We start from the raw sequence: 57,671 nt of genomic DNA, 5'->3' as shown, positions 1-57,671 counted from the left end.
CGCCGAGCTGGTGCTCCTGGCCGCCGGTGCCCGGTGGAACCTCGTGGTACCCCCCACGCCGGTCGTGGTCCCCGCCGGCGCCGATGCGCAGCTCGACGTGCCGATCCCCGTCCGCCTCCCCGGTGGGGATCCCGTGTCCGTGCCGGTCCGCCTCGATGGTCAGCAGGTCGCGTCGGTCGATGCAGGGTTCCAGCCGGTCACGGACGCCGAGCCGGAGCCACCCACCGGCGAGGGGGCGGCCATCGGGCGCGCCGCGGCGGACGGGATCTACGCCGCGCTGCGTGCCGCGTTCGCCGCCGAGGACGAGCTCGTCCCCGCAGCGTGAGCGCCCCGACCGGCGCCCCGACGGAGCTTCGCGTTCGGACACCGTCGCCCCGGGGACCGGTGAGGGGCAGCCGCTAGCCTCGGTGTCCGCGGCTCCTGCTCGACCGTCGCGGCGCCGCACCCGACCAGCGATCCCACGGGAGGCACACGTGATCGAGATGGAGCTGATCGGGGTGCGCGTCGAGCTGCCGGCGAACCAGCCCATCGTCCTCCTGCGGGAGGTCGGGGGGACGCGGTACCTACCGATCTGGATCGGGGCGGTCGAGGCGACCGCCATCGCCTTCGCCCTCCAGGGCGTCGAGACGCCTCGTCCGCTGACCCACGACCTGTTCGTCAGCGTCCTGAGCGCGACCGAGGTCGCGTTGACGGCGGTGCACGTGACCGACCTGCAGGACGGCACCTTCTACGCCGAGCTGCACCTCCGCCAGGGGGATCGCACCTGGACGGTCACCGCACGTCCGAGCGACGCCATCGCGCTCGCAGCGCGCTTCGAGGACGTCCCGGTGCTGGCCGCGGAGCACGTCCTCGAGGAGGCCGGTCTGGAGATCGACCGGACCGACGAGGACGGTGAGCACGGGGTCGACGCCGAGGAGGAGGTCCGTCAGTTCCGCGAGTTCCTCGACCAGGTGACCCCGTCCGACTTCGAGGGCAACGGCTGAGGCACCATCGCTCACGGGCGTCGCGTGGAGGCACGGTGCGGGGGAGTGCTCCCCACGAACCTCGTCTGACCCTCGACCTCAAGTGGAGGGTCAGACGCTCGTCCGCTCCCTGAACCTCCACCGGTCGTTGACACCCGGCCCGCCACACGCGTAGCCTCAGGTCGGGAGTTCCACGCGTGCAACTCGCGGAGGGGAGGGCAAGCCCCACCGCGACCACCACCCCGCTCGGGTGACGCTCCCAGGGGAGGGCCTCCAGGCCCTCGACGAAGGACCGCCAGCCGCGCCGCCTCCGGGTGCCCGCGGCCCGATCTGTGGAGCCAGCCGTGGGCGGACAGCTCAGCCTCGACGTCGGCGATGCGGCACCGCGCGAGGGCTACCGCGGCCCGACCGTGTGCCGGATCGTCGGGATCACCTACCGACAGCTCGACTACTGGGCCCGGACGGGCCTCGTGGAGCCGTCCCTCCGCAAGGCGGAGGGGTCGGGGACCCAGCGGCTGTACTCGTTCGACGATGTGGTGCGCCTGCGCGTCGTCAAGCGACTGCTCGACGCCGGGGTGTCGCTCCAGAAGGTGCGCACCGCGGTCGAGCAGCTCCACGCCCGTGGCCACTCGCTGGCCGACGCGACCCTCATCAGCCAGGGCGACTCGGTCTTCCTGCTCACCGACGAGCGCGAGGTCCTCGACCTCGTCATGCACGGGCAGGGGGTCTTCGCGATCGCCCTCGACCCGGTCGTCGACGAGCTGCGTGGGGAGGTCGCCGACTTCCCCTCCGAGCGTCTCGACGACGCCGCGACCGAACTCGCGAAGCTCGAGGCCGCCGAGCGGGCGACGGGCACCGAACAGCACTGACCCGCCGTCACGGGTCCCGCGGCGCGATCACTCGACGCTGCGGTCGGACGGCTCCTGCTGCTCGCCCTGCAGCTGCTGCTTCATGAACCGGATGACGCCACCGGAGCGGATCCGTTCGACCTGACCGGACGACAGCTCGTGCCGCACCGTGAAGGTGCTGCCGGTCGTCACGTTCTCGACCACGACCTCACCGCTTCCGCTGTCGAGCGCCTCGTGCAGGCCGCGCAACCGGATCGTGTCGCCCTGCGACACCTGCTCGCGGTCAGCCGGATCGCGGAACTGCAGGGGCAGGACGCCGAAGTTCGCGAGGTTCTGCCAGTGGATGCGGGCGTAGCTCTCCACCAGGGTGGCCCGGAGCCCGACGTGACGGGGGGCGAGCGCCGCGTGCTCGCGTGAGCTGCCCTGGCCGTAGTTGCTCCCACCGATCACGGCGTGTCCGTCGCCGCCCTCGTCCAGGACCGCGGTGGCGCGATCGTGGTAGGTCGGGTCGATCACGTCGAACGCGAACCTGGCGATCTCGGGGATGTTCGAGCGGAACGGCAGGACGGCGGCGCCGGCGCGGAGGATCTCGTCGGTCGACACGTCGTCGCCGGTCTCGAGCAGCACCTCGAGCTCGAGCTCGTCGGGGAGGGGCTCGAAGTCGGGGAGGGTGGCGATGTTCGGACCCTTGATGATCTCGACCTGCCGGGCCTCCTCGGGAGGCAACGGCGCGAGCAGCAGCTCGGTGTCGAGCAGCGCGTCGGCGGTCTCATCGATCCGGGGGTAGGTGAGGTCACGCTCCTCGGCGAAGTCCCTCGGGTCGGTGATGACCCCGGTGATCGCCGAGGCGACCACGGTCTCCGGTGAGCACAGGTGCACCTCGTCATCGACGGTGCCGGAACGGCCAGGGAAGTTGCGCGGGGTGGTCCGCAGGCTGATGCGGCCCGTCGGTGGGGCCTGTCCCATGCCGATGCAGCCGTTGCACCCGGCCTGGTGCAGCCGCGCTCCAGCGCGGACGAGCGGCAGCAGGTGCCCGTCGCGGATCAGCTCACCGAGGATCTGCCGGCTGGTGGGGTTGACGTCGAACGAGACGTCGTCGGCGATCCTGGCGCCCGTCGCGGCGAGCATCTCGGCCGCGACCGCGAAGTCGCGGTACCCCGGGTTGGCGGACGAGCCGAGGTAGGCCTGGGCGATGGGTTGGCCCGCCACCTCGCGGACCGGGACGACGTTGCCAGGGGATGTTGGGAGGGCGATGAGCGGCTCGACCTCGGACAGGTCCAGCGAGTCGGTCACGTCGTAGGTGGCGTCGTCGTCGGCGACCAGCTCGGTGAAGTCCTCCTCGCGGCCCTGGCGGGTGAGGAAGCGGTTGACCTCGTCGTCGGCCGGGAAGATGGACGTCGTCGCACCGAGCTCGGCGCCCATGTTGCAGATCACGTGGCGGTCCATCGCGGTCAGCGTCGCGACGCCGGGACCGTGGTACTCGATGATGCGGCCGACGCCGCCGTCCACCCCGTGGCGTCGCAACAGCTCGAGGATGACGTCCTTGGCGCTCACCCACGGCGACAGTGCACCGGTGAGCTCGACCCCCCAGATCTGCGGGCACTTGATCCGCAACGGCTCGCCTGCCATGGCCATGGCCACGTCGAGGCCCCCCGAGCCGATGGCGATCATCCCGATGGCGCCCGCGGCAGGGGTGTGCGAGTCCGAGCCCGCCATGGTCGCGCCGGGGCGACCGAAGCGTTCCTGGTGGACCGGGTGGGAGATGCCGTTGCCGGGCCGCGAGAACCACACCCCGAACCGCTCGCAGGCCGAGCGCAGGAAGATGTGGTCGTCGGGGTTCTTGTGGTCCTCCTGTACGAGGTTGTGGTCGACGTACTGCGCCGACACCTCGGTGCGGACCCGGTCGAGACCCATGGCCTCGAGTTCGAGCATCACCAGCGTGCCCGTCGCGTCCTGGGTGAGGGTCTGGTCGATCCGGAGCCCGATCGGCGACCCCGGGGTCAGCTCACCCTCGACGAGGTGGTCGGCCAGGACCTTGCGAGCGACGTTCTCTCCCACGGGACCTCACTGAGTCGGCGACACCAGCGACCGTAGACCGGTGGGCTCTCGGTGGCCCCGGACGAGTGGGCAACGGATGTCGCGTCCGGGGCCGGTGGAGGCTCAGCCGAGCTTGGCGGTGAGAGGGGCACGCATGCGCCGATGATGTCGCTGGCGTCCTCGGAGGCCAGGAACGCGATCTCGCCGGCTGAAGGATCGCTCGGCAGCGGACGTGCTCTGCAGTTGTCGACGGTGTTCTGACGGAACCTGGGCTCCAGCCCAGGAAGTTGCGGCGGTGACGGTCAGCACCGGCTCGAGCGGGCGAGGTGGTGCAACTTCCTGGGGTGTGGCCCAGGAAGTTGCACCACGGAGCGACCGATGGGTCCGGCTGGCCGGCGCACGAAGCCGGCGCCTACGCGTGTTCCGTGCGCGGTCGTGGCGACGTTCCGTACTCAGTTCGTGGCGAGCTGTCCCCGGAGGAAGGCGATCTCGCCGGCGTGTTCGCCGCCGTCGGGTTCCGGGGTCTCGAGGATCACGTCGGCGTCCGCCGCTCGGACCACGTCGACCAGGGCGGCGAGGTCTATCTCGCCCTTGCCGAGGTTCTGGTGGCGGTCGCGTCCGGAGCCGCGTGCATCCTTCGAGTCGTTGAGGTGCACGAGGTCGATGCGGCCCGTCAAGGCGAGGATGCGTTCGACCGACCCCGCGACGTCCTCACCGCCAGCGTGGGTGTGACAGGTGTCGAGGCAGAGCCCGAAGGGCGTCGTGAGCCCGTCGATCACCTCCCACAGTCGACCGATCCGGTCGAAGTGCCGGGCGATCGCGTTGTCGCCACCGGCGGTGTTCTCGATCAGGATCGGTACGGAGGTCTCGAGGCGCTCCAAGGTGGACCGCCAGTGGCCGAAACCCACCTCGATGTCGTCATCCGCGCCGACGTGGCCGCCGTGGACGATCACGCCCTCGGCGCCGATGGCTTCGGCGGCACGCACGGTCTTCTCCAGCAGTTGCCGGCTCGGGTGACGGACGCGGTTGTTCGGTGTCGCGACGTTGATCAGGTACGGCGCGTGGACGTAGATCCCCACCTGCGACGTCCGCAGCTCGTCGGCGTCGTCCCGGACCTTGGGGCCCTTGAACTGCTGCGGAGCGGAGAGGAAGAGCTGGACGATGTCCGCCTCCCGTTCCGCTGCGGCGGCCAACGGATCGGTGGCGCGGACGTGGGCGCCGATGCGCATCGTGGGCTCCTGTGACGACGGATCCGAGGGGCGGGCGGAACCGCACGAGCGGCGGTCCGCGGGGGCGGCAACGTACGCTGCGCCGACGCGACCCGGAGACGCAGGTGACCGACGAGCAGCGAGGCTTCCCGGACCTCGAGGACGCCGGTGGCTTCCTCCGCCGTCACCTCGGTCCCGACGCTGCCGAGCGGGCACACATGCTGGCTGCCCTCGGTCTGTCCTCGACGACCGAGCTGCTCGACCGGGCGGTGCCGGACTCCATCCGCGACGACGCACCGCTCGATCTGCCCGCCGCTGTCGACGAGGCCGCCGCGCTCCGTCAGCTCCGTGCCATCGCCGACCGCAACGTGGTCCGGCGCAGCCTGATCGGCACCGGCTACCACGGGACCGTCACGCCCGCCGTGGTCCGTCGCGGTGTGCTCGAGGATCCCGGGTGGTACACGGCGTACACGCCCTACCAGCCGGAGATCTCGCAGGGACGGCTCGAAGCGCTGCTGGTGTTCCAGACCGCCATCGCTGACCTCACGGGCTGCGAACTGGCTGGCGCATCCCTCCTCGACGAAGGCACGGCTGCCGCTGAGGCCATCCAGCTGTGCCGGCGAGCGGCCCGCCGTGACGGCGCGGTCGTGCTGGTCGACGCGGCGTGCCACCCGCAGACCATCGCCGTGGTCGCCACCCGCGCCGAGCCGCTCGGGTGGGAGCTGGTGGTCGCCGACGTCCGCGACCCCGATGTCCTCGCCAGCCGCGTCTCGGCCGATCCTGATCGGGTCGCGGCCGTGCTGCTCCAGCAGCCGACCACCGACGGGGCCCTGCCGGACGACACCGCGCTCATCAGCGAGCTCCACGCGGTCGGCGTCCCGGTGGTGGTCGCCACCGACCTGTTCGCCTGCACGCTGGCGACCCCGCCCGGCGAGCAGGGTGCCGATGTCGTCGTCGGCTCCGCCCAACGGTTCGGCGTCCCACCGATGTCCGGCGGCCCGCACGCCGCGTTCCTCGCCACCCGGCAGGAGTGGGCCCGCCAGCTCCCGGGACGGCTGGTCGGGGTGTCCAAGGACGCCGCCGGCCGCCCGGCCTACCGGCTCGCGCTGCAGACCCGCGAACAGCACATCCGGCGAGAACGAGCCACGTCCAACATCTGCACCTCGCAGGTCCTGTTGGCCGTCGTCGCCGCGTTCTACGCCGTCCACCACGGCCCGGAGGGGCTCGCGCGGATCGCGCGCCGCACCCACGTGCTGACCGCGGTGCTGCGCGAGCTGCTGATCGCCGGCGGCCTCGAGGTGCCGGCCACCACGTTCAGCGACACGCTGACCGTCCTCGCAACGGGCCGTGCCGGTGAGCTGCACGCGTCGGCCGTGGCGGCCGGGTTCGAGCTGCGCCGGGTCGACGACGACCACCTCGGCGTCAGCCTCGACGAGACCGTCACCGCGGCGGAGGTGGCAGCGCTGGTGGACGCCCTCACCGGAACGCCGACCGACGCCGAGGACGTGCGCCGGACCGCCGAGGCGCTGCTCAACGTCGATGACGATGGCCTCCCCGGGATCCCCGCCGGCCAGCGTCGTACCTCGTCGTTCCTGACCGACCCGCGGTTCCACCGGTACCGCTCCGAGACCGAACTGATGCGCTGGCTGCGTGTCCTGAAAGCGCGCGATGTCGCGCTCGACCGGTCGATGATCCCGCTCGGTTCCTGCACCATGAAGCTCAACGCCGCGGCCGAGATGGAGCCGATCACCTGGCCGAGCTTCGCCGACCTCCACCCGTTCGTGCCGGTCGACCGGGCCGAGGGGACCCGGCAGGTGGTGGGTGACCTCGAGCGATGGCTCGCGGAGATCACCGGGTACGACGCGGTGTCCCTGCAGCCGAACGCCGGCTCGCAGGGCGAGCTCGCGGGCTTGCTCGCCATCCGCGGTTACCACCGGGGGAGGGGCGAGGCAGGACGGGACGTGTGCCTGATCCCCTCGTCGGCGCACGGCACGAACGCCGCGTCGGCCGTGATGGCCGGGATGCGCGTCGTGGTGGTCGCCTGCGACGAGGACGGCAACGTCGACGTCGACGAGTTGAAGTTCAAGGTGACCGAGCACGGTGACCGGCTCGCCGCCTTGATGGTGACCTACCCGTCGACGCACGGGGTCTTCGAGCGACGGATCCGTGAGGTGTGCGACCTCGTCCACGAGCACGGGGGGCAGGTCTACCTCGACGGCGCGAACCTCAACGCCCTCGTCGGGGTGGCCAAGCCCGGCCACTTCGGGGCCGACGTCAGCCACCTGAACCTGCACAAGACGTTCTGCATCCCCCACGGAGGCGGCGGTCCGGGTGTCGGTCCCGTCGCCTGCCGGGCCCACCTCGCTCCGTACCTGCCGACCCACCCGCTCGTGCCGGTCACCGAGCACGGCGACATCGCGGCGCAGGACCGGACGGGCCCGGTCGCGTCCGCGCCGTGGGGGTCGGCCGGGATCCTGCCGATCCCGTGGGCGTACATCGCGATGATGGGGCCCGACGGGCTGCGACAGGCGACCGAGACCGCGATCCTCAGCGCCAACTACGTCGCCCACCGGCTGCGTGAGCACTTCCCGGTGCTCTACACGGGCGCCGGCGGGTTCGTGGCGCACGAGGTCATCGTCGATCTCCGCCCGCTCCAGGCGGACACCGGCATCACCAACGAGGACGTCGCCAAGCGGTTGATCGACCTCGGGTTCCACGCACCCACGATGTCGTTCCCGGTCGCGGGGACCCTGATGATCGAGCCGACCGAGTCCGAGTCCCTGGCCGAACTCGACCGGTTCTGCGACGCGATGGCACGCATCCGCGAGGAGATCGACGAGGTGGCGGCGGGGACCTGGCCGGCCGACGACAACCCGCTGGTGCGTGCGCCGCACCCGGCTGAGGAGGTGGTGGCCGACGCGTGGGACCGTGCCTACCCGCGCGAGGTCGCGGCCTACCCGGGGACCTGGCGCGGCAGCGACGGCCCGCAGGCGCGTGCCGACAAGTACTGGCCGCCGGTGTCCCGGGTCGACAACGCCCACGGGGACCGCAACCTCGTCTGCGCCTGCCCGCCGCCGGAGGCGTTCGCGTGACCGGCCGCTGACCCGACCCGACGGCCGCGATCAGTCGGTCGACGCCTCGAGCCAGCGCAGCAGGGTCCTCGTCGGGACGCCGGTGCCGTGGCGAGGTTCGTGGTAGCGGTCCTCGTCCTGCCAGGCGGGGCCGGCGATGTCGAGGTGTACCCACGGCGTCGAGTCGACGAACTCGCGCAGGAACAGCGCGGCCATGGTCGCGCCGGCTTCGTCGCCACGGCCGAGGTTGTTGAGGTCGGCCACGTCGGACTCGAGGTTGTCGCGCAGATCCTCCCAGAGCGGCATGTGCCACATCGCCTCGCCGGCGGCCTCGCCCGCGCCGAGCAGTTGGCGCAGGAGATCGTCGTCGTTGCTGAACACGGCCGTGGCGCGCGGACCGATGGCGCGGATGGCTGCACCGGTGAGCGTCGCGAGGTCGACGATGGCGTCGACCCCGTCCTCGGCCGCGAGGGCCAACCCGTCGGCGAGGACCAGGCGACCCTCGGCGTCGGTGTTCATCACCTCGACGGTCGTGCCGCCCCGCACCGTGATCACGTCCGACGGCCGCTGCGCGTCACCGTCGATCATGTTCTCGGCCAGGCACAGCTCCCCGGTCACCTCGACCGGCACCTTCAGGTCGGCGAGCGCGGTGAAGACGGCGAGGACCGCTGCGGCACCGGCCATATCGCCCTTCATCCCCGTCATGATCTCCGACGGCCGCTTGAGCGAGATCCCACCGGTGTCGAAGGTGATGCCCTTGCCCACGAGGGCGACGCGCGCAACCGCGCCCTCGGGAGCCCACCGCAGCCGGACGAGCCGGGGCGGTCGTGACGATCCGCGGCCGACCGCCAGAAGTCCACCGCAGCCCTCTGCCGACAGGCGCTCCTCGTCCCAGACCTCCACCTCGACCTCGTCGGGAAGGATGGCGCGGGCGACCTCGGCGAACTCCGGGGGACCGAGCCGGTCGGGGGGACAGGTGACCAGGTCCCGCGCCACGTACTGGGCCCGGGCGTGGATGGTCGCCCGCTCGACGGCCCGCTCGGCGGCACCCCGCTCGGAGGTGGTGGTCAGGAGCGTGATCGTCTCGAGCGCACGGGGACGGGGCTGCGACCGTCCGGCGTCGTAGCGGTAGGCCCCGAGCAACGCGCCCTCAGCGGCGGCACGGACGCCGCCGGGTCCAACCGAGGCGAGCGAGACGCTGGTCGCGATGGTGCGGCAGCGGGGTGCGAGCTCCCTGACGGCCGATCCGAGTGCGCGACGGACGACCGTCTCCGACAGCCCGTCGAGCCGTCCGAGGCCGACCAGCGTCACGCGACCTGCCCGCAGGCCGGGAGCGGCGAGGTGGAGCAGCTGGCCGACCTTGCCGCGGAACACCTCGTCGCGCGGGGAGTCCTCGAGGCCGAGCGCCTCGAGGACCTCGTCGGTCCCTGGGCCGTCGACACCGCCTCGGAAGACCGGCACCACCAGCGCATCGACGTCGAGGTCGAGCAGGCCGACCGTGCTCACCTCGACCGACGGCATCGGGGTGTCTGGCAGTGGCAGCGGTGATCGGTCCACGGGGCCTCCGAGGGCTGCGGCGGGTGCTCGTCACACTAGGAGGTGACGGGCCTCGCCGACGCGGGCGACGGTCGGGGGATCGCCGCCCGTAGACTCCCGTCCGTCGCCGACGAGCCACCACCCGAAGGACACGGGATTGAGCACCGAGGACACCAGGCGCCGGATCCTCGCTGCGGCGCTCACGGTGATGAGCCGTCACGGGTTGGCGAGGTTGGCGCTCGAGGACGTCGCCCGTGAGGCGCGGGTGTCGCGCCAGACCGTCTACCGGTACGTCGGCAGCCGTGACGGGTTGATCACCGCGACCATCCTCCGCGAGGAGGAGGCGTTCCTCGAGCGGATGCGATCGGCGGCCAGCGAGCACCAGGAGCTGCGTCCGGCCCTGGCTGCGGCGATCGCTTCGGCGCTGACGAGCGCCCGTGAGCACCCGCTCCTCGACCGGCTGCTTGAGACCGAACCCGAGGCGCTGCTGCCGTTCCTGACCGACGGGTCGGGCCCGGTGCTGTCGGCGGCCCGGACGGTGGTCGTGGAGCTGTTCGGCCAGTACGTACCGGAGCTCGGTCCGGACGAGCAGGCCGTCGCGGCGGATGCGGCGACCCGGCTGATCGTGAGCTACGCGATCTCGCCGTCGGTCACGCCGACCGACGCACTGGCCCACCACCTCGCGGATCTGATGGTCGGTGGGGTGGTGGGCCAGCGTCGGTGATCGGCTGTCGTCAGCTGCCGAGCAGGCCGGCCTCCCCGAGCCACTCCCGGGCGACGTCGCGGGGTTCGCGCTGGTCGATCTCGACGGCCGCGTTCATGGCGATGAGATCGTCCTCGGTGAGCGTCGCGTGGATCTGGTCGAGGATGGCGAGCACCTCGTCGCCGTGGGTGTCGATCACGTCCTGACGCAGGACCGGCACGATGTTCTGGGGCAGCTGGAGCTGCTGGTCGTCCTCGAGCAGGACGTAGTCGTTGACCGCGACGACCGACTGGGTGGTGAACAGGTTGGCCCCGTCGACCTCGCCGGCGTTGAGCGCTTCGACGGTGATCGGCCCACCCGAGTCGAGGGTGACGAACTCCATGTTGGCGAGCCCGTAGACCTCCTGGTAGCCGCGGAAGCAGCTGATCCGGTCCTCGCACTCGGGGCCGCCACCGAAGGTGAACGTGCCCTCGAAGTTCGCGATGTCGGAGATGGTGGTCAGCCCGTGCTCCTCGGCGGTCTCGCGGGTGACGGCCAGACCGTCGACGTCCTGGGCGTCGGAGTACTCGCCGACGATCAGGTCGTCCTCGGCGAGGAGCTCGACGAGCGCGTCGTAGACCTCCTGCTCGTCTCGCAGGTCGGTGTCCTCCTCGCTCGCGGCGAACAGGTAGGCGTTGCCGGTGTACTCCGGGACGAGCTGCAGCTCACCGTCGACGACGGCGGGGAAGGTGTTCTCGCGCGAACCGATGTTCTCGCGCACCTCCACCGAGATGCCGGCGTCCTCCAGCGCGATGCCGTAGATCTGGGCGAGGATGCGGGATTCGGCGAAGTCGTTGGAGCCGACGGTGACGGTCTCGTCACCTCCGCCGCAGGCGGTCGCGAACAGGGCGACGGTGGCGACCAGCGCGGTCGTGACGGTCCGGGTCGTACGCATCGTGATGGGTCCCTCGGGGCTGGCGGTCCGGTCGCCGCTTCCGGGCGACGGGTCGGTCGTGCCGACCTCGACCGCGTGGCGGGCGTGACTGTAGGCCACCTCGCTGCTTCGGAGCCGGTGCCGGTCACGTACCGCTGACCTCGTACCGACGTCCGGCTGCGCTCAGACGGCGCGTCCGGTGTTCGCCGCGACGGTGGCGACGTCGTCCCCGGATGCACCACGGAGCTCCCTCGGGACCACGAGGCGTTCGATCCCGTCGACGGTCCGTTCGGTCGCGACCGCGAGCAGCGCGATGAGGATGATGCCGGCGTACATCACGCCGTAGTTGCGCGACCCGAACCCGTCGATGACGAAGCGGCCGAACCCGCCGCCGGCTGCGAGCGCCCCGATCGGCGCGGTCGCGACGACCTGGACGGCCGCCACGCGGATGGCGGTGAAGATGACCGGTGACGCGACCGGGAGCTCGACCTCCCACAGGAGCTGACGTTCGTCGTAACCCATGCCGCGCGCCGCTTCGAGGAGCGAGCGGTCGACGTTCTTGACGGCCGTGTAGGTGTTGGTGAACAGCGGGTGGAGCGCGAGGAAGAACAGCGCGAACACCGTCGGCCAGTAGCTGATGCCGAGGTCGAAGACGCGCACCGACAGGATCAGCCCGAAGACCAGCAGCGCCAGCGTCGGGATGGCTCGGCCCACGTTGGCGATGAAGGTCCCGATCGCTTGACCGCGACGGAAGTGGCCGGCGAGCACCCCGGCGGGGATGGCCACGAGCATGGCCGCGAGCAGCGGGGGGAGCGACAGCTGCACGTGCTCGATGAAGCGCACGAGGATGCCCCGGTTGCCGCTCCAGTTCGCCGGGTCGGTGAGGAAGCCGAAGGCGTCGATGAAGGGTTCCACGTCGTCTCCTCAGGCTGCGGCGCGACGCGACCACGGCGTCAGCGCACGTTCGAGGAGCTGGATCAGGCCGTCCGCGACGAGGGCCATGACCATCGGCGCCAGCGCGCCAACCAGCAGCTTCGGCAGGTAGAGGTTGGAACGCAGCCCGTCGAAGATGAAGAACCCGAAGCCGCCGTACCCGATCAGGCCGGTGATGGTGACCAGACCGATGGTGGTCACCGTGGCGATGCGGACGCCAGCGAGGATCACGGGCAGGGCGAGTGGCAGCTGCACCTCGAGGAAGAGGCGGTTGCGTGCGTAGCCCTGGCCCTCGGCGGCCTCGACGATCTCCGCGGGGACCCCCTCGATGCCGACGAGGATGTTGCGGATCAGGAACAGCAGGGTGTAGAGGGTCAGTCCGATGATGGCGGTGGTCGCGGTCAGGCCGAAGTACGGGCGCAGGACCGGGAACAGCGCGATCGACGGGATGGTGAACACGATGCCGGCGGCGGTGGTGATGGGCTTGTACGTCCGCCGGTAGCGCAGCGCGATCACCGACAGGACGATCGACACGACGAGCCCGAGCGCGATCGAGATCGCGGTCAGCTGCAGGTGCTCGAGGCCGCGCCGGACGATCGCGTCGGTGTTCTGGATCAGCCACTGGCCCGCAGGCGCGCCCTGGGCCAGCACGAGACCGCTACCGATGGCGATCACGGGTGCGCCGAACCGGTCGTGATCTCCGCGGTCAGGTCCCCGAGCTGCAGCATGCCGAGGTAGCGGTCGCCGTCGAACACCGCGGCCACACCGGTCGAGGAACGGACCATCGCGTCGAGGGCCTCGCGGAGGGTCGAGTCCCGGGTGATGCCGACCCGGAACCGTCGCGTGTCGACGTCACCCGCACGCGCGGCGCCTCGGAACTGATCCACCCAGGCCCACCCGCGGAGGTGATCACCGTCGAGCACGCCGCACCAGTCCCCGCCGTACTCCTCGGCCACCGCGACTGCGTCCGCGCCGGTGGCGTCAGCCGGGACGACGCTGCCGCGCCGTAGCTCGGGCAGGTCGGCGACGCAGCGGAGCGCCAGGCGCTTGAGTCCACGTTCTCCGCCGAGGAAGTCCTCGACGAACTCGTTGGCCGGCGCGCGGAGGAGCTCCTCGGGCGTGTCGAACTGTTCGAGCACGCCGCCGAGGTTGAGGATGGCGATGCGGTCCCCGAGCCGCATGGCCTCGTCGATGTCGTGGGTGACGAACACGATGGTCTTGTGCAGGTCCCGCTGGAGCTCCAGCAGCTGGTCCTGGAGGCGACCGCGGACGAGAGGATCGACCGCTCCGTACGGCTCGTCCATGAGCAGCACCGGCGGGTCGGCGGCGAGGGCACGTGCGACGCCGACGCGCTGCCGTTGACCGCCGGACAGCTCGCCGGGGTAGCGCTCCTTCATGCCCGGATCGAGGCCCATCAGCCCGATGAGTTCGTCGACCCGCGCTGCGGTGCGGTCGTCCTCCCACCCGAGCAGGCGGGGGACCGTGGCGATGTTGCGCGCGATGGTGTGGTGGGGGAACAGGCCGATCTGCTGGATCACGTACCCGATGTCTCGCCGTACGAGGTGGGCGGGCCGTTCCATCACGTCGTGCCCACCGACGGTGATCGTGCCGGAGGTCGGCTCCACGATCCGGTTGATCATCTTCAGGGTCGTGGTCTTCCCGCACCCCGAGGGACCGACGAGGGTGACCAGCTCGCCTTCGGCGATGGTCAGGTCGAGCGCGTCGACCGCGGGGTGGTCCAGACCGGGGAAGAGCTTGGTCGCCCCGCGCAACTCGATCATCGCGTCCGCCACGGCGTCTCCTCGCTGCCGGTGCGGGAGCGTAGGCGCCGACCGGCGGCCGACCGGTCACGTCCCGCACGGTGGGTAGGGTCCGAGGCCGGAGCTGGAGGGGATGGGTGACCGACGGGACCGGTGGCGAGGTTGATCAGCCCGTGACGAGCATCGAGGACCTCGATCGCGTGCTCGATGGCGCGGCCCTCCTCGGCCTGGAGCTCGACACCAAGTTCCGGGTGATCGCCGCCACGTTCGAACCGACGCCGGAGCGATACCCCTGGGGGACCGGTGTCGGTAGCGTCGAGGTCGTCGACCGTCGGGTGCAGGTCCTGGTCTCCCCGGTGTCGACCATCCTCGGATCGCTCCGCCGGACCACCACGGCCGACGCGGGTCAGCGGACCGAGGTCTACACCTTCACCGAGGAGCAGCTGGTCGATGTGGTGGCCGCTTTCGACGGCGCGGACGTCGAGTCCCCGCTCTTCGGCCAACCCGAACCGCGGCCGGGCAGCTGGGCGCCGGAGTGGTCGCTCGAGGGACGGTCGACGGCCGGTGACGGGACCAGCCGGACCCTCACGGTGTCGGTGCGTCACGAGGACGGCGCCGGCGAGCTCGCCCTCGACCTGTTCGCACGGTTCGACGAGGTCCAGGTGAAGGACCCGTTCGGTACCGACCTGTTCGCGGTGCCCGGTTCGGGGCCCCTGGACGCGTTCGAGCCAAGGCCTTCGTAGCCGCCGAGCTCTCCGGACGGGTCCGCGGGACCGACGTCCCCGCAGTCGGGGACGCTCGTCACCCCTGCGCTGATGGGTCACGGGCCTACAGTTCGGAGCGGAACGCCGCGTCCGGGACAGGGGTCGCTGTGCGCTTCGAGACCCACCGCCGGCGTCACCACGAGGGCGCGAGCACGCTCGAGTACGCGATCATGCTCGTCCTCGCCATCGCCGCCGTCCTCGTGCTGGTGATGGTCATCCTCGCCTGGTGACAAGGCGATCGCCGACAGTTGGGAGTTGACCCCGAGCTTCAGCAGGATGCTGCGGATCTGGCTGCGCACGGTCGAGACCGCTACGACCCACTCGGCCGCCAGATCGTCCGCGGACCACCCGTCGATGAGGGCGTCCAGGACCTGACGTTCGCGCTCGGTCAGCCGCTCGAAGGGCTCGAACCGCTCGACCTCCTGGCTGCGGTGCTGGCGCAGGTCGGCCAGCCACGACTGTCGCTCGGTGTCGCTCAGGGACGTACCCCGCTCCATCACCTCGGTGATGGCGGTGACCAGGTCCTCCAGTGGTTGCGACTTGCTGACGACGCCGACCGCCCCGGCCTCGATACAGGCCGCCAGCCGCGCCCGGTCCTTGACCGCGGTCAGCATCAGCACCCGAGCACCCGCGTCCACACAGCGTCCGATCAGCGGCAGGCTGGTGCCGTGTTCGCCCAGGTCGAGGTCCAGCAACACCAGACGCGGCTGCCGGGCCTGTACCAGCGCGGCCACCGCGTCGAGCGCCACGTCGCCGGACGTCGCCACCTGCAGCCCCTGAGCCCGCAGGGCGTAGGTCACGCTCTGCGCCAGCAGTTCGTGGTCCTCGACCACGATCACGTCCACCGGCCCCTGCTCGGACACGACCCACCTCCCGACCATCACCCCCGCCGAAGACGCTAGCGATGGCGCCACCTGACCGCGAAGACAGCGCACCGTCGGTGACGACGCGGAGCGCGTCGGGCTACCGGGCCGCGACGTCCCCGAGGTGGTCGTCCTCGTCGACCCCGCCGGCACGGCTCGCGTCCTCGGTCCTCGCCCGGACCAGCCGGAGCCGCCGACGCACGGCCACGGACTCACGCAGGTCCTCGGGCTGGTCGTCAACCTGCCCGGCTGCTCCGCCGAGCAGTGTGGAGAACCCGGGCAGCACGATCTCGAAGGCCGCGCCGCCGACCCCATCGGGTGACGCTAGGCGCAGGTCCCCGCCCTGGCCGCGCATCAGTTCGCGGCTGATGTGCAGCCCGAGGCCGCTGCCGGTCGTCCCGTCCGCGGCCGAGCCACGCACGCCCCGCTCGAAGATGGCCTCGCGCTGTTCCTCGGCGACACCGGGGCCTCGGTCGGAGATGCGCAGCACGACCCGGTCGTGCTCCAAGGTCGCCCGCACCGTGATGTCACCACCGCCGTAGCGTCGCGCGTTCTCGAGCACGTTGTGGATCGCCTGCACCGTGTCGACGGGCCGGCCGATCGCGACGAGGTGGTGCGGCACGTCGACGTGCACGTGGGTCGTCATCGTCCGCAGACAGGTCACGAGCGGCGCGATCGCTTCCGACGGGTGGAAACGTCCGACCTCGACCTGCTGCGGTCGGGGGTCGACCAGTCGCTGTAGGCGCTGAACCTCGCTGCTGATGCTCGAGGACAGGGCGGCCCGTTCGGCCGGATCCAGCTGGTCGCGGTACCGCTCCAGCGTCGTGGTCGCCGCCTCGATCGAGAACAGGACGTTCTGTGCCTCGTGGGTGCGTTCGCGCTCATCCTCCGCATCGCACCGGAGTCTCTCCGCAGCCGTGCGGGCTGCGGCGACCGAGGCGAGGAGCCGCCCGTCTTTGTCCCGGAAGGCTCGGATCAGCTCGATGATCGCCCCGGTCCCGATGGTGAGGAAGGCGGTGAGTTCGAGGATGACTGACCCGAGATCCAGCACCGCACCGTTCGCCCCGACCCGGAGCGGCGTCGCCGCGCTGGTGGCCAGGACCAGGCAGCCGAGCCCGAACCACGCCAGCAGGGGCCGTCGCGACCCGCGCCGAGGCCAGAGTGCCCACGCGCCGAGGACGAGCCAGACAGCGACCACGGCCACACCGGGCGCGCCAGTCACGGTGTCGACGCCGCTGCGCAGCTCCGCGGGCGTCAGGAGGACCTCCGTCACACCGGGCGCCCACGTCAACACGCCGACGACCACGAGGAGACCCCCGAGGGTCCCCCGGATCGACCGCCACGGTCGCAGGCCCGAATCCACCTCGGGAGCGATCAGGGCGACGACGACGAGGGCGGCGGTGACGATCCGGCCGCCGGCGGGGAGGGATCCGGTCCCCGCGACGGCGCTCGTACCCCCAACGACGAGACTCGGGCCGAGGACGCAGCTGGCGTAGACCCCGCTCGCGAGGCCGAGGTGCAGGGCGGCGGCCTCCCCGACGAGCTTCCAGCGGAGGACGCACAGACCGGCGACCGCCAGCGCGACCGCGAAGGCCGCGCCGCTGAACGACGACTCGGCCCGGGCGATCTGCACGAGGTCGAACGGTTCGCCTGGCCCCAGTCGGGTGAGGATGAAGCCGAGCACGACGAACGAGGCGACCAGGAGGAACGACCGGCCCAACGGCTGTGACGTCGCGAGGAGGCCGCGACGATCGCGACCGCGGTAACGGTCGGAGAGCGCTGTCCCCTCGCGACGGCGCGACCGAATCGCGCTGCCGTGCCCCGGCTTCCCCTCCACCACGTTCCCATCCTCAGGAGCCACGCGGCCCCCCGGTGCGGCTCGCTCCACGAGCATCGTTGATGGTAGACGCGGAGGGGGTCGTTCGGAGCAGGACAGATGTCCCGTCGCAGCGGGACGCCGTGGTGACCTGGTGTGACGGCTCGGGCGCTGTCCGTCACGCAGCTCTCGGTTCTCGCGGGCATCCGACGCTGCTGGATGGTCCGGACCCGTTAGGTTCCGCGGGAAGCTCCAGCGCCGTGAACGACCGGGTGTCGGTGGGGTAGGAGCGAGACGGTGAGCGCAGCAGCGGGGTGGTACGCCGATCCGAGCGGGACTCACGGCCAGCTGCGCTGGTGGGACGGCGCCGCGTGGACCGAGCACGTCACTGCGGCGCCCGCGCCACGGAGCGGGAACGGTCTCCGGACGGGGATCATCATCGTGGCCGTCGTCGGGGCGATCGTCCTGGCGCTCATCGGCTTCATCGGCGTCGCCGCGGTGCGTTTCGGCGAGTTCGACACCAGCGGCGTCACGGCCGACACACGCACGAACGTGACGGTCCGGACCGAGGCGCAGATCGGGGACCGGCTCACCGCCACCATCCCCTCGGACGGTGCGTTCCAGGCCTCCTTCACCGTCGAACGTCCCGGCACCGTCACGTTCGACGTCCGGGGCGAGGATGGCTTCGACTCGATGCTCGAGGTCATCGGCCCGTCCGGCGAGTCGCTCGGGCAGAACGACGACCGTGAGGTGGACGCCCCGGGTGGCGACGTCTTCGACCCCTACCTCGCGCTGGAGCTCGCTCCCGGCCGTTACACCGTGTTCGTCGAGGGTTGGGTGGGCGAGGGCGGCAGCTTCGAACTGCGGATCGACTGAGCCCGGCCGGGCGCGACACCCGGCCGGACCGGACGACCGCTCAGGCCGTGGCGCCACCCTCCTGCCCCTCGGCCTCGGCGACCGCCGCGTCGATCTCGGCCTCGATCGCATCACGGTCAGCCGCGTCGCTGGCCGGAGCACCGGCGATCCCGAGCTCGCTCCGCAGCTGCGACAGGCGCGCCTGCGCCTCGTTGTTCATCGCGGCCTGCTCGACCTCGAGCATCTGGCCCTCGACCGAGTCCGCGGCGAGCTCGGACCTACCCTGTGCCTTCGCGAGTCGGCCCTCGATCTTCGCGCGGACCTCGTCCATGGTGGGGACGTCCTGCCCGACCGTGGCCGTCAGGGACTCCATCGAGGCGTTCATCTGCTCGGCCATCTCGGCCTGCCCGAGCTGGTTGAGCAGCGTCTGCCGCTCCGCCATCTTCCGCTGCAGCAGCGACGCGTTCTGCGACACCGCGGCCTTGGCGTGGTCCGATGCCGCGGACGCTTGCAACAGCAGGTTCTGCAGCGTGTTGACCTCGTCCTCGAGGATCACGAGCCGCTGCGCGAAGTTCTCGGCCGCCGTCGCCATCTTCGCGACGCGGTCGGTGTCGCCCGCGGCGGTCGCCTCCTCGGCCATGACCAGGGCCTGCTTGGCGGACGCCCGCGTCTTGTCGAGGTTCTTCAGCGCACGATCGAGCTGCATCTGGGTCTGCTTCTGGCTGGCGATCACGTCGGCAGCCCGTTCGCGCAGGATGCGGTGCTGCTCCTGCGCCTCGCGGATGGCCTGCTCGATCTGGATCTTCGGGTCGGCCATCTCGTCGAACTTGCCGGTGAGGGCGGCGCCGAGGTAGCGCCAGATCCGGGTGAAGACGTTCGCCATGGTGCTCGCTCCTGGTCGTGGTCTCTGATCGGTGCTGTGGTCGGTGGTCGGTCTTCGCGTCCGTGCGTCACGTGGCGGTGGGTCGCCACGGGCGACGTCCGGTCAGCCGAGGGCGGTGGTCTCCTCGAGGGCTTGGCGCAGCGCCTCCATGTCCTGAACGACCGCCTCGATGTCGGAGCCGATCGTGCCGGCCAGCCCGACGTCGCCGCGGTCGGCCGACAGGCCGAGCTCGACGGCGCGTGCCACCGATTCGTCCAGCCTGGCGTCCAGCAGCTGCAGCTGTTCGCCGACGTCGCGTCGGGTCCGTGCGAGCCGTTCGGTCGCGTCGAGCTGGGCCTGGAGAGCGGCCCGGGTCTGCTGGGCGGTCGCGTCCTCGCGCCCGGTGAGGTCGTCGAGCCGGTCACGCACCCGGCGCGGGTCCTCGAGGCTCATCGCGGCTCGGTCCAGCGCGAGACCCCGGTTGGCGATGTGCCAGCACTGCTCGACGCCGTCGCGGACGCGTTCACCGATCGCGAGCAGCCGGACACGGACCGGACCCTCCTGCACACCCGACAGCGCCCGGTCGTACCGGGAGGCCGCGTCCTGGGCTTCGCGCACGTAGTCACGCCACGGAGGCGGCAGGGAGCGCGCGTCGAAGCTCGGGCGCTTCGCACCGCGTTCGACGGCGGTGCCGACGACCAGCCCCCACGCGGCGACACCCGCGGCCGCCGCCAGCACCAGCGGGGCACCCGCCGCCACGACGACCGCCGACCCCGCACCCGCGGCCACGATCGCGGCGGGGCTCATCATCCGCTGGGACACGCGGCGGGTGAGGATGCGGTCGCGGAGGCCCATCAGAAGTTGCTCACGACGGCCTCGAAGACCCGGTCGATCGAGCGTGCGTCCGTCGCGTCGTACGCGGCGGCGTCCGTCGCCTCGGCGATGCGCCGCAGCGTGGTCATGTCGGCGTCGTCGCCGTACCCGATCGGGAACACCCGGACCTCACGGGAGGTCGCACCCTCGGCGCCTCGTTCCAACCGGCGCAGCGCGTCCTCGAGCCCGACCTCGCTGTAGCCGTCGTCCTGGCCGTCGGAGAGGACCACCACCGCGTTGATCTTCGCGTCGTCGTACCCGTCGAGCAGCAGCTCGTAGCTGTCGGCCACCGCCGCGTAGAGGGGCGTGCCCTGGAGCGGCACGAGGCCCTCCAGCGCGGTGCGGAGCTCGTCGCGGACCTCGCCCATCGGCGCGACCCCGACGAGGTCGACCCAGTCCCCGGTCCCGTTCGCACCGAGCCCCGAGGTGAAGATGCGCAGGCCCACTTCGTCGTCGTCGCGGAACTGGTCGAGTGCGGTGACGGCGGCCTGCTTGGCGAGGTCCAGCTTCGTCGCGCGCCCACCCTCGGCGGTCGAGACCGGGTCGCCCATCGATCCGGACACGTCGACGGTCAGCATCACCCGTGCCGCCTTGCGCTGCGCGTCCCACTGGTCGAGGACCGCGGCGAGGACAGCCGGGTCCGGGGTCTGCAGCGTGGTCTGGGGCTGGTCCGGGTCGACGCCGAGGTCGAGGGTGATCGGCGCACCGATCGGGACGGCCGGGTTGCCGGGGCGGAACCCGAACTCGAGCACCCGCTCCTGGTTCCCCGGCTGCTGGACGTAGTCCTCGAAACGAGCGGCTGCGGCCCGTTGGTCGTCGCTGACCCAGTCGGCGTCGAGGACGATGAACGGGTTGTCGCTGAAGAGCGTGCCCTCCTTGGGGTAGATCGACACGAGGGGCACGCGCGGTTCCTCAGGGACCTCACCGGGCTGGAGGACGCCGTCGGGGTTGCCGCGGTTGTAGTTGACGACCGAGACCTCCTCGACCGCGACCGCCGACGCGTACGCGAGCGCTGAACCTCGCGCGTCGTTCCGGTAGAGGTTGTTCAGGAAGGTCAGCGTGGTGTCGCCGTAGTGGGTGACCGCCGATTCGATCCCGGCGGCGTAGGCGGCGACGTCCGGTTGCCGGACGTCCTCGACGGTCAACCCCGATGTCTTGCCCGTGGCCGCGTGGTACTGCGCGATGAGCGCCGACAGGCCGGAGGTCGAGAAGTGCGGGTTGGTCTTGCCGAGCTTGAACGGTCCGAACTCCGGCCGACCGAACGCCGCCCACCCGTCGGGGTCGGTGGCCAGATCGAGCACGTCCTCCCACCCGATCGGGGTCTCGGGGTACCCCAGGGCGTCCGCCATCGGCTCGGGCACGGCGATGACCAGCGGCGAGATCATGAACGGTCGGGAGTCGCCGACGATCGGCGGCTCGCCACGTTCCCCGAGCTCGTGGTTGACCAGCGCCCCCCACGACGAGGACGCGGGCGACCAGATGACCGGTCGCGGACCCTCGATGTCCTCGTCCCAGCCCTCGAACAGCAGCGAAGCCGCCAGCCCGGACGCCTTGGTCGCCGGGCGGACGAAGATGCAGCCTGCCTCGGTGGTGAACCCGTCCTGGCCGTCCGCCGATGCCGCGTTGAAGGTCCGGGCGAGATCGGTCAGCAGGTCGATCTTCTCGCTCGAGACGGCCATGTCGACCAGGGTGCAGTCCCCGGGGTCAGCGTCGACGGCGACCCCGTCGTCGTTCCCGCCGTCGTCCCCGCTGAGGTCCACCGCCACGCAGGCGGTCGCGATCAGCGCCGCCGCCACGGCGACGGCCAGCGCACGCCACCTGACAGGACGGGGGAGGGGAGCGGTGGGGTGCTGCACGGGCGCCTCCTTCGAGCAGCGCTTCTACATCATCGGACGGTCTCGGTGAAGGTCGTGCGCAGCGCCGTGAGCGCGCCGGCACCGGGCAGCGTCGCACCTGGAGCCTCCGTCGGCAGCTGTGATGTGTCCCCTGGTTCACCGGCGAGCGGGGGAGGGGTCACCTCGGAGGTGTGCCAGCCTGCCGCCCCGGCCGCCGCCCCGACCTCGCCGCGCAGCGACTCCGCGTCCGTGCCGCCGGTGGTGGCGACGACGAGGTCGAACGAGGTCGCCCCGCCGTCGGTCCCGACCACCGGGGGGTAGGCGGCGACCAGGCGCGGCCCCCACTGCGCCGATCCCTCGATCGCCCGCCGGGCGGCCGCCTCGGAGGTCAGGACGAGATCGAACGAGGACGGCCCGGTGAGCACGGCCGCTGCCAGCGGGGAACCGGCCGACGGGCGGAAGTCCGGGACCGACCTGCCGAACCGCGCGATGACGTCGAGGTAGCCGCCGTCGGCCAACGACCGTGTCCCGAAGCCGAGCGTGTCGAGCTCCGCGGCCGTGAACGCCCCGAGCGCCGCCAGGCCGAGCGACGATCGCGCCGGGTCCTCGAGACCGGGTTTGAACGCAGCCCAGGCGTCCGGGCCGCCGAGGTCGGACCACGACCGGCCGGCGGCCTCACCGAGGCAGGCCAGGCCGATCACACCGCCCTCGCAGGCGGCCGCGAGCACCTCACCACGATCGTCCCAGGTCACCAGCACCAGAGGCGAGGAGGCGATGGCCGTGTCCTCGGCAGCCGGATCGAACAGCGGTGCCAACCCGCGTCGGATCCGATCCTCGTCGACGATCGCCGGCCACGGCGCGATCGTGACCCAGGCTTCGGGAAGATCCTCACCGCTGGCCCCGTCGGGCAGGGCCACCAACCGGTCGACGGTGGTGCCGGCCGGTTCGCGACGCACATCCAGCTCGCCGTCGGCCGCGAGCGCGTCGCACACCTCGGCGAACGCCTCGTCGCAGAGGACGGACGCGGCAGCGGACGACCCACCACCGGGGAGCGTTGGGAGGGCGCCGTCCCCACCGGCGCGCAGGTCGCGGACGAGGAAGCCGAGCCCCACGAGCCCGACGGCGACCAGGACGGCGAGGAGCCGCTTCACGGGTGCGCGTCCGCTCCGTCGGCCGGGCGCCCTCCGAGCTCGGCGACCTCGTCGGCCGTCGGGACGTCCTCGGCACGGATCTGCGACAGGGCCGAGGCGTCGGGGGAGCGACCCTCCCGCACGCTGGCGGCGATGCGGGACGCCTGCCGGTCGATCGACGCCTCGACGAGGTTGCGGGCGAACCGGCCGTTGCCGAACCCGCGGTCCCGCTCGGCCTCATCGAACCGTGCGCACAGCGCGTTCCGAGCCCCGGCGGTGAGCCGGTACGCGCCTGCCTCGGCGAGCAGCTCGGCGATCTCGAGCAGCTCCTCGTCGGAGTAGTCGGGGAAGTGCAGCGTCCGCGGGAAGCGCGACGCCATGCCCGGGTTCGATGCGACGAGGTCGGCCATCTCCACCGGGTACCCCGTCAGGATGACCACGATGCGGTCGCGCCGGTCCTCGGCGAGCTTCACGACCGCGTCGATGGCCTCGCGACCGAAGTCCCGTTCCCCACCACGAGCCAGCGAGTAGGCCTCGTCGACCAGCAGCACCCCGCCGTCGGCTTCCTCGAAACGCTCCTTGACCCGAGTCGCGGTCTGGCCGACGTACCCGGCGACCAGGCCCTCGCGGTCGGTCTCGACCAGGTGCCCGCGCTCGACCAGGCCCATCGCGGCGTAGAGCCGGCCGAGCAGGCGCGCGACCGTCGTCTTGCCGGTCCCGGGGTTGCCGGTGAACACCAGGTGGCGGGACACGTCCGGCACCTTGAGACCCGCGTCGGTCCGGAGGTTGTCGACCAGCAGACGGTCGGCGACCCGCCGCACCTCGGCCTTCACCGGTTCGAGCCCGATGAGCTCGTCGAGCTCGGCCAGCAGCTCCTCGACGTCCTCCTCGGTCGGCCGGTCCTCGGCGCCCGTCGGCTCCTTCTCGGCCTGCACCGCGTCGGACGCGGGGGCGGGGTCGCCGGGAACGCGGCCCGGTCGCGCGCCCGCGGCGTCGATCGTGGACAGCATCGTGGTCCGCAGCACGTCGAGCAGCGCCAGGGCGCTGGCGGTCGGGTAGACGTCGAGCGCGACGACCGCGTGCGCGAGCTCCATGACGGCGAGGTAGTAGCGCCAGGCATCGAGGTGCGCCCGACCGGCGAGCAGGCGAGAGAGGACCGCATCGGGCGCGACGAGGCTGAGGTCCGGACGTGCCACCTCGGCGGGGGCGACGGGACCCACGATGGCGCGGAGGGCCTCGACGCCCTCGGGTGAGATCGACCCGCTGACGCCGAGCAGCCACGATGCGACCAGCGCGGCTTCGTCGCGTACCTCGGTCTCGGTGACCTCGGCGGCGCCACCCGCGGCGAGCGCCGCTGCGGTCATCGACCCCACGGGAGCGTCGAGGGGCCCCGCGGACGCGGAGGGCTCGTCGGGTGCGCCCTGGTCGCTGTCGCTCACCCTGCGCTCCGTGCGTCGCCCGGTAGCACCGACGCCACCGTCCCCGAACACCTCACTCTAGAGGCGGAGCCGGATCGGGCGAGCCATCCGTCGGATCCGCCCGCCTGGTGGAGCGACGCTAGCATCGCTAACGTTAGCATCGCTAGCAGATCGAGGAACGGAGGGGAGCGGTGCCACACGCGGACGACAACCCGTACGTGCCGGGCTTCGGCATCGTGCCACCGGCGCTGACCGGACGCGAACCGGAGTTCGCCGACCTGGCCACGGCGTTGCGGCGTGCCCGCCGGGGCTCGTACGAGCGACCTCGGTTGCTCACCGGTGACCGTGGGATGGGCAAGACGGCCGTCCTCGGCGAACTGCACGCGGCCACCCGTGCCGACGGCTGCTGGGTGATCGACCTCGAGGCATCGGTGAGCGGCGACACGATCGCGGTGCTGCTGCGGGAGCTGACCCGCCACCTGCGGGGCGCGCGACGGGACGCCCGGGTCGGGGCGGCGGTGAACGCGGCGCTGGCGACCATCGCGTCGGTGACCCTGGCCCACACCGGCCTGTCGGTGGAGGTCGAGCTGGCCCCACGACCTGGGGTGGCCGACTCGGGCGACATCGCAGCTGACCTCGGCGACGCGCTCATCGCCGCCGGACAGGCTGCGCTGGAGTCCGGTACCGCGATCGTCGTGACCGTCGACGAGGTCCAGGCGATGCCCGCAGCGCAGGTCTCGGCGCTGTTCGGTGCGCTCCAACGGCTCGCCAAGCACGACGTCGACCCGACCCTCGGGACCCGGCTGCCGGTCATCTGCGTCGTCGCGGGGCTGCCGAGCAGCCGCGCCGCCCTCCGCGCTGGCGCCGGGACCTACGCCGAGCGGGTCCGCGAGCACGTGCTCGACCTCCTCGACGACGCCGCGGTCACCGAGGCGCTGCGGACGCCGGCCGAGGACCAGGGGGTCGCGTGGAGCGGCGATGCCATCACCGCGGCGCTCGCCGGTGCCGCCGGTTACCCGTTCGCGTTGCAGCTCGTCGGGTACGAGACCTGGGCGGCCGCCGCGCTCCGGGGCGAGGACGCCGACCTCATCACCGAGGCGGACGCAGCGAAGGGCGTCGCCGCGGCTCGCCGCGAGCTCGATCGGCTGCACGCATCTCGGCTCGACGAGGTGCCCGACACCGAACGTCGCTACCTGCAAGCCGTCGCGCGGCTCGACGGGACCCAGCGTCGCTCGGCGGTCATCGCCGCCGAGCTCGGCGGCACCGCACAGGAGTGGGCGTGGGCCCGTGCCCGGTTGATCGAACGCGGGCTGCTCCGCCCGGACGGCCACGGGCGCGTCGCGTTCACCTTGCCCGGGCTGGCCGAGCACCTGCGCGCCGTCGAGGGCACCTGACCGGGGAGGAGTGGAGGTTAGTTTACGTAATGTCACTTATGGGGGAACAAGCTAGCGACGAGAGCGGGGCCGTCCGTCACAGCTCGCGCAGCGGATGGGGCGTCCACGGTGGCCACCGCGGTGGGTAGTCCGCGGTGCCGTACCGGTAGGACGCCACCTCGAGCGGTCCCTGGTCGATCGCGTTGTTCCAGAAGACCGCCCGGTGGCAGCTGGGTGCTGCGTCGACCACGAACAGCCACAGGCGCTGGTAGCGGCTCGTGAGCTTGTCGGCTGGGACGTCGTGTCCACCGGCAGCGACTCTCGAAGCCACACGGTGAGCGGACAGGTGCAGTGGGATCATCACCACGTGTAGGACGACGTCGTAGCCGGCCGCGTTCGCCGCCGCGACCAGTTCCACCTTGGAGGCGTGGGAGGACACGGTCTCGGTGCAGAAGTCGAGCCGAGCGTCGATGAGCGCTCGGCGGGCTCGTACAGCGATCCTGGCAGCTCGGTCGGCGTTGGCCAGCTCGTCCCCCGGGAACCGGTCACGGGCGATGAGGTCGGCGTTGACGAACGGCAGGCCGGGCCGGGCTGGGCGAATCACACGCTGGTACAGCGTGGTCTTGCCGGCACCGTTGGGTCCAGCGATGAGGTCGAGACGACTCACAGGGGCCGTCGGCTGCCGTCCGGTGCGATCTCTGTCAGGGTGCCCTCGTCATCGACCGACACGGTGGTCTGTCCATCGGCTCGCGCAGAGGCTCCGAACGACTGCGCTGCAGCCAGTTCGGCGATCCGCGCATCCACGAGGGCGTGGGCGGCGACCCGCTCATCACGACCGAGGCTGGAGAACTGGTCCTGCCCCGAGACGACAGCCAGGAGCCGACGGTTGCCGACGGAACCGGAGCGGTCCACCAGCATCCCGATACGAGCCCAGTGGTTGACCTGCTCGGCGACGGAGCGGTTCTCCGCTGAGGCGACCGCGGTCGCGGTCGCGGCGATGTCACTCGCCACGCGGGTCGGTGTCGAAGGTGCCTTCGCCACGATGGTTCCTGTCGCAGTCTGCTACGATCGTACCATCTCGCGACACGCAGCGAGGAGAGTGGTCAGGGGCGGACCTCTGCGAGCAGCTCATCGAGCGATGAGCCGGTCAGCTCCCCGATCACCCGGCCGACGAGGCGCCCGTCGGTATCGAACGCCACGGTGTACGGCAGCACCCGACCGCCGACCTCGGCCAGCACGTCCGCGTCCGGGTCGTGCAGCGTCGGGATCGTGATGCCGTACTCACGCACCATCCGCTCGCCGAGGGCGCGCTGCTCGTAGGTGTGCACGCCGAGGAAGGCCACGTCGGGCTCCGCGTCCGCGGTGTCGAGCAGCAGCGGCAGCTCGCGCTTGCACGGCTCGCAGAAGCTCGCGAAGAAGTTCACGACGACGGGCCGGGCGTCGGTCTCGCGTCGCAACCAGCCAGCCGCCTGCGGCCAGGTGGCCGCGTCGAGCACGGGTGCTCGTGGCGGCGGATCGCCCGCGACCTCGACGGCACCGAGGTCCAGCCCGTCGGTGACCGCGACGCGGGATGCCTGGGGGGTCGGATCGGCGGCACCCGGACCGACGACGGTCGTCCCGCCACCTCCCCCGTCACCGCAGCCGACAGCCAGGCTGACGGTCGCAACGACCAGCAGACGCACGAGCGTGCGTCTCACGGGCGTCCCTCCTGATCCGGACCCGAGCGGTAGCGCGCCGCCGATGCCGATCGGACCTGATCCGGATCCACGCGCCCGAGCGGCCACGTGGCCGGCGCGAGGTGTGCGGCGATGCCGAGCGCGATGCTGACCCACCCGACCCGCACCGAGGGCCCGGTCACGAGGTCACCGAGGACCTCGACGGTCGTGGCAGCCACCACGACGAGCACCCCGAGGTTCAGCAGCACGGTGCGCGATCGTGCGAACCGCTCCGTGCGGTGCAGGATCACGTCGCGGCTGGCGAAGTCGCGACCGCGCAGCTGCGGTGCGAGGTGGAGCAGCACCGCGAGGATGAGCTGGGCGAGCACGCCGACGAACAGCACGACCCCGACGATGTCGAACATGCGCCGCTGGACGGTCGCGACCGCGACGACGTCGAGGCCGACACCGGCGATGAACCACACCCCCACAGCGATGATCGGCCAACGGAGCGGCGATCGGTCCGACGAGGCGGCGGCGCCGATCAGCGCGGTGACGACCACCACCACGGCCCAGCCGTAGACCATCAGCGCGAGCACCGTCGCGACCCGGGCGACCCGGGCGACATCCCCGGCCGCTCCCCCAGCGACCACCAGCCCCACCACCACGACAGCGAGGGCGACCGCGGCGGCTCGCAGCGCCGTCGATGCCCGACCGTCGGCGCCGGGGCGCATCCGAGCCCGCAGGAGCGCCGGGCCGAACACCACCACGGTCGCCAGCACGGTCAGCCCGGACCAGCCGAGGACGTTGAGGTGGAGGTGGGCGTCCCGGACACCAGCGAACCAACTCCCCTCGACGGCGCCGATCCCGACGGTGGTGCCCGCGACCGCCCCCGCGAGGAAGGCCAGGTGGGCGTCCTCGTAGCGACGGACGATCCAGACGAAACGCGGGGCACGGGCCGCGTGTCGGGCACGCCGTAGCGCCGCGAGGTTGGTGCCGATCACGCCGAGCAGGCCGAGGGTCCCGAGCCCGAGCAGCGCCCGGCCGTGCGTCAGTCGACCGGCCAGCAACGCGATCACCGACGCGTCGAGCACCACGGCCGCGACGATCGCCCGCCGGACATCGGTCGGCGCACCCTGCCCGGTGAAGCTCGTGGCGAAGTGTCGCGTGAAGGCGGCGATCAGGGTCGTCAGCACGCCGAGGGTGAACAGGTGGACCACGACCCACCTGCCCCCTGGCAGCCACCGGGCGGCGAGCAGCCAGCCGAGCGCGAGCAGGCCGAAACCGATGGCGGAGACGACGGCTGGGACGGTGGCCGCGAAGGGCGAGCCGCCGAGGCTCACGGCGCGGTGGCCGGTGAGCTTCTCGTCGGGCATCCGGCCCCCATCTGCGCTCCGCGCGCGGCTGCGCCACGCCGGCGGTCCGAACCGCCGGTACCGTCGAACGGGACGCAACCCTCCACGTTAGGCGTCGACGATCATGCACGCGACCAGCCTGGGGCCGACCGACCGGCTACGCCACCGCGCCCTGGCGAACCGGTCTCGAACCGCGCTCCTGGCCGTGTTGCGGGAGCAGCCGGCGGGCAGCGGTGCGCACGCGCTCGCCACCCGGCTCGGGTTGCACGTCAACACCGTCCGGGCCCACCTCGCCCTCCTCGAGGAGGCAGGGCTGGTCGCATCGGCCCCCGAGCACCGCGGGGTCCGGGGCCGGCCGCGCATCGTCTACCGCGCCGTCGAGTCGTCGGGCGTTGACGTCCCCGACGACGGCTACCAGCTCCTCGCCTCCGTGCTCGCGGGAGGTCTCGCGAGGGGTGCCGGGGACCCGGCTGCCGATGCCGAACGGATCGGTCAACGGTGGGGCCGGCAGGTCGCGAACGACGGTGGCGAAGGGTCCGACCAGCACCCGACGCGGGAGGCGACCATCGCGCGCGCCACGGCGCTCCTCGAGAGGTTCGGGTTCGCCCCCGCGGCAGCACCGGACGATCCGGGTGTCATCTCGCTGCGCCGGTGTCCGTACCTCGAGGTCGCCGCGGAGCACCCGGATGTCGTGTGCCGCCTCCACCTCGGTGCCCTGCGCGGTGCGTTGGAGACGGCCGGACACACCACCGAGCTGTCCCTGATGCCGTTCGTCACGCCGACCACCTGCGAGGTCCGGATCACCTGACCGGCCGCGGGTCGTGATCGGGTTCAGGTGGTCGTGACCGCCTCGATCCGAGCTCGATCCGCCGGCCCGCTGTCGTCGATCACAGCCGGACGGGTGCCACGGTGTCGCGCCCGCCGGATGACGATCGCGACGACGATCGCCTGCGCGACGCCGAGCGCGATCGCGAGCCGGACGACCGCTTGCGGCCACACCGTCGGGAAGTGGGACGCGTTCAGCATCGGGAGGTGGACGATCCCCTGGTGGTAGAGGAGCGCACCCGACGCGATCGCCAGCGCCAGCGCCCGCCCGTGATCGACCCGCAGCGCCCACAGGGCTGCCCCGAAGCCGGTGCCGAGGAACAGCATCGTGTGGAGCAGCCCGGACAGCTCGTCGAGGGGGTTGCTCGGCCAGGCCACCAGGTCGTCGATCAGGTGGATCCCGTTGAAGGTCGCGACGAGGAGGACGACCAGCGCCGCGGGACGGAGGACGTCGACCGGATCGCGGCGGCGCAGACCGAGCACCCCGGGCGCCACCAGGAGCGCCGCGGCGACGAGCCACGGCCAGGCACTCGGTGGATCGTCCCAGGCCATCTCCCCCGCGAGGACCGCGGTGCGATCACCGTGGACCAGAGGGATCGACCAGGTCTGGAAGACGCCGGCGTCGTCGCCCGCCCGCCCGATGGCGCCCACGAGGTTGACGCGCATCATGGCCCGCGCGATGGGGCCTGCCTCGACGAAGCGCGGCGGCGCCGGTGACATCCAGTGGACGCGGTGGTCGTGCCACAGCGCCCGTGGCTCGTCGTCGATGGCGATCCACTCCGGCTCCGCGGCGGGATCGACGTTCCGTGGCATCGCGACGTCCCGGCGCGAGCTCAGGCGGCGCTCGAGACGCTCGTCGTTGAGGTAGGTGGTCGGGGACCGCCGGTTGCGCTCGGTCCCGTCCGGGCCGAGGCGTAGGTAGGGCTCACCCTCGTAGCCCTCCACCACCAGCACCTCGTCGCCGGTGTTGACGACCTCGATGAGCAGGCCCCCGGTGTGGACCGTCCAGCTGACGCCCGGCAGGTGGGGATCGTCGGTGATCCGGCTGTCGAGGTTGGTCGTCTCCTGGGTGCGGGTGTGTGCCGCCGCACCGGTGGCGGACAGAAGGAGCAGGCCGAAGACGGCGATCAGCAGCGTCGCCACCGCCCGCAGCGGGACGACCGAGCGGCTCACCCGAGGAACGCGGACGCGGCGACCAGGAACGAGAACGCCCCGAGGAAGGCGTTCGAGCCGTGGAAGAGCCGCCACGCCGGCTTCGGCGTGGGATCACGCACGAGAGCGATCGCGCGGGCCAGGAACCAGGCGCCGAGGACGATGGTCGCTATCGCCAGCGGCCAGCCACCGATGCCGAGCAGCGGCAGCAGCAGCGCCGTGGCGACGGTGAGGGCCGCGTAGACCGCACCGTGGCGGGCGGCGACGGCGGGTCCACGCACCACCGGCAGCATCGGCACGTCCGCGCGGGCGTAGTCCTGACCGGTGCCGACCGCGAGCGCCCAGAAGTGGGTCGGGGTCCAGAGCGTGACGAGGGCGAACAGCACCCAGGCCGGGGCGGCGAGCTCGCCCGTGACCGCGGCCCAGCCGATCAGCGGCGGTGCCGCGCCCGCGGCCCCACCGATGACGATGTTCTGCACGCTCCGACGCTTCAGCCAGACCGTGTAGATCCCCACGTACCACAGCCACGCGGCCACGGTGAGCGCCGCCGCGAGCCAGCCGGTGACGACCAGCAGCAGCGCGGTGCCGCCGACCAACAGCACCGCAGCGAAGACGAGCGCACCCGCTGGCTGGATGCGTCCGGAGGGCAGCGGGCGGTGGGCCGTGCGCTCCATCGCCGCGTCGATGTCGCGGTCGAAGACCATGTTCGTGGCGTGCGCCGATCCCGACACCGCCGCTCCCCCGACCAGGGTCGCCAGGACCAGGCCGAGACCGGGCCACCCGCCCGCTGCGACGAGCATCGCCGGGATGGTCGTGACCAGGAGCAGCTCGACCACCCGCGGCTTGGTGAGGCTCGCGTGGTCGGCCACCACCTGCCACCCCCGGGTCTCCGGGAGGGTGCGGATGGCGGTGATGGCCGTCACGTCAGCCGACCGGCCAGAGCCGGGCCAGACCGAGGTGCGAGACCACGTACATGACGACGAAGAACAGCAGGAAGAACAGCACGATCGCGTAGGTGCCCGGCGCCTCGAAGTCGTGCCAGCGCTTGGCCAGCCCCTTCAGACGGCCGGACGGCTCCATGACCGCCGTGGTTCCGGCGCTCGCGCGCTCCCCCGCGGGCACGCCGGCAGCAACCCGCTCGCGCTCGGGGGTCCCGAACGCGTAGACCAGGCCGGCGTCGGGACGGTCGGTCTTCTCGCCGCGGAGCAGCGTGGCGACCATGACCCAGACGAACATGGCCCCGCCGATGACGGCGAGCACGGCGCCGACGGACACCAGGCCCATCATCATCGGGAACGGTCCGGTGCTGAACTGGTCCACACCGACCTGCGCGTTCTCGTAGCTGAGGTCGGCCACCCGGCGCGGGGCCCCGAGGCGGCCGGCGACCATCATCGCCAGCGTCAACAGCAGCACGCCCCCGGAGAAGACGTAGGGCTGCCACTTGGCCACGCGCACGTTGCGTAGGCGTCGCTGGCTCAGGAGCGGCACGAGGTAGTAGCTGAGGCCCATGAAGGCCATCGTGGTGCCGGACACGACCGTCGAGTGGAAGTGGCCGACCGTGAAGAGGGTGTTGTGGATGATCATGTTCAGCTGCATGTAGCCCATCAGGACGCCGGAGACGCCGGCGATGAAGCCGAAGAAGACCACCGACATGACCAGCGACGAGAACCCGGGTTCACCCCACGGTCCCTTCTTCAGCCACTGGAACAGCCCCTTGCGGTAGCCGCGGCCACGCTGCGCCGTCTCGATGGAGGCCGGGATCGAGAACGCGTGGATGAGGCTGGCGAACATCGCCAGGTAGAGCATGTAGCTGGTGTTCATGATGCGGTGGTTCATGCCCGTCCCCGGGTCCACCATCAGGTGGTGGACGGCGCCGAGGTGGATGAACGCGATGTAGAGCAGGAACGCGAACCGGCTGAGCCCCTCGTTGACCGGGCGGCCGCCGAGCGTCAGGCCGATCAGCGCGTACCAGACCGCGACCATGGCGGCGAGGTTGACCTGCTGCGCGCCGTGACCGATGCCCCAGAAGAACAGCCGGTAGGTGGCCGGGTCGACGGTCTCGAGCAGGCCGACCGAGTGCAGGAACAGCATCCCGTAGGCGATCGCGCCGGTCAGCAGCGAGTAGACGCCGATGATCGCCGCAGCCGCCAGGCCGTAGACGACCAGGGGCAGCGACCCGGTGAAGGTGCCGTCCCGCTTGGCCATCACGATGTTGGCGAAGAACAGCACGATGGCGACCAGCACGCCGACCGCGAACAGCAGCACCCCGAGGTAGTAGGCCGAGTGGGCTTCCAGCGGCGGGTAGGCGGTGAACATCACCGTCGCACGACCGGTGAGCATCGCCCACTGCGCCATCGCGATGCCGGTGAGCATCATCGCGAAGTTCGCCCACGCGACCTTCGGCGCGCGCATGCGGGAGTTGAGCAGCATGGTCGAGCCCCAGTACAGGGCGCCGACCTCGAACAGCAGCAGCCAGAACAGCAGCATGGTCGCGCCGTGCGCGGCCAGCAGGCGGTACCACCAGTCGTCGCTCAGCGGCAGGATCTGGCGCTGCAGGGCGATGAGGATCGCGAGCACGCCACCGAAGGACAGCATCACGACACCGGCGACAGCGTTGGCCAGCGCGAGCTGTTGCCCGTTGCGGTCGATCGTGAAGCCCGTGACGTTGCAGACGCGGGACGGTGGTGCGGTCTTCTCGAGGGTCGCAGACACGTGTGCGGCTCCTGGGTCAGTCGACGACGATCAGACCGGTCATCACGTGGTGACCGAGCCCGCAGAACTCGTTACAGACGATCGGGAACTCCCCTACCTCGGTCGGGGTGATCTCGATCACGTACAGGTAGCCGGGCAGGACCTGGAAGTTGAGGTTCACCGGCTGGAGCGACAGGCCGTGCTGGACGTCGGTCGAGGACACGAGCAGGCGGTAGGTCTCGCCCCGCTCGAGCTGGAGGACCGGCCGGAAGGCGAACTGGCTGGCCTGCAGGTAGACGTCGGAGCCGGGCGGTGGGGCGACCACGGTGGCGCCGTCGCGTTCCTCGACCTCGTGCTCAGCGACGAAGGCCTGGACCTCCTGCTGGAAGTCGATCGGGTCGATCCGGTAGGACTCGACCGGCGCCTGCTGGTTGCCAACCACGAGCCAGACGTACATCCCGGTGAACAGGATCAGGCACCAGATCCCCGCCAGGATGAGCCAGCGGCGTTCGTCCGGTCCGAGGCGGTTCAGCCACCGACGGCGCGGCGGGTACAGGGTGCTCAGTTCGCGACCCTGCTCATCGTGCGTGGGGCGGGTGTCGATCTCGTTCACGTCGCGCTCCTAGCGTCCGCCCCACGTGGGCAACTCGATGAGCTCCCACAGGCCCCACGCGAGGTACATCAACGCCGGGACCACGATGCTGATGGCGAGCAGCAACCACAGGTTGTCGAGCATCCGCTGGGGCCACGGCAGCGGTTCGTCCCTGCCCTCGTCCACGGCCACGTCGTCCTCCACTCGCTGTCCTCTCTCCGGTCGCCGACGACACCCTAGACAAACGTCACAAAGGTGGTGGGAACATGGACCCGAAGCCGCGTGGCCTTCGCCCCTGACCACCCGTGTTCCTACACTCGATGCTGTGAGAACTCCCACCGACCCGACCCGCGGGTCCCAGATCTCTCGACGAGGACGCTCCCGATGCGCGCAACCCGTACAACCCTGACCCTGCTCGCTGCCACGCTGGCCCTCGCCGGCTGTGGTGGCGCTGACGACGGCGGCGATGACGCGGCCGACGGCGCCGCCGAGGCCGGCGGCACGCTCTCGATCGAAGCCGGCGACCTCTACTTCGACCCCGAGGAGGTCTCGGCATCGGCCGGCACCGTCGAGTTCGAGCTCAACAACGTCGGCGCGGTCGAGCACGACTTCGTCATCGAGGAGGCCGGCGACGAGAACGTCGTCCACACCGAAGCGGGTGAGACCGCCACCGGCTCGATCGACCTCGAGGCGGGCACCTACACCTACTACTGCTCGGTCCCCGGCCACCGCAGCGCCATGGAGGGCACGCTCACGGTCAGCTGAACGCGACCGCTCTCCCGCCGACCCGGCCCGTGAACCTGCGGGCCGGGTCGCGCTCGTCAGGACCTCAGGACCGCCACGAGCACGACCCCGTGGACGACGGTGACCAGCGTCAGGATCAACCCTGCCACGGCGAGGCCGAACCGGGCTTCCCAGTAGCGGCGTGCCAACGCGCCCAGCAGGACCACCAAGGCGCCCGAGAACACGGTGCGGAGGGTCAGTTCCCAGCCCTCGCCGAAGGTCCCCACCACCCGGTCGACGAGCGGGTTGCCCTCGATCGCGACCGACCGTGTGACCCACACGTAGGTCGCGATCGAGTCGAACAGCGTCATCGCCACCATCGTGGTCGTCAGCGCGCGGACCCGTCGCCGTGGCACGAGCGCATCGGTCACCAGGTAGCTCGCCGTGGCGACCGCCAGGAGCACCCGGTAGGCACCGGGCGAGCCACGCTGGAGCCGGTCACGTCCCGCGAGGATGCGCGCGTCCCACCGTCGCGCCCACCGGTCGAGGAGGGACACGTCAGGTCATGCGCTGGTAGCGGCGGCTCGACAGCGGCACGGTGACGAGCATCATCCCGATGCACCAGACGAGCACGAGGGCCAGCGGCTCCGCGACCGGTCCCCCGACCGACAGACCGCGGGCGGCGTCGGCGGCGGCGGTGACGGGGCTCCGGGCCGCGAACGCCTGCAGCCACGTCGGCATCGTCTCGATGGGCACGAAGACCGACGATGCGAACACCAGCGGGAAGATGGTCACGAACCCCGCCGATTGCGCCGTCTCGGCGCCGGGGGCGTGCAGGGCGACCAGCACGAACACCCAGCTCAGGGCGAAGCCGAACAGCGCGACCACGGCGATGGCGCCGAGCGCGGCGAGCGGTCCCTCGCTGAAGCGGAAACCGATGGCGTAGCCGACGGCGATCATCAGCAGCAGCACGGCGACGTTCCGCGCGAGGTCGGCGCCGGTGCGGCCCGCGAGGACCGCGACGCGTGCCATCGGCAGGGATCGGAAGCGGTCGATCACGCCCCGTTCGAGGTCCTCGGCGAGCCCGACCGCGGTCTGGGTGGTCCGGAACGCGGCGGACTGGACGAAGATGCCGGGCACGAGGAAGTCGATGTAGCTGAGCCCCTCGGGGAGGGCGGTCGTGGCCACACCGCCGAAGACGTAGGCGAAGAGCACCACGAACATGACCGGCTGCACCGTCGAGAACACCAGCAGCCGCGGTTGGCGCAGGAAGTGGCGCAGGTTGCGCTTGGTCACCGTCCAGGTGTCGCGCAGCGCCCACCACAGCTCGGGGTGCTCGGGTCGAGCGGTCGCGTCGAGCGACGGGTCGCGGGCGTCCGGCAGCATCGAGGCGGTCACGCAGCGTCCTCCGTCTCGGCCGTCTCAGCTCCGCCCGTTGCACCGTCGGGTCCGCTCCCCGGGGCTGGGCGACCGGTCAGCTCGAGGAAGACATCGTCGAGGGTCGGACGCGCCAGTGCGGCCTCCCGGACCGCCACGCCCGCCTCGACGAGGCGCTGCGCGACGTCGGCGAGGACGACGAGGGGGTCGGCGTCACCGACGTGGACTCGGACCCGGTCGCTGCCGAGCACCTCGGAGCCGGCGACGGCATCGAGCGCCGCGCCGGTCTGCCCCGGGTCTTCGAGCCGCACCTCGACGACCTGGCCACCGATGTCGTCCTTGAGCTGGTCGCCGGTCCCCTCGGCGATGATCCGCCCGTGATCGATGACGGCGATCCGATCGGCGAGCTGGTCGGCCTCCTCGAGGTACTGGGTCGTGAGCAGCAAGGTCGTGCCCTCCGCGACGAGCTCGCGGGTGACCTGCCAGATGTCGTTGCGGCTGCGGGGGTCGAGACCGGTCGTCGGCTCGTCGAGGAAGAGCAGCCGAGGCCGTACGAGCAGGGACGAGGCGAGGTCGAGCCGGCGGCGCATCCCGCCGCTGTAGCCCCCGGCACGGCGGTCGGCAGCGTCGAGCAGATCGAAGCGTTCGAGCAGCTCGTCCGCGCGACGCCGGGCGTCGCGGGTGCTGAGGTGGAACAGCTCGCCGAACATGCGCAGGTTCTCGCGCCCGGTGAGCAGCCCGTCGATCGCGGCGTCCTGCCCGGTGAGGCCGATCTCGCGGCGGACGCTGGCCGGGTCGCTGGCCACGTCGTGGCCGAGGACCGTCGCCCGGCCGTCGGTGGGTGGCAGGAGCGTGGCCAGGATCCGGACGAGGGTGGTCTTGCCGGCTCCGTTGGGGCCGAGCAGGCCGAGCACCTCACCCTCGGCGACCTCGAGGTCGACCCCCGCGAGCGCGACGGTGTCCCCGAAGCTGCGGGTGAGCGACTCGGTGACAACGGCGGGCACGGTGGACCTCACGGGCGGGACGGGCGCGGTCGGCGGTGTCCGCCGGTCAGGGGTACTCGAGCAGCAGGAGCACGCGGGTGTCGTCCTCGAGCGCGTCGTAGCGGTGGGTGACGTCGCCCGGGAAGGTGGCGAGGTCCCCCGCTCCGAGCTCGACCGGATCGTCGGCGGGTCCGACGCGCAGCCGGCCGGCGACGACCAGGACGTGCTCGACGGTACCGCTGGAGTGCCCCTCGGCCGCCCGGGAGGGCCCGGCCGCGAGGTCGAGGACGTACAGTTCGGTGCGCGATCCGCGGGCGGTGGTCGCCACGAGGTGGGCGACCATCCCGGCGCCCTCCGATTCCACACGGGGCCCCTCCCCCGCTCGCACGACCCGGACCGCAGGACCCGGCGGATCGAGCAGCTCCCCGAAGGGGACGTCGAGGGCCCTGGCGAGGGCCCAGATGGTCTCGATCGAGGGGTTGGCGTCACCGGTCTCGATGGCGTGCAGGGTCGATTTCCCGATCCCGGCTGCCGTGGCGAGCTCGGCCAGGCTGCGCCCGTCCTGCTGGCGGTGCTCCCGCACGCTGGTGGCGACCTGAGCGCGGAGCGCCGCGGTCCCATCGGCATCAGCCGACGGGGTCCCGGGGTCGCTCATCGGTCCCACGTGTCGCACCTCCCTGGTCCGGCTCGGCGCTCCGTGCGTCCAGCGTACCGACCGTTACGTCCGCTCGACAGGACGTGACGGGTCGTCCACCATGCCGGACGATGTCACCAGCGAACCGGACGACCGTCGACGCGCCGCCCAGCCGGGGGGTGACCTCGTCGTGGGCGGAGGCGACGACGGTGGCGTTGGCCGTCGGCGCCTACGGGCTCTCCTACGGGGTCCTGGCGACCGCCGCGGGACTGTCCCCGCTCCTCGCCACGCTCTCGAGCCTCCTGGTCCTGGCCGGCGGGTCCCAGTTCGCGTTCGTCGCGGTGCTCGCGGCCGGTGGTGCGCCGATGACCGGTGCCGTCGGCGGCTTGCTGCTGAACGTGCGCTACGCGGCGTTCGGGCTCGCCATCGCCCAAGCGCTCCCCCGCGGGCCGCTCCCCCGGCGGATGCTCGACGCCTACCTCGTCGTCGACGAGTCCGTCGCCCTGGCGCTCGGTGCCGCTGGTCGTGGCGCGGATCGCCGCGAGGTCAGCGCCCGGTTCCGGCTCGTCGGAGCCGCCGTGACGATCTCGTGGATCGGCCTGACCGCCGTCGGTGCCTACGGCGGCCAGCTGCTCGGGGACCCCGAGGTGCTCGGTCTCGACGCGGCCTTCCCGGCGGGCTTCCTGGCCCTGCTCGCTCCGTGGCTGCGCAGCCCCGCCGGTCGCCGGGCGGCCGTTGCTGGTGCGCTGCTGGCGGTCGCGCTCACGCCGGTCACACCGCCCGGTGTGCCCCTGCTGGCGGCAGCGCTCGGTGCGGTCGCCGGCTACCGCGCGCCCTCCTCTCGACCGACGCACGGGGAGCTGCCGTGAACGCCACCACCGTCGCCCTGCTCGTCCTCGCCGGGGGGACCTACGCCATGAAGGCCGTCGGCCCGGTGCTCGCCGCGGGCCGACAGCTGCCCCCGGTCCTCGCCCGCGCGGCGGACCTGCTGCCGGCGGCTCTGCTCGCCGCGCTGGTCGCCACCCAGACCGTCGGGGCCGGGACGACCATCACGCTCGACGCGAGGGCCATCGGCGTCGGTGTCGCTGCGCTGGCGGTCTGGCGGGGCCTGCCCTTCGGCGTGGTCGTCGTCCTCGGCGCGGGCGTGACGGCTCTCGCGCGCCTCGCTGGTGTCGCCTGACGACCGGGGCGGTCAGCGTTCGTGCTGCCAACGGTCGGCGAGCGCGTCCGCGTACTCGTTCCACCGGTAGCCCACGTGCGCACGGATCCACTGCAGCTCGAGCTCGGGCCGGGCCCGCACCGCCTCGTACAGCGGCCGGACGAGGTCGACGTTCTCGACCGGGCCGGTCTTGCGCTTCCAGCCGCGACGTTCCCACCCCTGCGCCCACTCGGTGATGGTCCGCACGGCGAGGTTGGAGTCCGTGAAGACCGTGCAGGGCGTGCCCGCGGGCACCAGCTCGATCCCCCGCAGGAGCGCTGTGAGCTCCATGCGGTTGTTGGTGGTCGAGGTGTCGTGACCGTGGGTCTCGTCGACGATGTCACCGTCGACGACGTAGACCGCACCCCAGCCGCCGGGACCCGGGTTCGGCACGCAGCCACCGTCGGTGAACAGCCCCGTCGCCGGGCCGCTGGCTGGCAGCGCGAGCGCCTGGTCGGTGGTCAGCTGGGCGGGGCTGCTCGCCCGCTTCCTGCCGCCACCTCGCGGCCCGCTGGACCCACCCTTCGCCGCGCGGTAGCACGGCGGGCAGGTCCGAGGCTTCCACCCGGGGTAGCGCTCGAGGAGCTCGGCGCGAGGGGTGAACGACGCGCCACACTCGGCGCAGGTGACGTCGGTCACGTCCCGGTCAGTTGAAGCGACGCTCGGAGCCGAGCAGCTGCGGGCCGAACACGTCTTTGGTGTAGACGCGTGGCTGACCGCGGTCGAGGAGGAACTCGGCGGGGTCGGCATCGAGGTCGAAGCCCACGATCAGCTCGCAGATGTCGCAGCGGTACTTGCCGAGGCCCTCGAAGGCGCCGACGAGGTGCTGGGTGCCGTCGCAACGGGTGCAGCCGCGGCGCTCCTCGAGACGAGCGTCGACGAGGGCGGTGGCGGCGGGAGCGGTGGTGTCATCCATGGCACGAGCGTACCGGTCGTGTGCCTGGCACCGTGGACTTCCGACGCCTCCTTGCGCCGGTGCGCTTCAGGTCAGCGCGGGCACCTCGTGCGCGTGCAAGGCGCTCGGTCAGGTCGGATCGGTCGTCACGATCGCGACTGCTCCGTCGTCGGTGCGTACGAGCTCGATCCGGCGTCCGCCAGGCCCGGACCGCAGACCGCGGAGGCCGCGCCGGAACGCCGCCAGATCGGTGTCCAGCCCGTGGAGGACCAGCTCGTAGGGGCGGTCGTCGGATGCCGCGAGGTGGCGGCGGACGGCATCGGCCCGGGCGGGGAGGACGGCCTCGACGACCCGTCTCCGGTACCACGGTGACGGACCGGGGTCGTCCGGGGCGGTCAGCAGCGCCCGCCGGTCGGCGATCCGGTGAGCGCCGACCTCGGCACCGATGTCGTCGTGGAGGCGTGCGCGGACCGCCGCGGGCGCGACCTCGAGCAGGACGCTGCCGATGGGTCCTGACCGGAGCCGCTCCCCCCGGGCGCCACCGGTCCGCGTCGCGGTGGGCCGGTCGACCGAGGCGTCGCGGTCGAGCACCGTGGCCGTCGCACGGACGCCCGACTGGCGGAGCGCACCGGTCCAGACCACCGCCTCGACGAGCTGCCAGCCGACCTGCACGAACTCGAGCTCCGCGTCGGCGGGCAGGTCCGGGTCGGCGAGGTCGACGCCCGGGCCGAGGACGACCGCGACACCGGGGCCCTCGCGGACGGAGGCGAGGTGATCGAGCAGAGCTGGCACGGACGGGCGGTGCTCCGACAGGCGCCGCACCCGGCGGCCGTCGACGCGGCGCCCCGGGTCCGCGTGCACGGGCCCCGTCGCAGGGGGTGGGTGGACCAGGGCGTCAGCCACGACCGTGTCGACCGTGAGCCCGCGTGCGACGGCGTTGTGGCGCAGCAGGATCAGGCGACCCTCGTCCGCGTCGATGGCGGTCACCGACGCGCCGGCGGCCGCCAACGCGAGCGAGTCACCCCCACACCCGGCCGCCCGGTCCTCCAGGTGCGGCGCGTCGGCCAGCCGGCGAGCGCGCCACCGGCTGACCGCCGGGTCGCTGGCTTGCTCCAGGCCGGCGCGGGTGAACACGAGCCGATCGGCGTCCGGCCACCGGTCCCGCGCACGTCGACGGGTGACCGCAGCGCCGACGAGGGCCGCGGCGCGATGCGGGTCGATGCCGGAGGTCCGCAACCGGCTGCCCACCGCCAGGGTGTCCGCGCCACCGTCGAGGTCCGCGGTGACGCTGGCGAGGTGCGCGAGCCCCGTCTCGGACACGAGCCAAGCCGCGACCGGGGGGTCGATGTCGTGAGCATCCACCGGGCGGCCAAGGGGGGTCGGCATCGGGGCCCGCGACGCTAGCGCGCGGACCTGGAACGGCCGGATCCGGGCGTCCCGCGGCCCGAAGCGGCAGACCGGTCGCGAGAAGAGGTGCTAGGCGAGCGCGCAACGGACGGTTACGGTCCCGCCCGTGTACCGCCGACCGGGTGGTACGGCACCCGATGGGAGGCACAGCAGCCATGGCACTTGCCAAGAAGGCCACCGCGAAGAAGGCGACGGCCAAGAAGGCCACCGCCAAGAAGGCCACCGCGAAGAAGGCCACCGCCAAGAAGGGGACGGCGAAGAAGGCGACCGCCAAGAAGGGGACGGCGAAGAAGGCCACCTCCGCTGGAGGTGGCAACGTCGTCGTCGCCTCCAAGGTCAAGGAAGCCGTCAAGGCGCAGGACGTGCGGATGTCGTCCGAGTTCATCGACGCGCTCAACGAGCACGTCAACGAGGTGATCTCGAAGGCCGCTGCCCGGGCCAAGGGCAACAAGCGCGGCACCGTCCGCGCCGGCGACCTCTAGGCGCCAGCACCACCAGCACGTCGGAGGGGGTGACCGATCCGGTCACCCCCCCCGACGTGTGTCCCGGACCTGCGCCGGCCGGGTGGAGCCGGCGCCGGTCCCGCCGCCGGCGGGCCGTACCCTCCACACCTATGAGACTCCTCCGCCTCACCTCCGACCTCCCCGACGTCGGCCCGGACCCGGTGCTCGTCGCCGCGCTCGACGGCTGGACGGACGCTGGCAGCGCCGGCACGTCGGCCGCCGAGCGCCTCATCGACCAGTTCGAGGGCACCGAGCTCGGCGCGTTCGATCCCGATGCGCTCTACGACTACCGCGACCGCCGCCCCGTGGTCGAGATCGATCAGGGGCTCCTCGGCGTCCCGCGGTGGCCCGAGCTCCACGTCGACGTCGTGACCCCGCCGGCGGGACCGACGCTCATCATCGTCGGCGGTGCGGAACCGGACCTCCGTTGGCGGACGGTGGCGGAGGACCTGGTCGAGCTCACCGAGGTGCTCGACATCCGTCGGTACGTCGGGCTCGGCAGCGTCCCCGGCCCGATCCCTCACACCCGACCGGTCCAGCTGATCTCGACCTCGTCCGACCCTGACCTCCTGGATCGGTTCGGGCGCCCGCACGAACAGGTCGTCGTCCCCGCGTCCTGCCAGGTCGCGCTCGAGGCGAGCTTCCGCACGGCGGGTCTGACCACGCTCGGCCTCTGGGCGAGGCTGCCCCACTACGTGGCGACCGACTACCCCGCGGCGTCGAAAGCGCTGCTCGAGCGCTTCTCGGCCTACACCGGCACCCCGGTCGACACCTCCGATCTCGACGCGGCGATCGAGGACCAGCGGGAGCAGCTCGACGAGGCGGCGGCGGCATCGGACGAGATCACCGAACACGTGCGCGGGCTCGAATCGATGTACGACGCCGTGGTCGAGGCCGAGCGGCTCGAACGACTCGAGCCAGGGGACGGCCGGCTCGCCGATCTCACCGCCGAGCAGGTCCCCTCGGGCGAGGAGATCGCCGCCGAGGTCGAACGCTTCCTCCGCGGCCGCGCGGACTGACGCGTCGGGAGGGGATGCTCAGACCCGGAAGTCCAGGTCGGCGGGGACCGTGGCGACGTCCATCTGCGCCTTCTGCAGCTTCCCGGAGTGGTCCCAGTTCACCGACTGCCAACGGGTGACCTGGTCGAGCACCCAGACCCCGGACTGCCGCGCCCCGTTGCCGGACTTCCCGTTGCCGCCGAACGGCAGGTGCGCTTCGGCTCCGGAGGTGGAGTTGTTGATCGACACCATGCCGGCGGTCACGCCCTCGGCGAACCGGAACGCCGCGCTCGCGTCACGGGTGTAGATCGCGCTCGACAGCCCGTAGCCGTGCGCGTTGGCGAGGTGGAGCGCTTCATCGAAGCTGCCAGCGGTGGCCACCGGCACGATGGGCCCGAAGGTCTCCTCGCGGTACAGCAGGTCGTCCTCGGTCACCCCGGCCACGATCGTCGGGTGCTCGAAGATCCCGGCGTCCGGGTCGCCGACGAACCCGGCGCGTGGCGACTCCGCGGTGATACGGCCCACCGCGCTCGAACCGGACACCCGGTGGTGCGGCTCGATGTGCTCGAGCCAGCGCTCGAAGCCGTCGGCGAACCGCTGGCTCAGCATGGGCCCGTACAGCACGGAGCGCATCGGGTCACCGACCGCGGCCTCCTCCACGGCGGCCGTGAAACGCGTCAGGAACTCGTCGTGGACCTGCTCGTGGACGATCGCGACACCGAGCGACGTGCACCGTTGCCCGGCCGTCCCGAAGCCGCTGAAGAGCGCGCCCTCGACGGCGAGGTCGAGGTCGGCGTCCGGGAGGACCAGCAGCGGGTTCTTGCCCCCGAGTTCGAGTGTCGGCGCGACGAGGTGTTCCCCGCACATCGCGGCGATCGATCGCCCGACGGCGGACGATCCGGTGAAACCGACCTTCTGGACGTGGCCCGCCGACAGGGCACGCTCGAGACCATCCGAGGTCGCCTGCCCGTCAGCTTGGACCAGCTGGACCGCCGAGGCCGGGATCCCCGCAGCGGCGATGCAGCGCGCGAACGCGTCGGCGATCGCGGGTGCGTACTCGGCCGGCTTCCAGACCACCGCGTTCCCCGCGAGCAGGGCGGGCACGAGGTACCACGACGGCACCGCGATCGGGAAGTTGCCAGCCGTGATGACCGCCATGACGCCGACCGGCCGGCGGAAGGTGAACAGCTGCTTGTCCGGCATCTCCGAGGGCACCGTCATCCCGTAGAGACGGCGGCCCTCGGCCGCGAAGAACACGCAGGTATCGATGACCTCCTGCACCTCCCCGAGCGCCTCCTGGTAGGGCTTGCCGATCTCGCGCGTGACGAGCGCCGCGAGCGCCTCCTTGTTGGCCGTGACGATGCGACCGAGGTCGCCGATCGCGGCCCCACGCACGGGCGCGGGTGTCGCGGACCAGGCGCGCTGGCTGTCGACAGCGCGTTCGCACGCCCGAGCGAACGTCGCCGCGTCGGCCAGGTCGACACGGCTGACGGTGTCGTCCAGCTGGGCCGGGTTCGGGTTCTCGATCGTCCGGACGCCAGCGACGGGCTCACCGTCGATCCGGCTGGCCAGTTCCAAGGTCTGCTGCGGCACGCGTGGCTCCTCGACGATCGTGGGTTGGACCCCGTCCCGTCGCAGAACCTACGCACGTGCCGGACGCACCGCGCGGGTCGTGGGTCGTCGGCCGATAGGCGCACGTCGGGGCTACGGCAGTAGCCTCCGGCTCCGCTCCCCCGTGCCCGACCCTCGAGGCTCCCGTGCGGATCGCCGTCACCGGTTCGATCGCCACCGACTACCTGATGACCTTCCCGGGTCACTTCTCCGAACAGCTCGTGGCCGATCAGCTCGACCGGGTGAGCCTGTCGTTCCTCGTGGACGAGCTCGAGGTCCGCCGCGGCGGTGTCGCCGCCAACATCTGCTTCGGACTCGGCCAGCTCGGCCGGTCCGCCGTCCTCGTGGGCGCTGTCGGTCAGGACTTCGAGGGTGACTACCGAGCGTGGCTCACCCGCCACGGCGTGGACACCTCGGGGGTGCACGTCTCCGAGCTGAAGCACACCGCCCGCTTCCTGTGCACCACCGACCTGGACCAGAACCAGATGGCGTCGTTCTACACCGGTGCCATGGAGGAAGCCCGCTTCATCGAGCTCGCGCCCATCGGCGAGCGGACCGGGGGGCTGGACCTCGTGGTCATCTCCCCCAACGACCCCGAGGCGATGCTCCGGCACACGCGCGAGTGCCGTCAGCTCGGCGTGCCGTTCATGGCCGACCCGGGCCAGCAGCTGGCGCGGATGGACGGCGAACAGGTCAGACGGCTCGTCGACGGTGCGGCCTACCTGATCACCAACGACTACGAGAAGGTGTTGCTCGAGACGAAGACCGGGTGGTCGTCGCGGGAGGTGCTCGACCGGGTCGGCACGCGGATCACCACGCTCGGGCCGAAGGGCTGCTCGATCGAGTCGGCGGACGGCGTCGTGTGCGAGGTGACCGCGGCTCCCGAGCAACGCCGCGAGGACCCGACGGGCGTGGGCGACGCGTTCCGGGCCGGCTTCCTGGCCGGGCTGTCGTGGCAGCTCGATCACGAACGGTCGGCTCAGGTCGGATCGATGGTGGCCACCTACGTCCTCGAGCACGTCGGGACGCAGGAGTACGAGCTCCACGCCGATGACTTCCTGGGCCGCCTCGGTGCCGTCTACGGCCAGGACGCCGCCGACGAGGTCCGACCTCACCTCGCGTGAGCGAGCTGGTCGCCTACCTCACCGTCCTCATCGCCGCGGCCATCCCCTGGCTCGAGGTCCTGCTCGTGGTCCCCGCCGGCATCATCGCCGGCCTGCCGCCGGTGCCGACGGTGGTGGTCGCCGCGATCGGCAACACCGCCACCCTCGTCCCGCTCGTCCTCGCCGGCGACCGGCTCCGTGACTGGTGGCGGGAGCGTCGTGGATCGGTGGCTCCCGTTGACCGGGACGCCGGGGACGAGCCGCCGGGTCGCAGCGGGCGGGCGCGTCGGCTCTTCGACCGCTTCGGGCTGCCCGGCCTGGCGGCGCTCGGGCCGCTGCTGACGGGGATCCACGTGGCAGCCGTCGTCGCCCTCGCTGCTGGCGCCGACCGCCGTGCGATCCTCGTCTGGCTCACCGCCGGGGTCGCCGTCTGGTCCGGGCTCGCGGCGATCGCCACCGTGATCGGCCTCGAGGCCCTCGTCGACCCCGACGCCCTCCCCGACCTCGGCCTCAGCTGATCTGGCCGACGACCCAGTCGACGCACGCCGTGTACGCCTCGAGGTCGGCGGCGTCCACCGCGGGGAACATGCCGAGACGCAGCTGGTTGCGGCCGAGCTTGCGATAGGCGTCGGTGTCGAGCACGCCGTTGGCGCGCAGCACCGCGTTCACGTCGTCGGCGGACACGGCGTCGTCGAGGTCGATGGTGGCCACGACCAGCGACCGCGCGTCCTCCTCGGTGACGAACGGGGACGCCCAGTCCCGGTCCTGCGCCCAGCCGTAGACGTGCGCAGCCTTGGCGCGCTGGGTCTCGACCACACCGGCGAGGTCACCGTAGGTGGCCCGCATCCAGTCGACCTGCTCGGCAGCGAGGAAGACCGTGGAGACGCTCGGGGTGTTGTAGGTCTGGTGCTGGCGGGAGTTGTCGAGCGCCGTCTGCAGGTCGAGGAAGGTCGGCACGTACCGGTCGGACGCGGCGATCGAGCCGATGCGCTCGATGGCGGCCGGGGAGAGGAGCGCGACGGTGAGGCCACCCTCCGACGCGAAGCCCTTCTGCAGGGAGAAGTAGTACACGTCGGTGGCGGTGAGGTCCACCGGGAGCCCACCCGCACCCGAGGTGGCGTCGACGAGGATGAGCGCGTCGTCGGTGCGCGCGGGGTCCTGCATCACACCCGTCGAGGTCTCGTTGTGGGTGAACGCCTGGACGTCGACGCCGTCAGGCGCGGCGGACCCTCGTGGGCGCGTGCCAGGCTCCGACGCGACGACGTCGGGTTCGTCGAGCCACGGGGCGGCGGCCGTCGCCTTGGCGAACTTCGAGGAGAACTCGCCGAAGGTGTAGTGACGCGAACGTTGCTGGACCAGCCCGAACGCGGCCGCCTCCCAGAACGCCGTCGCACCGCCCAGCGTCAGCAGCACCTCGTAGCCGTCCGGCAGGCCGAACAGCTCCGCCATCGACTCCTGGAGCCGCTGCACCTGCTGCTTGACAGGGGGCTTGCGGTGCGAGGTGCCGAGCAGGCCGTCCGCGACCTCGGCGAGCCGAGCGACCGCCTCCGGACGGATCTTGGAGGGGCCGCAGCCGAAGCGGCCGTCGGCGGGCAGGAGCTCGGTCGGGATGGTCAGGTCGGGTGCCACGGTCGGGCCTTCGTCGCGGGTGGGAGCGGGCAGGTGCGAGGACCCGAGTCAACCGCCACGACCCCCGGAGCGCCAAGTGGGGCCGGAGGTCCGGTCGCTACGCTCGGTCGCCGCTGTCACCGACCCCGGAGCATCACGTGTCCCTCGCCCGCCGCATCGCGGAGATGGAGGCGTCCCCGACGCTCGCCGTCGACGCCAAGGCCAAGGCGCTCAAGGCCGCCGGTGAACCCGTCATCGGGTTCGGGGCCGGCGAGCCCGACTTCCCCACCCCGGCCAACATCGTCGAGGCCGCGCAGCGGGCAGCGGCCGACCCGGCCACGCACCGCTACTCCCCCGCGGCCGGTCTCCCTGCGCTGCGTGAGGCGATCGTCGCCAAGACCGTGCGCGACACCGGCTTCGAGGTCACACCCGACCAGGTCACGGTCACCAACGGCGGCAAGCACGCGCTCTACAACGTCTTCCAGGCGCTGGTCGACCCGGGCGACGAGGTGCTCATCCCCTCGCCGTACTGGGTGAGCTACCCGGCCCAGGTCCTGCTCGCCGACGGCGTGCCGGTCGCGGTGGCGACCACCAAGGAGACCGGGTTCCGTACCAGCGTGGACCAGCTCGAGGAGCACCGCACCGACCGCACCAAGGTGCTGGTCTTCGTGTCCCCTTCCAACCCGACCGGCGCCGTCTACCCGGCCGATGAGATCGCCGCCATCGGCGCGTGGGCGGCCGAGCACGGCATCTGGGTGGTGACCGACGAGATCTACGAGCACCTGATCTACGGCGACGCGACCATGGCGTCCCTGCCGGTCGTGACCCCCGCCGCGGCACCGCGCACCATCGTCGTCAACGGCGTCGCCAAGAGCTACGCGATGACGGGCTGGCGGGTCGGCTGGTCGATCGCCCCGCTGGAGATCGCCAAGGGCATCAACAAGCTCCAGTCGCAGATCACCTCGAACGTGGCCAACATCGCCCAGTACGCCGCGATCGAGGCGCTGGCGGGCTCCCAGGTGGCGGTCGGCGAGATGCGCGCGGCCTTCGATCGACGGCGCAAGCTCGCGGTCGCTGAGCTGTCCGCCATCGACGGCGTCGAGGTGGTCGAACCCGAGGGCGCCTTCTACGTCTTCCCGTCCTTCGAGGGGGTGCTCGGCAGCGACATCGCTGGACGCACGGTGACCACCACCCTCGAGTTGGCCGAGGTGCTCCTCGAGGAGGCCAAGGTCGCACTGGTCCCCGGCGAAGCCTTCGGCGCCCCCGGCTACGCGCGGCTGTCCTACGCGCTCGGCGACGACGACCTCGCCGAGGGCATCGGACGTATCGCCGAGCTCCTCAGCCGCTGATCCCTCACTCGGTCTCGTAGGGCTGACCGTCGGCTGCCGGTGGGCGCAGCCGTCCGACGAGCCCCGCCACCACGAAGATCGTGACGACGTAGGGCGCCGTCCGCAGGAGCGACGACGGCACGCCCGTGGACAGGATCTGCAGGGCGTCGGCGAACGCCGTCGCGAACCCGAACAGCAGCGCCGCACCGAACGCTCCGATCGGGCTGTAGCGCCCGACCAGCATGGCGGCGAGGGCGATGAACCCGCGGCCACCGGTCATCTCGTCGTTGAACGCCCCGACCGAGTCGAGGGTGAACCACGACCCACCGAGGCCAGCCACCGCCCCGCCGAGCAGCACGGCCCGCCAGCGGGTCCGGTTCACGTTGATCCCGACCGTGTCCGCGGCGCGGGGCTTCTCCCCCACCGACCGCAGCCGGAGCCCCCAGCGGGTCCGGAACAGCGCGACGTGCAGCGCGAGGGTCAGGAGCAGCATGGTGTAGGTCAGCGGCGTCAGGTTGAACAGCAACGGGCCGACGAACGGCAGCTCCGAGAGCCCGGGGATCGCGATCGAACTGAAACGTCTGGGGCTGTTGAGCTGGGGCGAACCGGATAGCACCTGCGTCGCGAGGAACGAGGTGAAGCCGGTGGCGAAGACGATCAGGACGACGCCGACGACGATCTGGTCGGCCTTGTAGCGGATCGAGAGGGCAGCGAGCATCGCGGCGATCAGCACACCCGCGAGGACCCCCCCGGCCAGTCCGATCCACGGGCTGCCACTGACGCTGCCGACGACGGCGCCGGTGAACGCTGCGGCCAGGAACTGGCCCTCGATCGCGATGTTGATGACGCCAGCCCGCTCGCAGAGCACGCCGCAGAGCGCACCGAAGGCGATGGGGGTCGAGGCGGAGATCGTCCCGCGCAGGAGACCGACCATCGAGGCGCTCTGCCCGTCGACCGCGTACGCGAGGTAGCCGAGCACGAACAGCCCCGAGGTGACCCCGACGATCGTGACCGCTCTCCCGGCCGTGCGGTGGGTCCACAGCAGGAAGGTCGCGTAGAGGCACGCGAGCGTGATGCCGATCAGCAGCGGTGCGACCGGGACCACGAGGTCGGGCAGGGTGGCCACGGTGCGACCGGCGTTCATCAGGAAGGTCGCCGAGCCCTCCGCGGCCGGGAGCAACACGGCCGCCGAGAGGACGGCGAGGAAGAAGGTGTACCCGGCGAAGCGGCGCTCACGCCGCACCTGGGCAGCGGTCAAGCCGCTCGCAACGAGCGCTGGTGTCGCGACTGCGGTGCTCACGATCCCCACCCCTTCGCGACCCGGGTCGTCCCGAGGCCGTCGTCGGCCTTGATGCGGTAGAGCGCCCGGACCAGGCCGGGTGCCGCGATGAAGACGATGATCAGCGCCTGGATCACGACGACGAGGTCGAGGCTGGTGCCCGTCTGTGCCTGCATCGCGCGCCCTCCGGACTTCAGCGCTCCGAAGAGCAGGCCCGCCGCCACCGTGCCGCCGACGCTGCCGCGGCCGAGGAGGGCGACGGTGATCCCGTCGAACCCGATCCCCGCCGAGAACCCGTCCGTGATCCGACCCTGGATGCCGAGGATCTCGGCGGCACCGGCCGCACCAGCCATCGCACCGCCGATCGCCATCGCGATGATGATGGCGCGGTTCGGGCTCATGCCGGCCGAGGTGGCCGCCACGGGGTTGGATCCCACGGCGTTCAACTCGAACCCGGTCGTCGAGCGTTCGAGCAGCCAGAAGGCGATGATGGCGAGCACGATGACGAGGATGATGCTCACGTTGACCCGGTAGCTGCCGAGCCCCGGGAAGCGGGGGAAGCGGGCGCTCTCCGCGATCCCCTTGGAGATGGGGTCGTTGCGCGTCGGGTTGCGGATGAAGGCCGTCGACAGCAGGTAGGTCGTCGTCAACGCGGCCGTGTTGTTGAGCATGATGGTCGTGATGACCTCGTGCGCACCGGTCCGTGCCTTGAGCACGCCGGGGAGCCAGCCCATCAGCGCCGCACCACCCAACCCTGCGAGCACCGCGAGCGGGAGGTGGATGACGATCGGCCACCCGCTGAGCGAGAAGCCGACGATGCCGGCGGTGAGACCGCCAGCGATGACCTGCCCCTCCGCGCCGATGTTGAACAGCCCGGCACGCAGCGGGATGGCCACGGCCAGACCCGTCGCGATCAGCGGTGTCGCGGCGACGAGGGTCTCGGACAGCTGGCCGAGCCCGCCGAGCGAACCCGTGACGAGCGCGTGGTAGGCGTCGTAGACGGCGCTGCCCGCGGCGCTCAGGAAGTCGCTCGGCCGTGAGGTGACGTAGCCGAGCGCCTCGAGGGCGGCGTCGTCGGAGAAGGTGATCACCAACGCGCCGAGCACGATGGCGCTGACGAACGCGAGGATGGTCACCACCACGCTCGTACCGGTGATCGCGGCGACGAACCGCTGCGTTGCCGGCGCCCCGAGCGGGGCCTTGTGGGTCGCGCTCTCACGCTCGCGTTCGGCGGCTGCCGCGATGTCCGCTTCCGGGTCGTCCGCGGGGGGCACGTTCGGCTCGTCGTTCATCGGGCTTCCTCCGCCACGTCGGCGGGGTCGGCGCCGGCCATCATCAGACCGATCGCGTCCTTGGAGTACGTACCGGCCGGGAACGGGCCGACCAACTTCCCGCGGAACATCACCGCCACGCGATCCGCGAGCGCGAGCACCTCATCGAGCTCGGAGGAGACGATCAGCACGCCGGTCCCCTCGTCCCGTTTAGCCACGATCGAGGCGTGGATGTGCTCGATCGAGCCGACGTCGACGCCGCGGGTGGGTTGCGCCGCGACGAGGAGGGCGAGCGGCCCGTGGAACTCGCGGGCGATCACCACCTTCTGCTGGTTGCCACCCGAGAGGTTGGCGACCGGGGTGTTCACCGACGGGGTCCGCACGTCGAAGTCCGCGACCTCGTGTCGGGCGTGTTCGGCGATCGCCTCGAAGTCGCGCGAACCGCGACGCGCGAACGGTGGGGCGTCCCACAGGTCGAGGACGAGGTTCTCGGCCACGGTGAAGTCCCCGACGAGGCCCTCGCTGCTCCGGTCCTCGGGGACGTGACCGACGCCGGAGCGCAGCACGTCCTTCCGCGTGCGACCGCGGATCGAACGACCGTCCACCTCGATCTCGCCCTCGAAGGTCGACTCGAGCCCCGTGACGGCGCGCACGAACTGCGTCTGACCGTTGCCCTCGATACCGGCCACCGCGACGATCTCGCCGCGGTGGACGTCGAGGTCGACCCCGTCGACGAGCGCCCGTCCACCCGCGTCACGTAGGCACAGCCCGGTGACCCGGAGCGCGACGTCCTGAGGTCGAGCCGGCTGTTTGTCGACGACGAGGTCGACCGGGCGACCGACCATCAGGTCGGCGAGCTCCTGCTCGCTCGCCTCGCGTGGATCGGCGGTGCCGACGATCGCGCCACGACGGAGCACACTCACGCGGTCGGCGATGATCCGGTGTTCGCGCAGCTTGTGGGAGATGAAGACCACGGACCGCTCGCCGTCGGCCACGAAGGCACGGACGGCTTCGAACAGGTCGTTGGCCTCCTGCGGGGTGAGGACCGCGGTCGGTTCGTCGAGGATGAGCAGCCGTGCCTCGCGGTAGAGCGCCTTGAGGATCTCGACGCGCTGCTGGAGGCCGACCGGCAGATCCTCGACGATGGCATCCGGGTCGACGGGGAGCCGGGAGGACTCGGCCAGCTCACGGACGGCGTCCGAGGCCGCGCGGCGGTCGAGTTTGCCGCCGAAGCCGGAGGTGAGTTCGACGCCGAGGGTGATGTTCTCCGCCACGGTGAAGACGGGGACGAGCATGAAGTGCTGGTGGACCATGCCGATGCCGGCCGCGATCGCATCCCCGGGACCGTGCAGCTCGAGCGGCTCCCCGTCGAGCACGATCGCGCCCTCGTCGGCCTTGTACAGGCCGTAGAGGACGTTCATCAGGGTGGACTTGCCCGCGCCGTTCTCACCGAGCAACCCGTGGACCTCGCCGGGCTCGACGATCAGGTCGACGGAGTCGTTGGCGACGACGCCCGGGAAGCGCTTGGTGATCCCGCGGAGTTCGAGGCGCACGAGCTGGCTCTCCCCCGGGCACGACCCGGAACGATCGCGGACCCGCGCCGGGGCGGCCGGCGGCGGGAACCGGGGCACGTCGAGCCCCGAGCAGCGGGGGAAAGGTGCCACATCGGCACCCTCCCCCCGAGCATGCAGCGCAGCGTGTCAGGCAGCCGGCACCGTCTCGAGCTCACCCGAGATGATCTGCTCGCGCAGCTCCTCGAGCGCACTCTTCACGTCCTCGGGCACGTCACCCTCGAAGTCGTGGAACGGTGCGATGGCGACGCCCTCGTTCTCGAGGGTGCCCTCGTAGTTGCCACCCTCGAAGCTGCCGTCGACGACCGACTGGATGGCGTCGAAGACCGCGACGTCCATCTGCTTGAGGATCGAGGTGAAGATCATCGACCCGAACTCGGTCGACTCGTAGCCATCGGTGTCGACCCAGATCAGGCGACCCTCACCGCGGTCCTCGATGGCCGCGGCCGAGCCACCACCCACGGGACCTGCGACCGGCAGGATGGTGTCGGCACCGTTGTCGAGCAGCGACTCGGTGATACGACGACCGTCGTCGAGGTTGTCGAAGTTGCCGGTGAACTGCCCGTCCGACCCGTCCCAGCCGATGAGCTCGACGTCGCCACCGGTCTCCTCGTTGAAGTGGTTCATACCGGCGAGGAACCCGTCCATGAAGATGGTGACGGTCGGGATGTTGATGCCCCCGTACGTGCCCAGCGTGCCGGCCTCGGAGGTCGCGGCTGCGGCGTAGCCCGCCAGGAACGCGGCCTCGGAGGTGTTGAACGTCAGCCCGAGCACGTTGTCGTAGCTCTGGTCGAAGTTCTCGCCGAACGCGTTCGGGAAGTCGACGATGGCGAAGTTCTGCTCGGGGTTCGCCTCCGCGGCCGCTGCGGTCGACTCCGCGAGCAAGAAGCCGACCGGGACGATCAGATCGCAGTCACCCTGCTGGACGAACTGCTGCATGTTGGGTTCGAAGTCGGTCTCGGTGGTCGACTCGAGGAACTGGACCTCGACGCCGAGCTCCTCCTCCGCACGCAGGAGGCCGTTGTAGGCGGTCTCGTTGAACGAGCCGTCGTCGACGCCACCCTGGTCGGTGATCATGCAGGCCTTGAAGTCACCACCGGCCTGGGCATCGCCGTCGTCATCGGTGGCAGCGCTATCGTCGGTGGTCTCTGGCTCTTCATCGGGGGCATCGCCGCAGGCACTCAGCACGAGCGTGCCTGCCAGTGCCAGCACGACCGCGCGGGACATCTTCCTCATCGCTGTTCCTCGAGTCTCGGTCCTGCGACGCCGGGGCGTCGGGACGTTGGTTGCGAAGCATCACCGTCCGCGCGGGCTCGCGCATGACGGTGGCCCCATGGCCGTGATGCTACTACGGAGGTCGTACCACTCATCAGAGGCCGACGACCCGTGCGGTGGGCGGCCGCGACACCCGTCGCGCCACGCGGTTCGCGTGCGCTCAGACCAGGTAGCGGATCTCGCCCTTCGAGGCCTCGACCACGGCACGGGCGGCCGCGTGCAACCGTCCGTGGAGGTCGCGGAACCGGCTCACGGCGGGGTCCTCGTCGTCGCTGCCGATGACCGGCAACGGCAGGGTCCCCTCCCCCACCTCGCGGTCGCCGAGGAGGTCGGCGAGCTCCGCGTCCCAGTCGGCGGCCGCCGCCGCACGCTGCAGGTGCATGGTCGGTGCCTGGACGAGCGCCCGATCGAGGTCCTGCACGATGGTGACGACCACGTCGGTGGAGGTCCTCACGCCCGGCTGGGCGAGCAGCCGGAGCGCCTGGAGCTTGCGCATCGCCAACGCGGCGATGGCGACCGGGTCGGCGAGCTGGCTGACGGCGGAGTCGATGTCGTCGAGGTCGAGGGCGACCGTCGAGGGGACCTCGAACCAGCTCCGGAGCGTGGTGAACAGCTCCGCGGTCACGTCGTGGAGCGCGAGCAGCTCAGGGGGCTTGCTGACGGTGTCCACGCGTGCACCTCTCGCTGGGCGACGTCCCGAGGGTAAGCCTCCGTCGCCGCGGGAGATCACCCGCCGGCCACGTCCTGTTCCACGGGCAGGTCCGGGCAGTCCGCCCGCGGCGCGGTGATCGTCGGCGGTAGGTCGGGGTCGGCGAGCTCGGGGTCGGTCGTCGTGGCACCGTCCGGGCCCGCCTCGAGGTAGGTGTCGCGGTCGACGCACGTGAGCGTCATCGAGCGTGCCCGCGCGTTGACACCCGGCGCGGACGTCTCGAAGCGATCGACGGGCACGATGACCTGCGTCGTGCGGAGCGACAGGAAGCGGTGGACGAGCGGGCGGACGTCCTGGTCGAACACCTCGGCCTGTGCGGCTCGCGAGTCGAAGCGGCTCTGCGGCTCGGCGTCGGCGACGCCCGCCGCGCGCAGGGCGGTGTACCCGACCAGGTGCCGCTGCCGGGCGTCGAGGACCAACCGGAGGCCGGCTTCCGCCCGGCCGCGGAGCTCGTCGGCGTCGGTGGCGACGTCGTCATCGTCCGAGGCGTCGATCGGGAAGGTGAGGTCGGCGGCCTCCCACACGGCGAGCTGGTCGAGACCCTGCTTCAGGTCGAGCCAGCCTCGGGCCACCTCGGCGACGGCCTCGGCCACGACGCCATCCGCGTCGTCGGCGTCCACGTAGAGCGACAGCAGGTCGGGTTCGACGGTCCCGAGGATCGCGGCGGCGCCGGTGACGTCGCCCTCGAAGCTGCCCCAGGTCTCCTCGTCATCGATGGTCACCGTGGTGGGCGCCGGGTCGGTCGGGAGGGTCGCCTCGAGCTCGTCGAGCCGCTCGAGCAGGGCGTCATCCCCGGTCGCGGCTGCGGGTGCATCGTCCTGCTGGGCGACCGCGACGGTCGCGCCGATGCAGAGCGAGGCCACGATCACGGCAGCGAGCGCCAGGACCCGTCGGCGGGGAGCGACCACGGTTGACCTCCAGGGACCTCACCCCGGGCGGGGTGTTCGTGGGTGTCCAACGGGAACATCGGCACATCACCCACGGAACGTGAGCCCCACGTGTGAACTGTAGGCCACGGGTGCCCCGTCACGCAGGACGACCCGGCTCGGATCCGAGCCGGGCCGTCCGCGGTCCCACCACTGCGTGCGGTCAGTAGCGGTAGGTGTCGTCCTTGTAGGGCCCCTCGACGGCGACGCCGAGGTAGTCGGCCTGCTCGGTCGTCAGCGTCGTCAGCTGCGCGCCGATCTTGTCGAGGTGGAGACGCGCGACCTCCTCGTCGAGACGCTTCGGGAGGACGTACACCTCGTCCTTGTAGTCCTCGTGGTGCTGCCAGAGCTCCATCTGGGCCAGGACCTGGTTGGTGAAGGAGGTCGACATCACGAACGAGCTGTGCCCGGTCGCGCACCCGAGGTTCACCAGCCGACCCTCGGCCAGGAGGATGACCTTCTTGCCGTCGGGCAGGTGGACGAGGTCGACCTGCGGCTTGATGTTGGTCCACTCGTACTCACGGAGCGCCGAGGTCTCGATCTCGGTGTCGAAGTGACCGATGTTGCACAGGATGGCGTGATCCTTCATCTGGAGCACGAGATCCCGGGACACGACACCCATGTTGCCGGTCGCGGTGACGATGATGTCCGCGCGCGGCGCCGCGTCCTCCATCGTGACGACGCGGTAGCCCTCCATGGCGGCTTGGAGCGCGTTGATGGGGTCGATCTCGGTGATCAGGACGGTCGCACCCATCCCGCGCAGCGCCTGTGCGCAGCCCTTGCCGACGTCCCCGTAGCCCGCGACCACGGCGACCTTGCCCGCGATCATGACGTCGGTGGCCCGCTTGAGGCCGTCGATCAGCGACTCGCGGCAGCCGTAGAGGTTGTCGAACTTGGACTTGGTGACCGAGTCGTTGACGTTGATCGCCGGCATCCGCAGGGTCCCCTGCTTCTGCCACGAACGCAGCTGCTTGATGCCGGTGGTGGTCTCCTCCGACACGCCGAGGATCTCACCGATCAGCTCGGGGTGGGCGTCGTGCACGACCGCGGTGAGGTCACCGCCGTCGTCGAGCAGCAGGTTCGGGCCCTTCCCGTCCGGCCACAGCAGCGTCTGCTCGACCGTCCACCAGTACTCCTCCTCGGTCTCGCCCTTCCAGGCGAAGACGGGGGTCCCGGCAGCGGCGACGGCCGCGGCCGCCTCGTCCTGGGTGGAGAAGATGTTGCAGGAGGCCCAGCGGACCTCGGCGCCGAGCACCTGGAGGGTCTCGATCAGCACCGCGGTCTGGACCGTCATGTGCAGGCATCCGGCGATGCGTGCACCGGCCAACGGCTGCTCGGCGGCGTGACGCTCCCGGAGGGCCATCAGGCCGGGCATCTCGCGCTCGGCGAGGCCGATCTCCTTGCGGCCCCACTCGGCCAGCGAGATGTCGCGGACCTCGAAGTCCTCGTCCGGGTAGCGGCGGGAGATGTCGTCGGGGATGGCGGGCGTGGCGGTGTCGCTCACGGGGCGTCGACCTTCGTCTCGGAGCCGGTCGGGCCACGACGGGCCGGCTGACCGGGCTGCAGCGAGGGTGGGCTGGACTCAGCCGCCTCGGAGGTGGGCAGGGTAACGGTTGACCGCTCGCTCACCGGTGGCTCGGGTTCGGTCCGACGTCACGTCCAGACGGGCGACGGGGCGACGCCCGGTCGCGAGGCGCACGTCGAGCTGCCGGGCGCCGGCCAGGACGCCGAGGAAGCGTTCGCGGGGCAGATCCTGCGCGCCGAGGCTGCGCAGGTGCGGGGTCGTCAGCTGCACGTCGAACAGCCGACCCCCGGCGGCGTGGAAGCGCGCGACGAGGTCCGCCAGGGCGACCTTCGAGGCGTCCGTGGTGCGGTGGAACATCGACTCGCCCGTGAACACACCACCCACCTGGACCCCGTAGAGCCCGCCGACGAGCCGACCGTCGTCCCACACCTCGAGGCTGTGGGCCCACCCGAGGCCGTGGAGCCGACCGTAGGCGCGGGCCATGGCGCCGGTGATCCAGCTGCCCTGCCCGTCGCCACGGTCGGCGGCGCACCCGGCGACCACGTCGCGGAACGCTGCGTCCACCGTGGTGGTCCACCCGCAGGTCCGGAGCCGCCGGCGCAGGGATCGCGACAGGTGCAGGGAGTCGGCGAGGACGACGCCTCGGGGGCCGGGTGAGAACCACGGGAGCGGGACGCCGGGGTGCGGCCAGGGGAAGAGCCCGCGTCGGTAGGCGTC

The 57,671-nt window shown here is 71.7% G+C and carries 57 protein-coding genes (1 of these 57 running past the window's edge); 17 read left to right on the top strand and 40 right to left on the bottom strand.

Going from position 1 to position 57,671, the window contains the following annotated elements:
* From WEB03_RS14460 to WEB03_RS14450, 3 genes are all read left to right on the top strand, one after another.
* Positions 1–325: the 3' end of a D-alanyl-D-alanine carboxypeptidase family protein gene (locus WEB03_RS14460; protein ID WP_368071624.1), read on the top strand. Its footprint begins 896 nt before the window's first position; the window shows 325 of its 1,221 coding nt (coding positions 897–1,221); its start codon lies off the left edge, out of view; its stop codon occupies positions 323–325.
* A gap of 148 nt (positions 326–473) precedes the next feature.
* Positions 474–983: a bifunctional nuclease family protein gene (locus WEB03_RS14455; RefSeq protein ID WP_368071623.1), complete on the top strand. Its 510-nt coding sequence runs from the start codon at positions 474–476 to the stop codon at positions 981–983.
* Between the two features lie 323 nt (positions 984–1,306).
* On the top strand, positions 1,307–1,831 hold the full coding sequence (locus WEB03_RS14450; RefSeq protein WP_368071622.1) for a MerR family transcriptional regulator: 525 nt from the start codon (positions 1,307–1,309) through the stop codon (positions 1,829–1,831).
* A gap of 27 nt (positions 1,832–1,858) precedes the next feature.
* Here the strand turns inward: WEB03_RS14450 and WEB03_RS14445 are convergent, their stop codons facing one another.
* Together WEB03_RS14445 and WEB03_RS14440 are read right to left on the bottom strand one after the other, a co-directional pair.
* Entirely contained in the window at positions 1,859–3,868 is a 2,010-nt protein-coding gene (locus WEB03_RS14445; RefSeq protein WP_368071621.1) for an aconitate hydratase, read from the bottom strand.
* Positions 3,869–4,299: 431 nt separating this feature from the next.
* Positions 4,300–5,076, bottom strand: coding sequence for a deoxyribonuclease IV (locus WEB03_RS14440; RefSeq protein ID WP_368071620.1), 777 nt, complete (start codon positions 5,074–5,076; stop codon positions 4,300–4,302).
* A 104-nt stretch (positions 5,077–5,180) separates the two neighbouring features.
* On the opposite strand from WEB03_RS14440, the gene gcvP reads away from it, so the two are divergent.
* Complete coding sequence (gene gcvP, locus WEB03_RS14435) at positions 5,181–8,147, top strand: aminomethyl-transferring glycine dehydrogenase (protein WP_368071619.1); 2,967 nt, start codon at positions 5,181–5,183, stop codon at positions 8,145–8,147.
* Positions 8,148–8,177: 30 nt separating this feature from the next.
* Here gcvP and WEB03_RS14430 read toward each other — a convergent pair whose 3' ends face one another.
* Entirely contained in the window at positions 8,178–9,683 is a 1,506-nt protein-coding gene (locus WEB03_RS14430) for a leucyl aminopeptidase (protein ID WP_368071618.1), read from the bottom strand.
* A 136-nt stretch (positions 9,684–9,819) separates the two neighbouring features.
* Here WEB03_RS14430 and WEB03_RS14425 point away from each other — a divergent pair, with 136 nt between their 5' ends.
* Positions 9,820–10,386: a TetR family transcriptional regulator gene (locus WEB03_RS14425; RefSeq protein ID WP_368071617.1), complete on the top strand. Its 567-nt coding sequence runs from the start codon at positions 9,820–9,822 to the stop codon at positions 10,384–10,386.
* Between the two features lie 10 nt (positions 10,387–10,396).
* On the opposite strand, the gene WEB03_RS14420 is transcribed toward WEB03_RS14425, so the two are convergent.
* The 4 genes from WEB03_RS14420 to WEB03_RS14405 form a co-directional block, all read right to left on the bottom strand.
* On the bottom strand, positions 10,397–11,398 hold the full coding sequence (locus tag WEB03_RS14420; RefSeq protein WP_368071616.1) for a glycine betaine ABC transporter substrate-binding protein: 1,002 nt from the start codon (positions 11,396–11,398) through the stop codon (positions 10,397–10,399).
* 63 nt (positions 11,399–11,461) lie between these two features.
* Positions 11,462–12,193, bottom strand: a complete 732-nt coding sequence (locus tag WEB03_RS14415) for an ABC transporter permease (RefSeq protein ID WP_368071615.1) — start codon at positions 12,191–12,193, stop codon at positions 11,462–11,464.
* A 9-nt stretch (positions 12,194–12,202) separates the two neighbouring features.
* Entirely contained in the window at positions 12,203–12,886 is a 684-nt protein-coding gene (locus WEB03_RS14410; protein WP_368071614.1) for an ABC transporter permease, read from the bottom strand.
* The gene (locus WEB03_RS14405; protein WP_368071613.1) at positions 12,883–14,004 is read right to left on the bottom strand and encodes an ABC transporter ATP-binding protein; all 1,122 of its coding nucleotides are present in this window, start codon (positions 14,002–14,004) and stop codon (positions 12,883–12,885) included. The genes WEB03_RS14410 and WEB03_RS14405 overlap by 4 nt, the downstream gene beginning before the upstream one ends.
* Before the next feature lie 140 nt (positions 14,005–14,144).
* Between WEB03_RS14405 and WEB03_RS14400 the strand changes: the two genes are divergently transcribed.
* On the top strand, positions 14,145–14,714 hold the full coding sequence (locus WEB03_RS14400) for a hypothetical protein (RefSeq protein WP_368071612.1): 570 nt from the start codon (positions 14,145–14,147) through the stop codon (positions 14,712–14,714).
* Between the two features lie 77 nt (positions 14,715–14,791).
* Here the strand turns inward: WEB03_RS14400 and WEB03_RS14395 are convergent, their stop codons facing one another.
* Both WEB03_RS14395 and WEB03_RS14390 read right to left on the bottom strand, forming a co-directional pair.
* On the bottom strand, positions 14,792–15,598 hold the full coding sequence (locus tag WEB03_RS14395; RefSeq protein ID WP_368071611.1) for a response regulator: 807 nt from the start codon (positions 15,596–15,598) through the stop codon (positions 14,792–14,794).
* A 100-nt stretch (positions 15,599–15,698) separates the two neighbouring features.
* Entirely contained in the window at positions 15,699–17,318 is a 1,620-nt protein-coding gene (locus WEB03_RS14390) for a sensor histidine kinase (protein WP_368071610.1), read from the bottom strand.
* Positions 17,319–17,711: 393 nt separating this feature from the next.
* Here WEB03_RS14390 and WEB03_RS14385 point away from each other — a divergent pair, with 393 nt between their 5' ends.
* On the top strand, positions 17,712–18,290 hold the full coding sequence (locus WEB03_RS14385) for a DUF2510 domain-containing protein (RefSeq protein WP_368071609.1): 579 nt from the start codon (positions 17,712–17,714) through the stop codon (positions 18,288–18,290).
* A 40-nt stretch (positions 18,291–18,330) separates the two neighbouring features.
* On the opposite strand, the gene WEB03_RS14380 is transcribed toward WEB03_RS14385, so the two are convergent.
* From WEB03_RS14380 to WEB03_RS14360, 5 genes are all read right to left on the bottom strand, one after another.
* A complete protein-coding gene (locus WEB03_RS14380; protein WP_368071608.1) occupies positions 18,331–19,152 on the bottom strand; it encodes a PspA/IM30 family protein in 822 nt (273 codons plus the stop codon).
* Positions 19,153–19,254: 102 nt separating this feature from the next.
* Positions 19,255–19,986, bottom strand: coding sequence for a hypothetical protein (locus WEB03_RS14375; RefSeq protein ID WP_368071607.1), 732 nt, complete (start codon positions 19,984–19,986; stop codon positions 19,255–19,257).
* A complete protein-coding gene (locus WEB03_RS14370; protein WP_368071606.1) occupies positions 19,986–21,860 on the bottom strand; it encodes a substrate-binding domain-containing protein in 1,875 nt (624 codons plus the stop codon). Before WEB03_RS14370 ends, WEB03_RS14375 begins: the two co-directional genes overlap by 1 nt.
* 29 nt (positions 21,861–21,889) lie before the next feature.
* On the bottom strand, positions 21,890–22,990 hold the full coding sequence (locus WEB03_RS14365) for a hypothetical protein (protein ID WP_368071605.1): 1,101 nt from the start codon (positions 22,988–22,990) through the stop codon (positions 21,890–21,892).
* The gene (locus WEB03_RS14360) at positions 22,987–24,408 is read right to left on the bottom strand and encodes an AAA family ATPase (protein WP_368071604.1); all 1,422 of its coding nucleotides are present in this window, start codon (positions 24,406–24,408) and stop codon (positions 22,987–22,989) included. Before WEB03_RS14360 ends, WEB03_RS14365 begins: the two co-directional genes overlap by 4 nt.
* Positions 24,409–24,578: 170 nt before the next feature.
* On the opposite strand from WEB03_RS14360, the gene WEB03_RS14355 reads away from it, so the two are divergent.
* Positions 24,579–25,781, top strand: a complete 1,203-nt coding sequence (locus WEB03_RS14355) for an ATP-binding protein (protein WP_368071603.1) — start codon at positions 24,579–24,581, stop codon at positions 25,779–25,781.
* Positions 25,782–25,857: 76 nt separating this feature from the next.
* On the opposite strand, the gene WEB03_RS14350 is transcribed toward WEB03_RS14355, so the two are convergent.
* The 4 genes from WEB03_RS14350 to WEB03_RS14335 all read right to left on the bottom strand — a co-directional run bounded on the left by WEB03_RS14350 (position 25,858) and on the right by WEB03_RS14335 (position 28,791).
* Positions 25,858–26,427, bottom strand: a complete 570-nt coding sequence (locus WEB03_RS14350) for an AAA family ATPase (RefSeq protein WP_368071602.1) — start codon at positions 26,425–26,427, stop codon at positions 25,858–25,860.
* Positions 26,424–26,801, bottom strand: a complete 378-nt coding sequence (locus WEB03_RS14345; RefSeq protein WP_368071601.1) for a hypothetical protein — start codon at positions 26,799–26,801, stop codon at positions 26,424–26,426. Before WEB03_RS14345 ends, WEB03_RS14350 begins: the two co-directional genes overlap by 4 nt.
* A gap of 62 nt (positions 26,802–26,863) precedes the next feature.
* Positions 26,864–27,457, bottom strand: a complete 594-nt coding sequence (locus WEB03_RS14340) for a TlpA family protein disulfide reductase (protein ID WP_368071600.1) — start codon at positions 27,455–27,457, stop codon at positions 26,864–26,866.
* Positions 27,454–28,791: a hypothetical protein gene (locus WEB03_RS14335; RefSeq protein ID WP_368071599.1), complete on the bottom strand. Its 1,338-nt coding sequence runs from the start codon at positions 28,789–28,791 to the stop codon at positions 27,454–27,456. Before WEB03_RS14335 ends, WEB03_RS14340 begins: the two co-directional genes overlap by 4 nt.
* A 103-nt stretch (positions 28,792–28,894) precedes the next feature.
* Here WEB03_RS14335 and WEB03_RS14330 point away from each other — a divergent pair, with 103 nt between their 5' ends.
* Entirely contained in the window at positions 28,895–29,578 is a 684-nt protein-coding gene (locus WEB03_RS14330) for a helix-turn-helix transcriptional regulator (RefSeq protein ID WP_368071598.1), read from the top strand.
* A 23-nt stretch (positions 29,579–29,601) separates the two neighbouring features.
* Here the strand turns inward: WEB03_RS14330 and WEB03_RS14325 are convergent, their stop codons facing one another.
* The 5 genes from WEB03_RS14325 to WEB03_RS14305 are packed head-to-tail and all read right to left on the bottom strand — an operon-like array spanning position 29,602 to position 34,234.
* A complete protein-coding gene (locus WEB03_RS14325; protein WP_368071597.1) occupies positions 29,602–30,768 on the bottom strand; it encodes a hypothetical protein in 1,167 nt (388 codons plus the stop codon).
* Positions 30,765–31,670, bottom strand: a complete 906-nt coding sequence (locus WEB03_RS14320; protein ID WP_368071596.1) for a heme o synthase — start codon at positions 31,668–31,670, stop codon at positions 30,765–30,767. The genes WEB03_RS14325 and WEB03_RS14320 overlap by 4 nt, the downstream gene beginning before the upstream one ends.
* Before the next feature lies 1 nt (position 31,671).
* Positions 31,672–33,459 (bottom strand): cbb3-type cytochrome c oxidase subunit I, encoded by a 1,788-nt coding sequence (locus tag WEB03_RS14315; RefSeq protein WP_368071595.1) that lies wholly within the window; start codon positions 33,457–33,459, stop codon positions 31,672–31,674.
* 16 nt (positions 33,460–33,475) lie between these two features.
* Positions 33,476–34,051, bottom strand: a complete 576-nt coding sequence (locus WEB03_RS14310) for a cytochrome C oxidase subunit II (protein WP_368071594.1) — start codon at positions 34,049–34,051, stop codon at positions 33,476–33,478.
* Positions 34,052–34,060: 9 nt separating this feature from the next.
* The gene (locus WEB03_RS14305) at positions 34,061–34,234 is read right to left on the bottom strand and encodes a hypothetical protein (RefSeq protein ID WP_368071593.1); all 174 of its coding nucleotides are present in this window, start codon (positions 34,232–34,234) and stop codon (positions 34,061–34,063) included.
* A 180-nt stretch (positions 34,235–34,414) separates the two neighbouring features.
* On the opposite strand from WEB03_RS14305, the gene WEB03_RS14300 reads away from it, so the two are divergent.
* On the top strand, positions 34,415–34,795 hold the full coding sequence (locus tag WEB03_RS14300; protein ID WP_368071592.1) for a plastocyanin/azurin family copper-binding protein: 381 nt from the start codon (positions 34,415–34,417) through the stop codon (positions 34,793–34,795).
* A 56-nt stretch (positions 34,796–34,851) separates the two neighbouring features.
* On the opposite strand, the gene WEB03_RS14295 is transcribed toward WEB03_RS14300, so the two are convergent.
* Genes WEB03_RS14295 through WEB03_RS14280 form a run of 4 tightly spaced genes read right to left on the bottom strand, consistent with a single transcriptional unit; the run spans position 34,852 to position 37,768 of the window.
* The gene (locus tag WEB03_RS14295; protein ID WP_368071591.1) at positions 34,852–35,310 is read right to left on the bottom strand and encodes a DUF5658 family protein; all 459 of its coding nucleotides are present in this window, start codon (positions 35,308–35,310) and stop codon (positions 34,852–34,854) included.
* Between the two features lies 1 nt (position 35,311).
* On the bottom strand, positions 35,312–36,151 hold the full coding sequence (locus WEB03_RS14290) for an ABC transporter permease (RefSeq protein WP_368071590.1): 840 nt from the start codon (positions 36,149–36,151) through the stop codon (positions 35,312–35,314).
* On the bottom strand, positions 36,148–37,134 hold the full coding sequence (locus WEB03_RS14285) for an ATP-binding cassette domain-containing protein (RefSeq protein ID WP_368071589.1): 987 nt from the start codon (positions 37,132–37,134) through the stop codon (positions 36,148–36,150). Before WEB03_RS14285 ends, WEB03_RS14290 begins: the two co-directional genes overlap by 4 nt.
* A 46-nt stretch (positions 37,135–37,180) precedes the next feature.
* Positions 37,181–37,768 (bottom strand): helix-turn-helix domain-containing protein, encoded by a 588-nt coding sequence (locus WEB03_RS14280; protein WP_368071588.1) that lies wholly within the window; start codon positions 37,766–37,768, stop codon positions 37,181–37,183.
* A gap of 188 nt (positions 37,769–37,956) precedes the next feature.
* On the opposite strand from WEB03_RS14280, the gene WEB03_RS14275 reads away from it, so the two are divergent.
* Together WEB03_RS14275 and WEB03_RS14270 are read left to right on the top strand one after the other, a co-directional pair.
* Entirely contained in the window at positions 37,957–38,616 is a 660-nt protein-coding gene (locus WEB03_RS14275) for an AzlC family ABC transporter permease (protein WP_368071587.1), read from the top strand.
* The gene (locus WEB03_RS14270) at positions 38,613–38,927 is read left to right on the top strand and encodes an AzlD domain-containing protein (protein ID WP_368071586.1); all 315 of its coding nucleotides are present in this window, start codon (positions 38,613–38,615) and stop codon (positions 38,925–38,927) included. Before WEB03_RS14275 ends, WEB03_RS14270 begins: the two co-directional genes overlap by 4 nt.
* A 12-nt stretch (positions 38,928–38,939) precedes the next feature.
* Here WEB03_RS14270 and WEB03_RS14265 read toward each other — a convergent pair whose 3' ends face one another.
* The 3 genes from WEB03_RS14265 to WEB03_RS14255 all read right to left on the bottom strand — a co-directional run bounded on the left by WEB03_RS14265 (position 38,940) and on the right by WEB03_RS14255 (position 41,160).
* Positions 38,940–39,584 carry a ribonuclease H gene (locus WEB03_RS14265; protein ID WP_368071585.1) on the bottom strand — a complete coding sequence of 215 codons (645 nt, stop codon included), beginning with the start codon at positions 39,582–39,584 and terminating at the stop codon, positions 38,940–38,942.
* Between the two features lie 7 nt (positions 39,585–39,591).
* Complete coding sequence (locus WEB03_RS14260) at positions 39,592–39,861, bottom strand: hypothetical protein (RefSeq protein ID WP_368071584.1); 270 nt, start codon at positions 39,859–39,861, stop codon at positions 39,592–39,594.
* 108 nt (positions 39,862–39,969) lie between these two features.
* On the bottom strand, positions 39,970–41,160 hold the full coding sequence (locus tag WEB03_RS14255) for a hypothetical protein (protein ID WP_368071583.1): 1,191 nt from the start codon (positions 41,158–41,160) through the stop codon (positions 39,970–39,972).
* Between the two features lie 242 nt (positions 41,161–41,402).
* Here WEB03_RS14255 and WEB03_RS14250 point away from each other — a divergent pair, with 242 nt between their 5' ends.
* A complete protein-coding gene (locus WEB03_RS14250; RefSeq protein ID WP_368071582.1) occupies positions 41,403–41,729 on the top strand; it encodes a hypothetical protein in 327 nt (108 codons plus the stop codon).
* A 131-nt stretch (positions 41,730–41,860) separates the two neighbouring features.
* Entirely contained in the window at positions 41,861–42,769 is a 909-nt protein-coding gene (locus tag WEB03_RS14245; protein ID WP_368071581.1) for a PAC2 family protein, read from the top strand.
* Positions 42,770–42,787: 18 nt separating this feature from the next.
* On the opposite strand, the gene WEB03_RS14240 is transcribed toward WEB03_RS14245, so the two are convergent.
* Complete coding sequence (locus tag WEB03_RS14240; RefSeq protein WP_368071580.1) at positions 42,788–44,341, bottom strand: aldehyde dehydrogenase family protein; 1,554 nt, start codon at positions 44,339–44,341, stop codon at positions 42,788–42,790.
* A gap of 164 nt (positions 44,342–44,505) precedes the next feature.
* Between WEB03_RS14240 and WEB03_RS14235 the strand changes: the two genes are divergently transcribed.
* Together WEB03_RS14235 and WEB03_RS14230 are read left to right on the top strand one after the other, a co-directional pair.
* Positions 44,506–45,483 (top strand): carbohydrate kinase family protein, encoded by a 978-nt coding sequence (locus tag WEB03_RS14235; protein WP_368071579.1) that lies wholly within the window; start codon positions 44,506–44,508, stop codon positions 45,481–45,483.
* Positions 45,480–45,980 carry a small multi-drug export protein gene (locus WEB03_RS14230; RefSeq protein WP_368071578.1) on the top strand — a complete coding sequence of 167 codons (501 nt, stop codon included), beginning with the start codon at positions 45,480–45,482 and terminating at the stop codon, positions 45,978–45,980. Before WEB03_RS14235 ends, WEB03_RS14230 begins: the two co-directional genes overlap by 4 nt.
* Here the strand turns inward: WEB03_RS14230 and serC are convergent.
* Positions 45,973–47,091: a phosphoserine transaminase gene (gene serC, locus WEB03_RS14225; RefSeq protein ID WP_368071577.1), complete on the bottom strand. Its 1,119-nt coding sequence runs from the start codon at positions 47,089–47,091 to the stop codon at positions 45,973–45,975. The genes WEB03_RS14230 and serC overlap by 8 nt on opposite strands.
* A gap of 164 nt (positions 47,092–47,255) precedes the next feature.
* On the opposite strand from serC, the gene WEB03_RS14220 reads away from it, so the two are divergent.
* Positions 47,256–48,419, top strand: a complete 1,164-nt coding sequence (locus WEB03_RS14220; RefSeq protein ID WP_368071628.1) for a pyridoxal phosphate-dependent aminotransferase — start codon at positions 47,256–47,258, stop codon at positions 48,417–48,419.
* Between the two features lie 4 nt (positions 48,420–48,423).
* On the opposite strand, the gene WEB03_RS14215 is transcribed toward WEB03_RS14220, so the two are convergent.
* From WEB03_RS14215 to aat, 8 genes are all read right to left on the bottom strand, one after another.
* Entirely contained in the window at positions 48,424–49,698 is a 1,275-nt protein-coding gene (locus tag WEB03_RS14215) for an ABC transporter permease (RefSeq protein ID WP_368071576.1), read from the bottom strand.
* Positions 49,695–50,969 (bottom strand): ABC transporter permease, encoded by a 1,275-nt coding sequence (locus tag WEB03_RS14210; protein WP_368071575.1) that lies wholly within the window; start codon positions 50,967–50,969, stop codon positions 49,695–49,697. Before WEB03_RS14210 ends, WEB03_RS14215 begins: the two co-directional genes overlap by 4 nt.
* Positions 50,966–52,501: an ABC transporter ATP-binding protein gene (locus WEB03_RS14205; protein ID WP_368071574.1), complete on the bottom strand. Its 1,536-nt coding sequence runs from the start codon at positions 52,499–52,501 to the stop codon at positions 50,966–50,968. Before WEB03_RS14205 ends, WEB03_RS14210 begins: the two co-directional genes overlap by 4 nt.
* A 147-nt stretch (positions 52,502–52,648) precedes the next feature.
* Positions 52,649–53,755, bottom strand: a complete 1,107-nt coding sequence (locus WEB03_RS14200; protein ID WP_368071573.1) for a BMP family protein — start codon at positions 53,753–53,755, stop codon at positions 52,649–52,651.
* A 199-nt stretch (positions 53,756–53,954) separates the two neighbouring features.
* Positions 53,955–54,464 carry a hypothetical protein gene (locus WEB03_RS14195; protein WP_368071572.1) on the bottom strand — a complete coding sequence of 170 codons (510 nt, stop codon included), beginning with the start codon at positions 54,462–54,464 and terminating at the stop codon, positions 53,955–53,957.
* A 56-nt stretch (positions 54,465–54,520) separates the two neighbouring features.
* Positions 54,521–55,411, bottom strand: coding sequence for a hypothetical protein (locus tag WEB03_RS14190; RefSeq protein WP_368071571.1), 891 nt, complete (start codon positions 55,409–55,411; stop codon positions 54,521–54,523).
* Positions 55,412–55,592: 181 nt separating this feature from the next.
* Positions 55,593–56,933 (bottom strand): adenosylhomocysteinase, encoded by a 1,341-nt coding sequence (gene ahcY, locus WEB03_RS14185; protein ID WP_368071570.1) that lies wholly within the window; start codon positions 56,931–56,933, stop codon positions 55,593–55,595.
* A 78-nt stretch (positions 56,934–57,011) separates the two neighbouring features.
* A partial coding sequence (gene aat / locus WEB03_RS14180) for a leucyl/phenylalanyl-tRNA--protein transferase (protein WP_368071569.1) occupies positions 57,012–57,671 on the bottom strand: 660 nt, incomplete at its 5' end.

This window comes from Nitriliruptor sp., from assembly GCF_040882075.1.
GTDB lineage: Bacteria > Actinomycetota > Nitriliruptoria > Nitriliruptorales > Nitriliruptoraceae > Nitriliruptor.
This window is presented reverse-complemented; position numbering and strand designations above follow the sequence as displayed.

Bases quoted from the DNA above. Each gene is read 5' to 3' on its own strand.
- WEB03_RS14440 (WP_368071620.1), bottom strand. From the start codon at position 5,076: ATGCGCATCGGCGCCCACGTCCGCGCCACCGATCCGTTGGCCGCCGCA.
- WEB03_RS14380 (WP_368071608.1), bottom strand. From the start codon at position 19,152: ATGGCGAACGTCTTCACCCGGATCTGGCGCTACCTCGGCGCCGCCCTC.
- WEB03_RS14375 (WP_368071607.1), bottom strand. From the start codon at position 19,986: ATGGGCCTCCGCGACCGCATCCTCACCCGCCGCGTGTCCCAGCGGATG.
- WEB03_RS14335 (WP_368071599.1), bottom strand. From the start codon at position 28,791: ATGCCCGACGAGAAGCTCACCGGCCACCGCGCCGTGAGCCTCGGCGGC.
- WEB03_RS14330 (WP_368071598.1), top strand. From the start codon at position 28,895: ATGCACGCGACCAGCCTGGGGCCGACCGACCGGCTACGCCACCGCGCC.
- WEB03_RS14300 (WP_368071592.1), top strand. From the start codon at position 34,415: ATGCGCGCAACCCGTACAACCCTGACCCTGCTCGCTGCCACGCTGGCC.
- WEB03_RS14280 (WP_368071588.1), bottom strand. From the start codon at position 37,768: ATGAGCGACCCCGGGACCCCGTCGGCTGATGCCGATGGGACCGCGGCG.
- WEB03_RS14260 (WP_368071584.1), bottom strand. From the start codon at position 39,861: ATGGATGACACCACCGCTCCCGCCGCCACCGCCCTCGTCGACGCTCGT.
- WEB03_RS14250 (WP_368071582.1), top strand. From the start codon at position 41,403: ATGGCACTTGCCAAGAAGGCCACCGCGAAGAAGGCGACGGCCAAGAAG.
- WEB03_RS14245 (WP_368071581.1), top strand. From the start codon at position 41,861: ATGAGACTCCTCCGCCTCACCTCCGACCTCCCCGACGTCGGCCCGGAC.
- WEB03_RS14220 (WP_368071628.1), top strand. From the start codon at position 47,256: ATGGAGGCGTCCCCGACGCTCGCCGTCGACGCCAAGGCCAAGGCGCTC.
- WEB03_RS14210 (WP_368071575.1), bottom strand. From the start codon at position 50,969: ATGAACGACGAGCCGAACGTGCCCCCCGCGGACGACCCGGAAGCGGAC.
- WEB03_RS14200 (WP_368071573.1), bottom strand. From the start codon at position 53,755: ATGAGGAAGATGTCCCGCGCGGTCGTGCTGGCACTGGCAGGCACGCTC.